We start from the raw sequence: 54,938 nt of genomic DNA, 5'->3' as shown, positions 1-54,938 counted from the left end.
ACAGCAGGAAGATGATGGCGAACTGGTTGAAGGTCCAGATCACGCCCAGGAGCACGACCGTGGTGCTGACGGACCTCAGGCCGGGCAGGGTGACGTGCCGGAACCGCTGCCAGGCATTGGCCCCGTCCATCTCGGACGCCTCGTACAGGCTCGCGTCGATCGACTGCAGGCCGCCGAGCAGCGAGACCATCATGAACGGCACTCCGCACCAGGTGTTGACCATGATCGCGGCGAACCGCTGCCAGGAGGTGTCCTCCAGCCACGAGGGCGTCGGCAGGTGCAGGAAGTCCAGGCCGGAGTTGATGATGCCGCCGTCGGCGAGCATGAACCGCCAACCGAACACGGTGACGAAGGTCGGCACGGCCCAGGGCAGCACCAGGATCATCCGGTAGAGGGTGCGCCCGCGCAGCTTCTGGTTCAGCAGCAGGGCGAGGCCAAGACCGATGCCGTAGTGCAGGGTGACGCAGGCCGCCGTCCAGAAGACCGTCCACAGGACGTGCGACCAGAAGCGGTCGTACGCCGTCGGGCCCCACAGGATGTCGGCGTAGTTGTCCAGGCCGATGAACTTGTAGGTGGCGTCGATGTGGTTGACGCCGATCGTGCGGGCGGTGTTCAGGCTGGTGGCGTCGGTGAGGGTGAGATACAGGCCGTACGCCAGCGGGTACAGCACGAGGACGCCGAGGACGATCGCCACCGGGGCGATCATCGCGTAGGCGTACCAGTGTTTGTGGAAGCCGTTCTTCAGCCGCCGGCCCGGCCCGGGTCGCGGCTCCCGCTCACCGCGCCGCTTGCCGGTCGCTCGGTCGATGACGACTGTCATGGTTCGACACCTTCCGGAGGTTCAAGGAGGTCAAGGGAGCTGTCCAGGCCCGGGCGCGGGCGCGGGCCGGTGGCCGCCGGATCCCCTCTCCCCCATGACCGGGGGGTCCGGCGGCCACGCGGCGGTCACTTGGAGAAGTCCGGCACCAGCTTGGCGATGGCGGTCTCGGCGTCGCCGAGGCCCTTGTCCAGGGACTCCTTGCCGCCCGCGATCTCGATCAGCTCGTCGTCGAGCGGGCCCCACAGCGAGCTGTACTCGGGCAGCGCCGGGCGCGGCTGGGCGGAGGACAGCACGCCCTGGTAGCCGGCGATGCCGGGGTCGGCCTTGACCTCGGCGGTGTAGGCGTCCTCGCGCGTGGGGAGCGTGGAGTTCTTCAGCGCGATGGTCTCCTGGGCCTTCGCCGACGTCATGAAGTTGACGAACTTCAGCGAGGCCTTCTGGTGGGCCGCGTCGGAGCCGGCGTAGACGGAGAGGTTGTGACCGCCGGTCGGGGCGCCCGCCTTGCCGGTGGAGCCGGCCGGGACGGTGGCGATGCCGAGGTTGTTCTTGTCCTTGAAGGCCGAGCCCTTGTAGAAGTTCGTGATCTCCCAGGGGCCCTGGATGATCGAGGCGACCTTGCCGCTGACGAACGCCTCCTGGATATGGGCGTAGGCGTCGGCGGTGGTGTCGGCCTTGTGCAGGCCCTGGCCGCTGAAGAGGCTCTGCCAGGTGCCGTAGGCCTTCTTGGCGGCGGGCGAGGTGACGGTGATCTTCTTGGCGTCGGCGTCGACGGTGTCGGTGCCCTCGCCGTAGAGGAAGCTCTGCGCGTAGTAGGCCTGGGTGGAGCCCCAGTAGCCGTCGACGCCGGTCTTGTCCTTGATGGTGGCGGCGGCCTTCTTCAGGTCGCCCCAGGTCTTGGGGGCCTCGACGCCGGCCTTCTTGAACAGTTCCTTGTTGTAGACGAGGGCGAGGGTGTCCGTGGTGAAGGGGACACCGTAGGTCTTGCCGTCGTACTTCGCCTGCTCGATCAGGCTGGGCTGGAACTTGTCCTGCTCGGCGAGGGCCTCGGTGCCGTCCAGCGGCAGGAAGAAGCCCTTCTTGGCGAAGGCCGGGGTCCAGCCGACCTCGGAGCGCAGCAGGTCGGGGGCGCCCTTGGAACCGGCGGCGGTGTCGAACTTGTTCTGCGCCTGGCCGAAGGGCACGTTGACGTAGTTGACCTTGATGTCCTTGTTGGCGGCCTCGAACTCCTTGACCAGGGCCTGGTACGTCGGCGCCTCGTTGGTGGCGTTGGAGGTGTCCCACCAGGTGATGGTGACCGGGCCGTCGGCCTCGCCGCCGCTGTCGCTCCCGCCGCACGCCGTCGCCGCCAGGGCGAGGGACGCCACCAGCGCGGTGGCCGCTATGCCACGCCGCATGAGTTCTCCTTGAGGGTGAAAGCCCGTTTCGTGCTGCCGACTGCGCCGTTGGCCGCCGGGCGTCGGTGAGATTAACCGCGCTGGAAGGCTTGCGAAAGACCTTGCAGCAAAAAGGTGCAAGAGGTGAGGATGGTTATCCCGCCGTGACCTCTCCGAACCATCGCCGGGCCCGTGCCGTACCCTTGCGGAACCGGGATTTCCGGCTGTTCGGCGGGAAGTCGGACAGTTGTGCAAGACTCTGCAAGCACTTGCCATCCGTTGCCGCCGGGGGAGTCATCCGTTGCGGATCGGACGCCGACCACGACTTCGAGGGACCGCGATGACCAAGCAACCCGCAGCGGGCCGTGCGCCGGGCCGCACCAGGCGTCCCGTCGGTGTGCAAGCGGAACCCCGGCCGCTAAAGTCCAGTGCTGTGACCACACGGCTTGCCGACATCGCTGCTCAGGCGGGGGTGAGCGAAGCGACCGTCAGCCGCGTCCTCAACGGGAAGCCGGGCGTCGCCGCCGCCACCCGCCAGTCCGTGCTGGCCGCCCTCGACGTGCTGGGCTACGAACGCCCGGTGCGTCTGCGGCAGCGCAGCGAGGGCCTGGTGGGCCTGATCACCCCGGAGCTGGAGAACCCGATCTTCCCGGCCCTGGCCCAGGTCATCGGCCAGGCGCTGACCCGGCAGGGCTACACGCCGGTGCTGGCCACCCAGACGCCGGGCGGCTCCACCGAGGACGAGCTCACGGAGATGCTCGTGGACCGCGGGGTCGCCGGCATCATCTACGTCTCCGGGCTGCACGCGGACACCACCGCCGACATGCAGCGCTACGACCGGCTGCGCGCGCAGGGCGTGCCGTACGTGCTGGTCGACGGTTTCTCGCCGAAGGTGCAGGCGCCGTTCATCTCCCCCGACGACCGCGCGGCGATGAACCTGGCGGTGACGCATCTGGTGTCCCTGGGTCACACGCGGATCGGTCTGGCCCTGGGGCCCAAGCGGTTCGTGCCCGTGCAGCGCAAGATCGAGGGGTTCGTGCGCACCATGCAGGACCAGTTGGGGCTGGGCGTCGAGACCGTCGAGTCGGAGCTGGTCCAGCACTCCCTCTACACCCTGGAGGGCGGGCAGGCCGCGGCCACGGCGCTGATCGAGCGGAACTGCACGGCCGTGGTGTGCGCCAGCGACATGATGGCGCTGGGCGCGATCAGGGCGGCGCGCCAGCGCGGCCTGGAGGTTCCGACGGACGTCTCCGTGGTCGGCTTCGACGACTCTCCGCTGATCGCCTTCACCGACCCGCCGCTGACCACGATCCGCAAGCCGGTCCCGGCGATGGGCCAGGCGGCGGTCCGCACGCTGCTGGAGGAGATCGGCGGGACTCCGGCCCCCCACAGCGAGTTCGTGTTCATGCCGGAACTGGTGGTGCGCGGTTCGACCGCTTCGGCACCCGGGGACCGCGCTCGCCCCTGAGGTTCGCGGCTGGATTTCGCCGTAGGACATGCGGCCCGCACCCGGGCGGAGGATGATCGGGGGGACAGGGCTTTTCTGGCAGACTTTGTGCCTATGGGTGACACGACCGTGACGACGCTGGACGGCCGGGAAGCGGCCGTTCCGCACCCCGTTGCGGCCGAGCCGGGCCAGGGTCTCCTCCCCCGGCTGCGCACCCCCCGCCGGCCCCGGTTCTGGTTCGAGATCCTGCTGATCGCGGTGAGTTACTGGACGTACTCGCTCGTCCGCAACGCCGTGCCCGAGCAGAAGGCCGAGGCGCTGCGCAACGCCGACTGGATCTGGCAGGCCGAGCAGCAGCTGGGGATCGCCGTCGAGGAGTCGGTCAACCGTGCCGTGAACTCGGCGACTTGGCTGATCATCGGCATGAACTACTACTACGCGACGCTGCACTTCGTGGTGACGCTGAGTGTGCTCGTGTGGCTGTACCGTCGCCATCCCGGCCGGTACGCGGCGACCCGCCTGGTGCTGTTCGCGACGACCGCCGTCGCCCTGGTCGGTTACTACCTGTATCCGCTGGCGCCCCCACGGCTGATGAACGGCGGCGGTTTCATCGACACCGTCATGGTCCACCAGACCTGGGGATCGATGGCGTCCGGCGACCTGAAACACATGTCGAACCAGTACGCCGCGATGCCCTCGATGCACATCGGCTGGTCCGTGTGGTGCGGCCTGACGATCTTCGCCCTGGCGACGATCCCCTGGGTGCGGGTACTGGGCCTGCTGTACCCGGCTCTGACACTGGTGGTCATCGTCGCCACGGCGAATCACTTCTGGCTGGATGCGGTCGGTGGCGTGCTGTGTCTGGCCTTCGGGTTCGCGGTGGCCGGGGCGTGGTACGGCAGGCAGCCGTACGCGCTGCCGCAGGTGGTACCCGCGAGACTGTGACGCGGGCGGCAAGGCCCGTGCCTCACCCTCCTCTGGCTCACTTCCCCCGATACACCACGTACCCCCCGGTCACCGTCAGTCGCACCGGTGCCTCGGCCACCTCGTCCGCCGGAGCGGCCACCGGGTCCAGTCCCAGTGCCGTCAGGTCGGCCCGGAACCCGGGAGCGATGCGCCCTGCTGCGTCGGACTCCCCCGCCGCCAGCGCCGCATGGCTGGCGCAGCCCTCCAGCGCCTCCAGACCGGTCAGCCCGGCCCCGGCCGACGCCGCGCCCTTCGGCGCCCGGGCCGTGGCGAGCACGGCGCGGGCGTCGTAGTGCGCGATCGGCCAGTCCGAGCCGAGGGCCACCACCGCGCCCGCGTCCCGCAGGTCCCGCAGTCGCCAGGCGCGGGCGGCCCGCCCGGCGCCCAGCCGCCGGGACCACTCGTCGATGCCGTCGGCCCGGGTGTACGCGGTGTGCGGCGGCTGCATGGACGCCGCCACTCCGAGCCGCGCGAACCGCGGCAGCAGCTCGTCCGGCACGGTCTCGATGTGCTCGATGCGGTGCGCCCCGCGCCCGCCCGGCCCGATCCCCTCGACCACGTCCAGGACGTGCCGTACCGCCGCGTCCCCGATGGCGTGCGTGGCCGTGCGCACCCCGGCCGCGTGCAGGTGCCGTACGGCGTCGGCGTACGCGTCCGGGTCGGGCCAGAACGCGTCCGTGCCCTGGCCGTGGCAGTTGGCGTGCTCCAGCCAGGCCGTGCCGCCCTTGACGGTGCCGTCCATGAAGAACTTGACCCCGCCGGTCCGCCAGTGCCGGCCGCCCTCGCCCTGTACGGCGACCAGCTCCTCCAGGGCGGCCCAGTCCGCGCCCGGCATGCACCAGGGCGCGAACCGCAGCCGCAGCGGCAGCACCGTCTCCCCGGCCATCGACTCGATCAGCTCCCGGTCACCGGCGTCCATCACGTGCGCCCCGGTCAGACCGGTCGCGGCCATGGCGGACAGCAGCTCCACCAGGCGTGCCCGGCGTGCGGCGTACGGCGGCCGGGGCACGACCTCGGCCACCAGGCCCATCGCCGCGTGCTCGACGAGATGCCGCAGCTGGAGCAGAAACAGGCCGATCATTCCCGGGGTGTTGACCCACAGCAGCAGCTGCCCGTACGGGTCGGCGCCGGCCGCCGCGAAGCCCAGGACGACGACCGCGCCGAGGACCGTCTGGGCGAGGCCGACGACGTACGGGGAGCCGTGCCGCGGGTGGGTGCGGCCCAGTGCCTTCGGCAGCACGCCCTCCTCGGCGAGGGCGAGGGCGTACCGGTTGATGGCGTTGTGGAAGGCGAGCAGCGAGGCGAGGACGCTGGTGACGATGAATACGTGCATCAGGTCGGCCGCCCAGCCGCCCACGTAGGTGGTGATGGCGGTGAAGAACAGCTCGCCGGGGTTCTTGCCGGCGGCCCCGGCGTTGCCGAAGGCCTGGATGACGGTCCAGACGATGAACGCGTAGAACGGGCCCGGGAATCCGACGGCCACGTACGTCGCGCGCGGCACGGTGCGCTGCGGGTCGCGGGCCTCGCGGCGGTAGATGACGGTCGACTCGAAACCGGTGAACGCGGCGAAGGCGAAGGCGAGGACGGCACCCTTTGCGGGCACCCCCTAGCGCTCGGCCACCCCGTAGAACAGCTCGTCCACCACACCCCGGGCCCGGCGTGCCGTCCGCCGGTACGCGTCGAGCATGTCGCCGGCATGGCCGGGGCCGTAGCCCAGGTAGCGTCCCACGGCGGCGAGTTCACGGGGCTCCGTGGGGAACGTGTCGCCGGCCCGGCCGCGTACCAGCATCACCGCGTTGCGGACGCGCGTCGCGAGGACCCAGGCCTCGTCCAGGATGGCCGCGTCCTCGTCGGTGATGAGGCCGGCCGTACGGGCGGCGGCCAGGGCCTCGCGCGTCCGGGTCGTGCGCAGGCCCGGCTCGGCCGCGCCGTGCCGCAGTTGCAGCAGCTGCACCGTCCACTCCACGTCGGACAGACCGCCCGGGCCCAGCTTGGCGTGCAGCTTGGGGTCGGCGCCCCGCGGCAGCCGCTCGGACTCCATCCGGGCCTTCAGCCGCCGGATCTCGCGCACGGCCTCGTCGGCGAGTCCGCCGGCCGGGTAGCGCAGCGGGTCGATCAGCTCGATGAAGCGGCGGCCCAGGTCCTCGTCGCCAGCGACGGGTTCGGCCCGCAGCAGCGCGTGCGACTCCCAGGTCAGGGACCACCGGCGGTAGTACGCAGCGTACGAGGTGAGGGTCCGCACGAGCGGGCCCGACTTGCCCTCCGGGCGCAGGTCGGCGTCGATGAGCAGGGGCGGGTCGGCGCTGGGGATCTGGAGCAGCCGGCGCATCTCGGAGACGACCTTGCTGGCGGCCTGGGAGGCCTCCCGCTCGTCGACGCCGTCGCGCGGCTCGTGCACGAACAGCACGTCCGCGTCGGAGCCGTAGCCCAGCTCATGGCCGCCGAACCGGCCCATGCCGATGATCGCGAAGCGAGTGGGCAGGTCGTCGCCCCAGCCGTCCCGGACGACCGCGCGGAGCGTGCCGGCGAGGGTCGCGGCGGTCAGGTCCGAGACCGCTCCCCCGACCCGGTCGACCAGGGCGCCCGGGTCGGCCTCGGCGGGCTGCTCCTCGGTGCCGTAGGAGCCGACGATGTCGGCGGCGGCCGTACGGAACAGTTCGCGGCGGCGGACGCCCCGGGCCGCCGTGACCGCCTGGGCGGCGCCGTCGGCCCGGTTCACCGCGGCGAGTATCTCCTGCTCCAGATGGGCCCGGGAGCGCGGCTCCAGGCCGCCGCCGTCCCCGTCGCCGAGCAGCGCCACCGCCTCCGGGGCGCGCATCAGCAGGTCGGGCGCGAGCCGGCCGGCCGACAGCACGCGGGCGAGGTTCTGCGCGGCGGCGCCCTCGTCCCGCAGCAGCCGCAGGTACCAGGGCGTCTTGCCGAGCGCGTCCGACACCTTGCGGAAGTTGAGCAGACCCGCGTCCGGGTCGGCCGAGTCGGCGAACCAGCCCAGCAGGACGGGCAGCAGGGTGCGCTGGATGGCGGCCTTGCGGGTGACGCCGGAAGCCAGTGCCTCCAGGTGGCGCAGGGCGGAGGCCGGGTCGGCGTACCCGAGGGCGACCATCCGCTCCCGGGCCGCCTCGGCGCTCAACCGGGCCTCGCCGGTGGCGAGTTGGGCGACCGCGTCGAGCAGCGGCCGGTAGAACAGCTTCTCGTGCAGACGGCGTACGACGGTGGCGTGCCGCTTCCACTCGCGCAGCAGCTCGGCGACCGGGTCGGTGCGCAGGCCGAGGGAGCGGCCGATGCGGCGCAGCTCGGCCTCGTCCTCGGGCACGAGGTGGGTGCGCCGCAGCCGGAACAGCTGGATCCGGTGTTCCATGGAACGCAGGAAGCGGTAGGCCTCGTCGAGCTGGGCGGCGTCGGCCCGGCCGACGTACCCGCCGGCGGCGAGGGCCTTCAGCGCGTCGAGGGTGGTGCCGCTGCGCAGCGAGGTGTCGGTCCGGCCGTGCACCAGCTGGAGCAGCTGCACGGCGAACTCGACGTCCCTGAGTCCGCCCGGGCCCAGCTTCAGCTGGCGGTCGACCTCGGCGACGGGGATGTTCTCCACGACCCGGCGGCGCATCTTCTGCACGTCGGGGACGAAGTTCTCGCGCTCGGCGGCCTTCCACACCAGCGGCTGGACGGCGGCGACGTACTCCTCGCCGAGGTCGAGGTCGCCGGCCACCGGGCGGGCCTTGAGCAGCGCCTGGAACTCCCAGGTCTTGGCCCAGCGCTGGTAGTAGGCGAGGTGGCTGGACAGGGTCCGCACGAGCGGACCGTTCCTGCCCTCGGGCCGGAGGTTGGCGTCGACGGGCCAGATCGACCCCTCGACCGTCGTCTCCGAGCAGATCCGCATCATGTGCGAGGCGAGCCGGGTCGCGGCCCGGATGGCCTTGGTCTCGTCGGCCCCCTCGACGGCCTCCCCGACGAAGATGACGTCCACGTCGGAGACGTAGTTCAGCTCGCGGCCGCCGCACTTGCCCATCGCGATGACCGCGAGCCGGCACAGGGCGTCGTCCTCGGGCGCGGCGGCTGAGGCGAGGCCGAGGGCGGCGCGCAGGGTGGCGGTGGCCAGGTCGGCGAGCTCGGCGGCGGACTCGGCGACACCGGTGGTGCCGCACACGTCCCGGGCGGCGATGGACAGCAGGCAGCGCCGGTAGGCGACGCGCAGGGAGACGGGGTCGGTGGCCTGGGCGAGACCGGCCTCGAACTCCTCCACCCCGGGGTGCAGGTCGTGCGCCTCGTACATGACGAGTGCCCGCCAGTCGTCCGGGTACCGGGTGAGGTGGTCGGCGAGGGCGGTGGAGGCGCCGAGCACACCGAGCAGGCGGTCGCGCAGCGGCTTGGACGAGATCAGGGTGTCGAGCAGCTCCCGGCGGGCGCCGAGCTCCGGCCGGGCCTCCAGCAGCCGGCCCAGTCCGAGCAGCGCGAGATCGGGGTCGGCGGTCGCGCCGAGCGCGTCCAGCAGCACCGGGTCGTCGCGCAGGGGCGCGAGTTCGGCGCTGTCCAGGAGCCGCTCGGCGGCGGAGGCGTCGGTGAAACCGTGCCGCAGCAGCCGCGTGAAGGTACTGCTCCTGCGCCCCGGCACCGCCGTCATCCCGGGCCTCCCTCGGACTTGCCTGGACTTGCATCGGATCAAGGTCGTACGGATTTGAGCGTCTCTGATCAGCTTAGTGATCCCATGCCAGACGTAGCGTCTGGCATGGTTTGCGCCCACTGTAGAGGGGTGGCCTGGGCGTGCAGGTGGAAGCCCGCGCCCAGTGCTGCTCCTCGTGGCCGGTGTCGGCGGGTGGTGGGTGTGCTGATCGTCGCTGTGTGAGCACGGCGGCCGACACGGCCTCGCCGGTCTTTTCCACCACGCCCGTACGCAGCACTCCACGGGCGCAGGCGGTCCGGGCCGTTTCGCCCTCGCCGAGCGGCAGCTTCCGGCTCACCGGCACTCCCCCTCTCCCGCCCGTGGTGCTGTCATCCGATCAACGACGCTCCTGCGAAAAGGTCACACATTCGATCCGCGTACGCAGATGCGATACCGAGACCGGTACCGGATACATGGCACGACACCGACGGACGATGCATCACTACGGATGCCAAAGGAAACACGTGAGCCTGACCGCACAGCCGGGGGAAGCTCCGATGAGTTCGGTGGGCGGACGGGGTCTGCCCTTGTGAAGCCACAGGCCGGGAGGACGCTCATGACCACCATGCACCCCGAAACTCGCTTGGACCGGCGCTACAGCGACGAGACGGCCACCGCGACCGACTGGCAGGAGGCCGAGGCGCGGCTCGCGGCGGCACTGTTGTGGATCACGACGGTGCGACCCGACGGCCGCCCGCACGTCACCCCGCTGCCGGCGGTCTGGTCGGACGGCGCCCTGCACTTCTGCACGGGCCCGGAAGAACGCAAGGCGAGGAACCTCGCGGAGAACCCGCACGTCGTGCTGACCACCGGCACGAACACCTGGAACAAGGGATACGACCTGGTGGTCGAGGGTGAGGCGACACGCGTGACCGACGACGGGCGCCTACGCGAACTGGCCGCCGCGTGGGAGGCGAAGTACGGCAGTTTCTGGCACTTCGAGGTACGGGAGGGCTATTTCCACCACGGCGCGGGACACGCTGCCGTCTACGCGGTGGCGCCGCGCACCGTTTTCGGATTCGGTAAGGGGGAGCCGTTCAGCCAGACGAGGTGGCGGTTCACCTGATGCCCGACGAAGGAGTCATGCCATGGACTTCACGCTCGAAGTCGTCCCGCTGCCCGTGACCGACATCGACCGTGCCCGGGACTTCTACCGGGACAAGGTCGGCTTCCACGTGGACATCGACCAGGAGGTCATGCCCGGGATGCGGATCGTCCAGCTGACCCCTCCGGGCTCCGGCTGCTCGATCGCCCTCGGCGACTCGATCTGGCAGATGACACCCGGCCCCGCTCCGGCGCCCGGCTCCTACCAGGGTCTGCAACTGTGCGTCGCCGACATCAAGGCGGCCCACGCCGAACTCGTCGAACGCGGCCTCGACGTCTCGGAGCCGGTCCAGTACGCCCCCGACGACGGCGCCACGTTCATGCACTTCCGGGACCCGGACGGCAACGGCTGGGCGATCCAGGAGTACCGCCGCCGGGCGACGGAGCCGCTGCACCAGTTGCTGGCGGACCTGAAGCGGCAGCAGGGCTGACCGCTGCGGTCGTGATGCGCGAGACCGCTCAGCCGCCCCGGCGGGAGTTGAGCCGCGCGGCCTGTCGGGTCAGATGGGCGCGTTCGGCGAGGTTGGGTGCCTTCTGGGCGGCCTCGGCGTACAGGCGGGCCGCCGTCGTCAGGTCGCCGTCGCGCTCGTGGAGGTAGGCGGCCACCGCGGTGTGGCGGGGCAGTGAGGCGTCCAGCGCCGCGAGCGCCGCCAGGCCGGCGCGCGGTCCGTCGGCCTCGCCGACGGCGACCGCGCGGTTGAGCCGGACGACCGGGCTGTCGGTCAGGCCCGCGAGCTCGTCGTACCACTCGACGATCTGCACCCAGTCGGTCTCCTCGGCCGTGGGCGCGTCGGCGTGCAGGGCGGCGATGGCGGCCTGGGCCTGGAACTCGCCCAGCCGGTCGCGGGCGAGGGCCGCCTGCAGGATCTCGACGCCCTCGGCGATCAGCTTCGTGTCCCACCGGCCGCGGTCCTGCTCGGCGAGCGGCACCAGGCCGCCGTCGGGCGCGGTCCGGGCGGCGCGCCGGGCGTGGTGGAGCAGCATGAGGGCGAGCAGCCCCGCCACCTCGGGGTGGTCGATCGCGGTCGCGAGCTGCCGGGTGAGCCGGATGGCCTCGGCGGCGAGGTCGACGTCCCCGGAGTAGCCCTCGTTGAAGACCAGGTAGAGGACGCGCAGCACGGTGGCCACGTCGCCGGGCTGGTCGAACCGTACGCCGGAGACGGTGCGCTTGGCCCGGCTGATCCGCTGCGCCATGGTCGCCTCGGGCACCAGGTAGGCCTGGGCGATCTGGCGGGTGGTGAGCCCGCCGACGGCGCGCAGCGTGAGCGCGACCGCGGACGACGGTGTCAGCGACGGGTGGGCGCACAGGAAGTAGAGCTGGAGCGTGTCGTCCACCGCGGACGCGGGGCCGGGCGCCGGCTCGTCCTCGACGAGGTCCTGACGCCGGCGGCGGGCGGCGTCCGAGCGGGCGGCGTCGAGGAACTTGCGCCAGGCCACGGTGACCAGCCAGCCCTTCGCATCCCGTGGAGGGTCGGCCGGCCAGACGCGGATCGCCTCGACCAGCGCGTCCTGCACGGCGTCCTCGGCCGCCGCGAAGTCTGCTCCGCGGCGGACGAGGACGGCGAGCACGCTCGGTGTGAGGCTGCGCAGCAGGGCCTCGTTCATCGATGAGGTCACTCCGTGATGGTGGGCGACTCGCCGTAGAACGGGCGCAGCTCGAGCCACTCGTGGATCGGCTTCCCACCCGCTCCGGGAGCGGCCGACAGCTCCCCGGCCAGTTCGACGGCGCGCTCGTAGCTGTCGACGTCGATCACCATCCAGCCGGCGATGAGGTCCTTGGTCTCGGCGAACGGGCTGTCGGTGACCGGCGGGCGCCCCTCACCGTCGTACCGGACCCAGGTTCCCTCGGGGGCGAGCGCCTGACCGTCGACGAACTCGCCGGTCTTCTCCAGCCGGGCCGCGAAGTCGTTCATGTACTTCACGTGCGCCGAGATCTCCTCCGGCGTCCACTGATCCATGGGGACGTCGTTCACCGCGGCCGGGGCGCCACGGTAGTGCTTCAGCAGCAGGTACTTGGCCATCGTGGCTCTCCTCTGGGCTCGTGCGACCCATTGTGGTCGCCTTCACCCCGGGGACGGAGCCGGACGCGGGTTCTCGACATCGCTGCCGGATTTCTTTCCGGTGATGTTCTCGACGTGCCCCGTGAGGTGCCGGACCGGATCACCACCGGAGGCTCACGGGTGCCGGCCGGGCACCCGTGAGGCGGACGATCCCGCCGCGACCTGCCCCTACAGCGCCGGAAGATTCTTCCGCAGCTCGAACGCCGTGACCTCCGAGCGGTACTCCTCCCACTCCTGCCGCTTGTTGCGCAGGAAGAAGTCGAAGACGTGCTCGCCGAGCGTCTCGGCGACCAGGTCGCTGCGTTCCATCAGGGTCAGGGCCTCGCCCAGGTTCTGGGGGAGCGGCTCGATGCCCATCGCGCGGCGCTCGGCGTCGGAGAGGGCCCAGACGTCGTCCTCGGCGCCCGGCGGGAGCTCGTAGCCCTCCTCGATGCCCTTCAGGCCGGCGGCGAGAAGGACGGCGTAGGACAGGTACGGGTTCGCGCCGGAGTCCAGGGAGCGGACCTCGACCCGGGCCGAGCCCGTCTTGCCGGGCTTGTACATGGGGACGCGGACCAGCGCGGAGCGGTTGTTGTGGCCCCAGCAGATGTACGAGGGGGCCTCGCCGCCCGCGCCCGCCGTGCGCTCCGCGCCGCCCCAGATGCGCTTGTAGGAGTTGACCCACTGGTTGGTGACCGCGGAGGTCTCCGCCGCGTGCCGCAGCAGGCCGGCGATGAAGGAGCGGCCCACCTTCGAGAGCTGGTACTCCGAGCCCGACTCGTAGAAGGCGTTGCGGTCGCCCTCGAAGAGGGACAGGTGCGTGTGCATGCCGCTGCCGGGGTGCTCGGAGAACGGCTTCGGCATGAACGTCGCCTGCACGCCCTGCTCCAGCGCCACCTGCTTCATGACCAGGCGGAACGTCATGACGTTGTCGGCCGTGGAGAGCGCGTCGGCGTAGCGCAGGTCGATCTCCTGCTGGCCCGGCGCGCCCTCGTGGTGGGAGAACTCGACGGAGATGCCCATCGACTCCAGCATGGTGATCGCCTGGCGGCGGAAGTCCATGCCGACGTTGGTCGGGGTGTGGTCGAAGTAGCCGGAGTTGTCGGCGGGCGTCGGACGGCTGCCGTCCAGCGGCCGGTCCTTCAGCAGGAAGAACTCGATCTCCGGGTGCGTGTAGAACGTGAAGCCCAGGTCGGAGGTGCGGGCCAGGGCGCGCTTGAGCACGTAGCGCGGGTCGGCGAAGGACGGCGAGCCGTCCGGCATGAGGATGTCGCAGAACATCCGGGCCGTGCCCGGGGCCTCCGCGCGCCAGGGCAGGATCTGGAAGGTCGACGGATCCGGCTTGGCGATCATGTCGGACTCGTAGACCCGGGCGAAGCCCTCGATGGCGGAGCCGTCGAAGCCGATGCCCTCGTCAAAGGCCTGTTCGAGTTCGGCCGGGGCCACGGCGACGGACTTGAGGAAGCCCAGCACGTCCGTGAACCACAGGCGTACGAACCGGATGTCGCGCTCCTCCAACGTCCGGAGCACGAACTCCTGCTGCTTGTCCATCTTCCGCTTCCCCATCCTTGCTGGTCAGGCCGCCTGTCTTCCGTACCACGGGAGGCGGTCGGGCACCTGAGCATCCCACCACACCAGCATTTCGTACGCGTTGCGCACCATGATCGCCCGGCCGGCCCGGGACCGAACGTCTCACGTACGGCGGGTGAACTGCTCTTCCGCCCATAGTGCCTGCTCGCACCGACATCCGTAACGGCCGGTTCGATGCGGTGCCCCGTCCATTGAATTTGCATCTCAGATGCAACTTTAAATACCGTGCGCGGCAGTCGAGTCCTGAGGAGTCCCGATGCTGTCCGAGCAGTCCGCCGTCACCGTCCGCGCCACCCTCCCCGCCGTCGGCGCGGCCCTCGGCACGATCACCGAGCGCTTCTACGCCGGGCTGTTCGCGGCCCACCCCGAGCTGCTGAACGACCTGTTCAACCGGGGCAACCAGGCCGCCGGCACCCAGCGGCAGGCGCTCGCCGGTTCCGTCGCCGCCTTCGCGACGCACCTGCTGGACCACCCCGAGCAGCGGCCGGACGCCATGCTGCACCGCATCGCCCACAAGCACGCCTCCCTCGGCGTCACGCCCGAGCAGTACGACATCGTCCACGAGCACCTGTTCGCCGCCGTCGCCGACGTGCTCGGCGACGCGGTCACCCCCGAGGTCGCAGCCGCCTGGGACGAGGTCTACTGGCTGATGGCGAACGCCCTCATCGCCGTCGAGAAGCGGCTCCGCCAGGAGCGGGGCGGGCACGCCTGGCGGGCCTGGGAGGTCGTCGAGCGCGTCGCCGAGACCGACGACGTCGCCACGTTCCGGCTGCGGCCCGCCGACGGCGGTCCGGTGCGGGACTTCCTCGCGGGCCAGTACGTCTGCGTCCGCGTCGCCCTCCCGGACGGCGCCCGGCAGATACGGCAGTACAGCCTCTCCGGGGCGCCCGGCCCGAACCTCAGGCAGATCAGCGTGAAGCGCGTGCACGGCGGCGGCACCCCCGACGGCGAGGTCTCGAACCACCTCCACGCGCGCGTGGCGGCGGGTGACGTCCTGGAGCTGTCCGAGCCCTACGGCGACCTCGTCCTGGACGCCGGCCCCGACACCCCGCTGCTGCTGGCCTCGGCGGGCATCGGTGTGACGCCGATCGCCGCGATGCTGGCCCACCTCGCCGAGTCCGGGCACCGCGCCCCGGTCACCGTCGTACACGGCGACCGCTCTCCCGCCACCCACGCCCTGCGCGCCGACCACGAGGCCTACGCCGCCAAACTGCCCGGCATGGCCGTCCACCTCTGGTACGAGCGGGACGCCCCGGCGGGCACCCGCTCCGGTCTGGTCGACCTCGCCGACGTCCCGGTCGCGCGGGGCACGCGCGCGTACCTGTGCGGTCCGCTGCCCTTCATGCGGGCGGTACGGGCCCAGCTGATCGGCAAGGGCGTGGCACCGGCCGACATCCACTACGAGGTGTTCGGGCCGGACCTGTGGCTGGCGGGGCAGGTGTAGCGGGAATCCGTCAGGCGGGCCCTGCGGGCCCCAGCGAGATCCCCAGCAGCAGCGCCCCGGTCGGCTCCGCCACGATGTCCGCCACCGTGATCGGGTCCAGTGAGGCGAAGAACACCTCCTGGGCCCGGCGCAGGGCGCCGCGCAGGCGGCAGGCGGAGTTCAGGGGGCAGGGGGTGGGGCCCTCGCAGTCGACGACGTCGCCGTCGCCCTCGAAGGCGCGCACCACGGCGCCCACCGACGCCGTGCGGCCCCGCTCGGTGAGCGTGAGGCCGCCGCCGCGGCCGCGGCGGGCGGCCAGCAGGCCCATGTGCTGGAGCTCGGCGACGACCTTCGCCAGGTGGGTGTACGGCACGTGCATGCCGGCGGCGACGTCCCGCGTCGTCGGACTCGACTCGCCGGCGACGGCGAGCCGCATCAGGACCCGCAGGGCCAGGTCGGTGGAGCGCAGCAGCCGCATGCCCGCAGCGTAGGTAATCGGTATCTCAGGTTCAAATAATCCGGATCCCGGGTTCGAACAGTCCGGATCCCGGGGTTCGAACAGTCCGGGGAAGCTGTCGGGCACCTGTCGGTGCCGTATCGATTCAGCCCATTCCCGCGGCCGCTCTACGAGGGGCCCGGTCTCCCCCATTACGATCAGCTCACCCGACCGTCCCACTTTCCCCACGAAGGACACCCCATGGGCTCCGCCAAGAAGAGCAACACGGACCGCAAGGCGCGGATAGAGGAGATGCGGCGCGCCGAGCAGGCCCGTGAGCGCCGCAACCGGATCCTCACCATCACGGCCAGTGTCGTGATCGTCTGCGGTCTCGTCGCCGGCGGTGTCGTGCTCGTGCGGTCCCAGTCCGACGGCGGCAGCGACACCGCGGCGAGCGACTCCTCGGCCAAGGGGAAGTTCCTCACGGGCAAGGACGGCGTGAAGACCTGGGAAGGCGAGCTGGCCCGCAACCACGTCAACAAGGCGGTGAAGTACGCCTCCGTGCCGCCGGTCGGCGGTGACCACAACCTGGCCTGGATGAACTGCAACGGCGACGTCTACACCAAGGAGATCAACAACACCAACGCCGTGCACTCGCTGGAGCACGGCGCGGTGTGGGTGACGCACAACGCCGACGCGAAGAAGGCCGACATCGACGCGCTCGCGGCGAAGGTGAAGAAGACGCCGTACACGCTGATGAGCCCGCTGGACGACCAGAAGGACCCGATCATGCTCTCGGCGTGGGGTCACCAGCGCACGGTGACGGGCGCGAGCGACCCGAACGTCGACAAGTTCTTCGAGAAGTTCGTCCAGGGCAAGCAGACGCCCGAGCCGGGCGCCGCCTGCACGAACGGCCTGTCGCAGTGAGGCAGGCCGGTCTGATCGCGGGGGCCGCGGCGACGGCGCTCGTCGCGGCCGGCGCGATCACCTACGCCGTCGCCGGGGACGACGGCAGCGGCCGGACCCCGTCCGCCGAGTCCGCGGACGCCGGGTTCGCCCGGGACATGGCGGTGCACCACCAGCAGGCCGTGGAGATGTCGTACATCGTGCGCGACCGCACCAAGGACGAGGAGGTGCGGCGCCTCGCGTACGACATCGCGCAGACGCAGGCCAACCAGCGTGGCATGATGATCGGCTGGCTCGACCTGTGGGGACTGCCCAAGGTGTCCTCGGAGCCGCCGATGACATGGATGGACATGGGCGACATGGCCTCCGGCAAGGACGGCGCGCTGATGCCGGGCATGGCGACCAACACGGAGCTGAAGAAGCTCGGCGAGCTCAGCGGCAAGCAGGCTGAGATCTTCTACCTCCAGCTGATGACGGACCACCACCGGGGCGGCGTCCACATGGCCCAGGGCTGTGTCGACAAGTGCACGGTGGGCGTGGAGAAGCGGCTCGCGCAGGGCATGGTGGACGCGCAGCGGTCGGAGATCGGCCTGATGGCGGACATGCTGAAGGAGCGGGGCGCCGCGCCGCGCTCGTAGGGCGTAAGCCCCAAATCGCCCTACCTTGCGGCTCCTTGGGCTCTTCTTGGCCTCCGTAGAGCGCTTCTTGGGGTGCGCATTCCCCCGGCATGAACGGTTCGTCGCGAGAGTGGCGACCGTCGAGTGATCCACTCGCGTCGAACCGCACAGGGGGCTCCATGAGATCCAACCGCGCCAAGGTGCGCGCCGGGCTGAGCATGGCGGCGACACTGCCGATGCTCGCCGGCGCGCTGGCGCTCGGCATACCCGCGGCGCACGCCGCCGACCACCCGCTGCGCGACCTGCTCGCCGGGACCAAGCCCGCGTGGGCCACGGCCAGGGCCGACAAGGGCGCCGCCTCCGACGGCGCCGGGGTGTCGGCCCGGGTCTATCTCCGGGGTCGCGACGCGGCCGGCCTCGCCGCGTACGCCCAGGCCGTCTCCGACCCGAAGTCGGCCTCGTACGGCAAGTACCTGACCGCAAAGCAGGCGCAGGCCCGCTTCGGCGCGACCAAGGCCCAGGTGGCGGCCGTGAAGTCCTGGCTGACGGCGGCCGGCCTGAAGGTCACCGGCGTCACGGCGCACTACGTCTCCGTCACCGGTGACGTGGCCGCCGCGGAGAAGGCGTTCGGCGCCCGGCTGCACGACTTCGCCAAGGGCTCGAAGACCTACCGCGCCCCGGCGAACACCGCCTCCGTGCCGGCGAGCCTGGCCGGCGCCGTGCTGACCGTCACCGGCCTGGACAACGCCCCGCACATGGTCACGCACGACGACCAACTGCCCCCGCCGGACACCGTGTTCCGCAATGCCGGGCCGTTCTCCTCGTACTACGGCTCGAACACCGCGAGCACGCTGCCGGACGCGTACGGCACGAAGATCCCGTACGTGGTCAAGGGCTACACCGGCAAGCAACTGCGGGCCGCCTACGGCGCGGGCACCCGCACCGGCAAGGGCGTCCGGGTCGCCATCACGGACGCGTACGCCTCGCCGACGATCGCCTACGACGCGGCCACCTACGCCGGCAAGCACGGCGACGCGGCCTGGAAGACCGGCCAGCTGCACCAGGTGCTGCCCAAGCAGTACACGGACACCAAGGCCTGCTCGGCCTCCGGCTGGTACGGCGAGGAGACCCTGGACGTCGAGGCCGTGCACGCGGTCGCGCCAGCCTCGGACGTCACCTACGTGGGCGCCACCTCCTGCAACGACGGAGACCTGCTCGACGCGCTCGCCAAGGTCGTCGACCACCACCTGGCCGACATCGTCTCCAACTCCTGGGGCGAGGTCGAGGCAGCGCAGACGCCCGACCTCGCGGCCGCCTACGACCAGGTCTTCCAGCTGGGCGCGGTCGAGGGCATCGGCTTCTACTTCTCCTCGGGCGACGACGGCGACGAGGTCGCCAACTCCGGGACGAAGCAGGTCGACTCCCCGGCCAACTCGGCGTGGGTGACCGCCGTCGGCGGCACCTCGCTCGCCGTCGGCAAGGACGACACGTACCTGTGGGAGACCGGCTGGGGCACCGACAAGGCGAACCTGTCGGCCGACGGCAAGAGCTGGACGGACTTCCCCGGCGCCTTCACCTCCGGCGCGGGCGGCGGCACCAGCAGGACGGTGGCGGAGCCCTCGTACCAGAAGGGCGTCGTGCCGGGCGCGCTGGCGAAGGCCAACAGCGCGGACGGCAACCGCGTCGTGCCGGACATCGCGGCGATCGCCGACCCGAACACCGGCTTCCTGGTCGGCCAGACGCAGACCCTGCCCGACGGCAGGACGCAGGCGTACGGCGAGTACCGCATCGGCGGCACCTCGCTCGCCGCGCCGACCATCGCAGCCATCCAGGCCCTGGCCCAGGAGGCCCGCGGCGGCACGCCGATCGGCTTCGCCAACCCGGCGATCTACGCGAAGGCCGGCTCGAAGGCCTACCACGACGTCACCGACGACCCGACGGGCTCCGGCCTGGCCGTGGCCCGCGTCGACTTCGTGAACGGCTACGACGCCACGGGCGGCCTGGCCACGTCCGTGCGCAGCCTGGGCAAGGACAGCTCGCTCACGGCCGTGAAGGGCTACGACGACGTCACCGGCGTGGGCACGCCCGCGAACGGTTACGTCGAGTCGTACCGGCGGCGCTGACTTCCGCCGGGTGACCTCCGCAAGGGGAACGGGGTGGTGTGGGGTGACCCACACCACCCCATTGCGTCGCTCTGACGATTACACTGGGCCCGTGCCTCAACTACGTCTCGCCCTGAACCAGATCGACTCGAGCGTCGGCGACCTCGCCGCGAACACCGAGTCGATCGTCCGCTGGACCCGGCACTCCGCCGAGCAGGGAGCGCACCTCGTGGCGTTCCCGGAGATGGCGCTGACCGGGTACCCCGTCGAGGACCTGGCCCTCAGGCCGTCCTTCGTGGAGGCCTCCCGGGCGGCGCTGCGGAGCCTTGCCGTCCGCCTGGCCGACGAGGGCTTCGGCGAGCTGCCGGTGATCGTCGGCTACCTCGACCGCTGCGCGACCGCCCAGCCGAAGTACGGCCAGCCGGCCGGCGCGCCGCAGAACGCGGGCGCGGTGCTGTACGGCGGCGAGGTGGTCCTGAACTTCGCCAAGCACCACCTGCCGAACTACGGCGTCTTCGACGAGTTCCGCTACTTCGTGCCCGGCGACAGCATGCCGGTCCTGCGCGTCCACGGCGTGGATGTCGCCCTGGCCATCTGCGAGGACCTCTGGCAGGACGGCGGCCGTGTCCCCGCGGCGCGCTCTGCGCGGGCGGGCCTGCTGGTCTCGATCAACGCCTCCCCCTACGAGCGCAACAAGGACGACACGCGCCTGGAGCTGGTCCGCAAGCGGGCCCAGGAGGCCGGCTGCACCACGGCGTACCTGGCCATGATCGGCGGCCAGGACGAGCTGGTGTTCGACGGCGACTCGATCGTCGTGGACAAGGACGGCGGGGTCGTGGCGCGGGCGCCGCAGTTCGCCGAGGGCTGCGTCGTCCTGGACCTGGACCTGCCGGCGGCGTCGGCGGACGCGCCGACGGCCCGCGGCGGAGTCGCCAATGGACAGCGTGTGGACGACGGCCTGCGCATCGACCGGGTGGTGCTGTCGGAGGAGCCCCTGGCACCGTACGAGCCCGAGCTCACCGGTGGCTACGCGGACCGCCTGGACGACGACGAGGAGGTCTACTCGGCACTGGTCGTGGGCCTGCGGGCGTACGTCGCGAAGAACGGCTTCAAGTCGGTCCTGATCGGCCTGTCGGGCGGCATCGACTCCTCGCTGGTCGCGGCGATCGCCTGCGACGCGGTGGGCGCGCAGAACGTCTACGGCGTCTCGATGCCGTCGAAGTACTCCTCGGACCACTCCAAGGACGACGCGGCGGAACTGGCCCGCCGCACCGGCCTGAACTACCGCACGGTCGCCATCGAGCCGATGTTCGACGCGTACATGGGCGCGCTGGGCCTGACGGGCCTGGCGGAGGAGAACCTCCAGTCCCGCCTGCGCGGCACGCTGCTCATGGCCGTCTCCAACCAGGAGGGCCACATCGTCCTGGCCCCCGGCAACAAGTCGGAACTGGCGGTCGGCTACTCCACGCTCTACGGCGACTCGGTCGGGGCGTACGGCCCCATCAAGGACGTCTACAAGACGTCGATCTTCCGCCTGGCCGAGTGGCGCAACCGGGCCGCCCGCGAGCGCGGCCAGACCCCGCCGATCCCCGAGAACTCCATCACCAAGCCCCCGAGCGCCGAGCTGCGCCCCGGCCAGGTCGACACGGACTCGCTCCCCGACTACCCGGTGCTGGACGCGATCCTCGACCTGTACGTCGACCAGGACCGGGGCGCCGACGAGATCGTCGCGGCCGGTTACGACCGGGCGCTGGTCACGAAGACCCTGCGCATGGTCGACACGGCCGAGTACAAGCGACGGCAGTACCCGCCGGGCACGAAGATCTCGGCGAAGGGCTTCGGAAAGGACCGGCGACTGCCGATCACGAACGGGTGGCGGGAGTCGGTCTGACAGTCTTTCGTGACGCCGTGTCGGTCAGGCAGCGCCCCGTCTCCGCGCCCGATAGGCCGCCGCCTTGACCCGGTTGCCGCACTCCTCCATCCCGCACCACGTGCGCCGCGCGCCCCGTGAGCGGTCGAGGTAGACGCGGGTGCAGTCGGGGCGGCCGCACTCCTTGAGAAAGGCGTGGGGGTCGGCGAGTACGGCGATGCCGCTTCGGGCCAGTTGGGAGAGTGCCGCGGGGAGGTCTCCCGACCTGTGCAGTCCCGCGTCGCTGAGCCTGATCGTGCACACCGGCCCGGCGGCCGTGTCGTTGACGACGTCCAGGCTGCCCGGGTCGAAGCGGCGGCCGAGCAGGCGGTCGAGAGCCAGTCGGTAGATCGCCTCCCGCAGCGACAGTGCGGATTCGAAGGCTGTCCTGTCGGCCGTCACCCGGTCCGGAAGCTCCTCGCATGCGGCCACCCACCGCTCGAGGTCCGCGGGCGCGGCCAGGAGGTCCACGGGGTCGGCTCGGCGTGACAGGACGGTGCCGGCGAGGTCGAGCGCCGCGTTGCCGCTCACGAACGTGAAGTCCACGTCACCATCTTGACCGGTGACGGGGCCGGTGACAACATCGTCACCTCCTCAGGTAGTGACGTGGGTGCCACGAAGGCGGGAGGACGCGTGACCGAGATCCGCGACATCGAGGTCGTCGTCTTCGACGTCCTCGGCACACTCGTGGACGAGTCCAGGGGGCTTCGAGCGGCGATTCGCGAAGCCGCACCCGCGTGCGACGCGGCGGCTGCCGACGACTTGCTCACCGTGTGGCAACAGCACTGCGAGCTGGAACAGCGACGCATCCGGCAAGGGTTGCGCGCATACGTCAACACCGAGACCATCGACGCGGAGGCCGCGCGGCGCGTGGCCGGCCGGGCCGGACTCTCCGACCCCGCGACCATCGCCCGGTTGGCCACGGCGGGTCGGCGGCTGCCGCCCTGGCCCGACTCCGTCGCCGGTCTCGAACGGCTCGCGCAGCGGTTTCCCCTGGTCGGGCTCTCCAACGCCGATCGCACGGCGCTGCTGCACCTCAACGCACACGCCGGGCTGCGCTGGCACCAGGCCCTGTCCGCCGAAGCCGTCCAGGCGTACAAGCCGGCGCCGGAGGTCTACCGGCTCGCCGTCGACGCCGCCGGATGTCCACCGGAACGCGTCCTCATGGTGGCCACCCACGCCTGGGACCTTCGCGGGGCGCAGGCGGTCGGCATGCGGACCGCCTATGTCGAGCGGCCGGTCGGGGATCCGCCGACGAGCGCCGATGCCTTCGACTGGCGGTTCGACGAACTCGACGGGCTGGTCAGCTCGCTGACCAGGGGTCAGGTAGCGTCGGGCTGACACCGACAGGGGGTTGGTCATGACGGAGCGTGGGGTTCCGGACCGTGTGGTGGTCGCGGAGCGCATGGCCGCCGAGGCGGGGTTCACGAAGAGCTGCATCCCCGAAGTGGGCCGGCTGCTCAGGCTGGCCGCCGCCGCCAAGCCCGGCGGGGTCGTCGCCGAGAGCGGCACCGGCTCGGGTGTGGGCACCGCCTGGCTGCACAGTGGCCTGGGGGCCGGTGCACGTCTCGTCACCGTGGAGCGGGACGAGGAGCTGGCCCGGCGAGCGGCCGGTGTCTTCGCGGACGACGACCGCGTCAGCGTGCTGACCGGTAACTGGCGGCTGCTCGAGCGGCACGCCCCGTTCGACGTCTTCTTCTGCGACGGCGGCGGCAAGCGGGACGACCCCGAACGGGTCGTCGAGCTGCTGGCACCCGGCGGCCTTCTCGTCCTGGACGACTTCACCCCGTCGGCCGACTGGCCACCCCGGTTCGAAGGCGAGGTGGACGAGCTCCGGCTCTTCTACCTCACCCACCCGAGCCTGGACGCCACCGAGGTCCTCACCACGCCCGCCAGTTCGGCGGTCGTCGCGGCACGCCGCGTCTGAAACCACGAGAGGTTCTGTGCCTCAGGGCACGGTTACGACGATCTTGCCGCGCGCGTGACCGGTGGCGCTCTCCTCATGCGCGGCGGCGATCCCGCAGCGAGAACACCCTGTGCACCGGGACGGTGAGGCGGCCTTCGTCGACGAGGGCGCGCGGCGTACGGCAGTCCTGACCAGCCGGGCTCCCCCACCCCGGTGCGGGAGAACCGTACTCCGTGGGCGGGCGGCGTCGAAGTCGGCGATCGTCACCACGCGGTGCGGGTCTGCGGCGATCACGGTCAGCCCGCGGGCCCGGGCCAGCTGCGCGGTCATCGTGCCGGCGCCGCCCGCCGCACCCTCGATCAGGAGGGTCATGCCCTCGGCGGCCCCGAGGGCGTCCAGCACCCGTGTGGCCGTCTCGACGTTGCCCGCGGCGCCGCCCGCCGCCTCGAAGGACCAGACCCGGGGCTTGTGAGCCCATGCCTCCAGCACCGCGTACCGGGCAGCGGCCCCGCCCAGCCGAGCCAGGGGGACGAGGCCGAACACCGCGTCTCCCAGGGCGGTGCCGGTCACCCCTGCGCCCACCTCGTCGACGACTCCGGCGGCGTCCACGCCGGGGATGTGGGGGGGGACCGCAGGGAGGCCATCTCCTTCAGCATCCCCGAGCGCAGGCACCAGTCGGCGGCACTGACAACCTCCGTATGTCCGGGAGAGGTTGAGGGAGAACCCCCTGGAACGGGCGTTGTCTTCCCCGTGCGCCGAAGTGAGAGACCTGCCTGCCGGGCCCTCTCGGTTGCCGTACGCACAGGGCGACGGTTCGCGGATACCCACCCGCGGACCGCCGCCCGAGTCACAGCGCCGGCGTACCGGCCCCGGTCAGCGGCGCACCGCTTCCGCCTCCTGCGGGACATGGCTCGCCACGACCCGCTCACGCCCGGCGGCCGGCGCACTGCGCCGGTCCACCGCGTAGGCCAGCGACGCAACGCCGAGGCCGAGCACGGCCAGGGCCGCGCCGGCCAGGGCCGGGGAGGTGACCCCGAAGCCCGCGGCCAGGGCGAGGCCGCCGATCCAGGCGCCGCCGGCGTTGGCCAGGTTGAAGGCGGCCTGGTTGGCGGAGGAGGCCAGGGACGGGGCCGACGCGGCCTTGTCCATGACCATCAGCTGGAGCGGGGAGCCGGTGGCGAAGGCCGCCATGCCGAGCAGGATCACGGCGACGGCGGCAGTGAGTTCCGTGCGCATCAGCAGCGGGAACAGCGCCAGCACCGCCACCAGAGCGCCCAGGCCGCCGAACAGGGTGCCCCGCAGGGAGTGGTCGGCCAGACGGCCGCCCAGCAGGTTGCCCGCGGTCGCGCCGACACCGAAGAGGGCCAGCAGCAGGGTGACGCTGGCGTCGGCGTAGCCGGCGGCGTCCGTGAGCATGGGCGTGATGTAGCTGTAGGCCGCGAAGAGGGCGCCGAAGCCCGCGACCGTCGTGCCGAGCGACAGCCAGACCGGGACGGAGCGCAGGGCGGCCAGTTCGCCGCGCAGGCCGCTGGCGGTGGCGTGCTCGTGGTCGTGCGGGATCAGGAACGCGAGCGCGGCGATCGCCGCCAGGCCGATGGCGCTGACGCCGAGGAAGGTCGCCCGCCAGCCGAGCTGCTGGCCCATGAGGGTCGCGACGGGCACACCCACGACGTTCGCGACCGTCAGGCCGAGGAACATCAGGGAGACCGAGCGCGCCTTGCGTTCGGGGGCGACCATGTTCGTCGCGACGACGGCGCCGACGCCGAAGAAGGCGCCGTGCGGCAGACCGCTCAGGAAACGGGCCGCCAACAGCCAGCCGTTGTCGGGGGCGAGGGCCGACAGCGCGTTGCCCGCGACGAACAGCCCCATCAGCCCGATCAGGACGGTGCGGCGGGACATCCGGGCGGTGACCGCGGCCAGCAGCGGGGCGCCGATGACGACGCCCAGCGCGTACGCCGACACCAGATGGCCGGCGCTGGGTATGGAGATGTTCAGGTCGTCCGCGACGTCGGGCAGCAGCCCCATCATCACGAACTCGGTCGTACCGATGCCGAAGGCGCCCACGGCGAGGGCGAGCAGGGCCAGGGGCATGAGGGAGCCTTTCGAGACTTACGGGAGTTCGTACTTCGTGACTTCGTATGTTCAAGTACGGAACAAAGTCTCGCAGGCCGACTATTCCGCGAGGCCTCCGGGAAGTGAAGCCGCGGTTGCCGGCCCTTGCCGAATAGGCGCTGAGCTGCGGTTTTCCTCAACCGCCTGTGGTGACACTCACACGGGCCGCGATGGGCAGATGGTCGCTGCCGGTCTGCGGGAGCGTCCACGAGCTCTCCGGCTTCAGGCCCCTGACCATGATCTGGTCGATGCGCGCCATCGGGAACGACGCCGGCCAGCTGAACCCGAAGCCGTTGCCGGCGGCGCCCTGCGTGGAGCGCATCTGGGAGGTGACGGCGTTGAGCGCGCGGTCGTTCATCGTGCCGTTCAGGTCGCCGAGCAGTACGACGTTCTCCAGCGGTTCGTGGGCGATGGCCTCGCCCAGGAAGTCGGCGCTCCGGTCGCGCTGCCGGGCCGTGAACCCGGCCTCCATCTTCACGCGTACGGACGGCAGGTGGGCGACGTAGACCGCGACCTGCCCGGCGGGGGCGGTCACGGTGGCGCGCATCGCCCGCGTCCAGCCCAGGTCGATGTCGACGGCCCGCACGCCGGTCAGCGGGTACTTGCTCCACACCCCGACCGTGCCCTGCACCGAGTGGTACGGGTACGTCGAGTCCAACGCCCGCTCGTACGTCGGGACCTCGGCCGCCGTCAGTTCCTCCAGGGCCACCACGTCCGCGCCGGAGGCGGCCACGTCACGGGCGGTGCCGGCCGGGTCGGGGTTGTCCGCGTTGACGTTGTGCGTGGCCACGGTGAGGTCCCCGCCGGTGGCGGTCTTGTCGCTGACCTGGCCGCCGAAGAGGTTCAGCCAGACCAGCGCCGGCAGCAGCACCGCGATCAGGGCGGTCGCGGACTTGCGGACCACGGCGAGGAGGAGCAGCACCGGGATGAAGAGGCCGAGCCAGGGCAGGAACGTCTCGACGAGGCTGCCCAGGTTGCCGATCGTGTTCGGGATGCGCGAGTGCAGCACCATGATCACGGCCAGCAGCACGGCGCACGCGGCCACGAAAATCCCGCGCCGCCAGATCTGCCGGTCCCCGCGCCAGTCGCCGAACAGCCGGCCGAACAGGCGCCGAAGCCGGTTTCCCCGGGGCTCGGGCCCCGAGCCGCCGCTGTCCGTCTCCGTCATGTACGCCTGCTGCTGCGCCATACCGTCGCCTCACTGCCTGCCGTGCACACCATCGCCCCCGTGTCTACGACCCTAGGGGATGATCCGTTCCGTTCCCGCCGTCCCTCGACGGCCGTACGGGGGCGAGGACGTACGAGCCCGCGGGACGAGTTCCGATCAGGCCCGGAGTAAGCGCCCTCTGTGACGAAACGCGCACACTAGGACCCGTGAACTGCGGAACTGATGGGGCGTAGGCCTTCGAGGAGCGTGTCGACGACCTGGGCGGCGAGGTCGTCGGGGAGGTCGGCGTCCGGGCGCAGGACGGAGCGCACGAGCACGGGGCCGATGAACATGTCGCTCAGCAGCTCGATGTCGACGTCGGTGCGCAGTTCGCCGTTCTCCTGCCCCCGGCGCAGGATCTCCAGGCCGAGCCGGCGGCGCGGGGCGAGGACGCTGGCCTCGTACGCCGCCCAGATCTTCGGGCTGCTCTTCATCTGGGCGTGCACGTTGGTCAGGATCGCCGAGGAGCGCTTGGCCAGGCCTCGCCGGCGCGCCTGTTCCAGCAGGGCCACGAGGTCGTCGCGCATGGAGGTGCCGGGGAGCGGGGGCCCGGGGGGCTCGGCGGCGCGCAGGACGTCGACGAAGAGTTCCTCCTTGCCGCTCCAGCGGCGGTAGATGGTGGCCTTGCCGACGCCGGCGGTCCGGGCGACGCGCTCGATGGACAGCTCCGCGAGGGGCACGCCGTCCTCCAGGAGCCTCATCACGCCCTCGATGATGGCGCGCTCGACGGCCTCGCTTCTGGGGCGGCCCCTCGGGGGGCCGTCTGGCCGGGAGTGCCGTTCGGCGAGGCTCACGTCGCTGCGTCCTTTCCTGGGCAGGATGGGGATGATTCTCGCGCAGTTCTACGACCGCGCGTCCGACAACTGCCTTTCCTCCTCGCCCTGCGAGGGCGCCGGCTGCCTGCCGGGCAGGAACAGCGCCACGACGGCCGCGCCGATCAGTGCGACGCCCGCTCCCCACAGGGCGGTGACGTGCATCGCGTGCAGGAACGCGTCGTAGGCCGGGGCGAGAAGGGCCTTGCCCTGCGGGCCCAGCTTCGCGGCGACGCCGAGGGTGGCCTCGATGGACTCCCCCGCGGTGTGCCGGACGGCCGGCGGCAGCCGGTCGAGCTTGTCCTCGATGCCCGTGCGGTACGCCGTCGACAGCACCGAACCGAGGACGGCTATGCCGAGGGCGCCGCCGACCTGCCGGAAGGTGTTGCTGAGGGCGGAGGCCGAGCCGGCCTTCTCGCGGGGCAGGGCCTGCATGATGACGACGCTGACCGGCGTCATGATGTGCGCCATGCCGGTGCCCATCAGGAAGAAGATCACTTCCAGGATCCAGATGGGCGTGTCGGCGTCCAGGGTGGCGAAGGCGGCCAGCATCGCGGCGACGACCAGCATTCCGGCGGTCGTGGTGGCCTTGTTGCCGAAGCGGTCGACCAGCAGCCGGGCGCGCGGCGCGAAGATCAGCTGGGCGGCGGCCAGCGGCAGCATCAGCAGACCGGTCTGCAGCGGCGAGTAGCCGCGCACGCTCTGCGTGTAGAAGACCGAGAAGAAGGTCACGCCCATCAGCGCGAAGAAGACCAGCGCGATGGCGGCGATGGCGCTCGAGAAGACCTTGTTCTTGAAGTACGTGACGTCGATGGACGGGTGGTCGGTGCGCTTCTCGAACACCACGAAGGCGACGAGCACGGCGAGACCGGCGCCGATCGTCGCCAGCACGGTGACGTCGGTGAAGTCGGCGAGCCGGCCGCCCTGGATGATGCCGTAGACGAGCAGCACCAGGCCGACGACGGACAGCACGACACCGACGGGGTCGAGGCGGCCGGGGCTCGGGTCGCGGGAGTCGGGCACCAGCCACAGCATCAGCGCGAGTGCGAGCAGCACGATCGGCACGTTGACGAGGAAGACCGAGCCCCACCAGAAGTGGTCGAGGAGGACGCCGCCGGTGATCGGGCCGATGGCGATGGCGAGGCCGACGCCGCCCGCCCAGATGCCGATGGCCTTCGGCTGCTCCTCGCGCTCGAAGACGTTCATCAGGACGGCGAGGGTGGCCGGCATGACGAACGCGGCGCCCAGGCCCATCACGGCGCGGAAGGCGATCAGCTCCCCCGGCGAGCCGGAGAAGGCCGCGAGCGCGGAGCCGGCGCCGAACACCGCGAGCCCGCCGAGCAGAACCTTCTTGCGGCCCAGCCGGTCGCCGAGCAGACCGGCGCTGAACAGCAGGCCCGCGAAGACGAGGGTGTAGGCGTTGATCGCCCACTCCAGCTCGCTCTGCGTGGCCCCCAGCCCGGTCGGGGCGGGCGTGGAGATCGTCTTCATGGCGACGTTCAGGATCGAGTTGTCGAGAACGACGATCAGCAGGCTCAGCATCAGCACGCCGAGGATCGCCCAGCGGCGCCGGTGCACCGCTTCCGGTACACGAGGTCCCGTGCGGGCGGCGCGGTCGGCAGGAGTAGTCATGCCGTCGAGCGTAGGGCCATTACGATACGAGACCGTCTCGTATTGGAACACTCTTACCGAGCCCTTACGTCCGCTGTGCTTCACGGCGCCCGCACTGGAACTCACAGGGGCTCCCCTAGCCCTGGATGACACGAGGTGCCACCATGGACGTGGTCCGGGGACGCCGTCAGGGCGCCTCGAGATGACGTGTGAGGAGCCGTGCAATGACGCAGCTTCCGGCTGCCCAGAGTGCTCAGAAGAAGTCCTCCGACAGCGGCAAGACGCTGTACGGAGGCAAGGGGACCCGCCGCATCACCGTGCGGGACATCGCCGCCGCCAAGGAGCGCGGCGAGAAGTGGCCCATGCTCACCGCGTACGACGCCATGACCGCGTCCGTCTTCGACGAGGCCGGGATCCCGGTCATGCTCGTCGGCGACTCGGCGGGCAACTGCCACCTCGGGTACGAGTCGACCGTGCCCGTCACCCTCGACGAGATGACCATGCTGTCGGCGGCGGTCGTACGGGGCACCTCGCGCGCCCTGATCGTCGGCGACCTGCCCTTCGGCTCCTACCAGGAGGGTCCCGTGCAGGCGCTGCGCTCGGCGACCCGGCTGGTGAAGGAGGCGGGCGTACAGGCCGTGAAGCTGGAGGGAGGCGAGCGGTCGCACGAGCAGATCCGGCTGCTCGTCGAGTCCGGCATCCCGGTCATGGCGCACATCGGCCTGACCCCGCAGTCCGTCAACTCGATGGGCTATCGCGTGCAGGGCCGCGGCGAGGAGGCGGCCCAGCAGTTGCTGCGAGACGCCAAGGCCGTGCAGGACGCGGGCGCGTTCGCCGTGGTGCTGGAGCTGGTTCCGGCGGAGCTGGCGGCCGAGGTGACACGGGTGCTGCACATTCCGACCGTCGGGATCGGGGCCGGCCCGCAGACCGACGCGCAGGTGCTGGTGTGGACCGACATGCTGGGTCTGACCGGTGGGCGTGTGCCGAAGTTCGTGAAGCAGTACGCCGATCTGCGTGCGGTCATGGGCGACGCGGCGAAGGCGTTCGCCGAGGACGTCGTCGGCGGAACGTTCCCGCAGGAGGAGCACTCCGTCCACTAGAGCCACTGCGGTACCACGGGCAGCCCGCCGATCGTCCCCCGTCGGCGGGCTGCCGCGTTCTGTCGGCGCCTCGAAGACCCCTGTCGGTGATCTGTCGGTCGTTTGTCGGTGGCGGCTGACACCGTCAGCGGCATGACGCGAATCGACAAGAACACCGGCGGCGCCGCTGTGACCGTGCGGGGGCTGGTGAAGCACTACGGCGAGACCAAGGCACTGGACGGGGTCGACCTGGATGTGCGGGAGGGCACCGTCATGGGGGTGCTCGGGCCGAACGGGGCCGGGAAGACGACCCTCGTACGGATCCTGTCCACCCTGCTCGCTCCCGACACGGGCCGGGCCACCGTCGCCGGCTACGACGTCGTACGGCAGCCCCGGCAGCTGCGGCGGGTGATCGGGCTCACGGGACAGTACGCCTCCGTGGACGAGAAGCTCTCGGGCTGGGAGAACCTGTACATGATCGGGCGGCTGCTCGACCTGTCCCGTAAGGAGGCCCGCAGGCGGGCCGACGAGTTGCTGGAGCGCTTCTCGCTGACCGAGGCGGCCAAGCGGCCGGCGGCGACGTACTCCGGGGGCATGCGGCGGCGGCTGGACCTGGCCGCGTCCATGATCGGGGCACCGGCCGTGCTCTTCCTGGACGAGCCGACCACCGGGCTCGACCCGCGCACCCGCAACGAGGTGTGGGACGAGGTGAAGCGCATGGTCGGCGACGGGGTCACCGTGCTGCTCACCACCCAGTACATGGAGGAGGCCGAGCAGCTCGCCTCGGAGCTGACGGTCGTCGACCGCGGCCAGGTCATCGCGGGCGGTGCCATCGAGGACCTGAAGGCGAAGGTCGGCGGCCGGGCGCTGCGGATCCGCCCGGCCGATCCGACGCAGCTGCGGCCGCTGGCCGCCGCGCTGGACGAGCTGGGGATCACCGGGCTCGCCACCACGACCGTGGACACCGACCGGGGTGACGTCCTGGTGCCGATCCTCAGCGACGAGCAGTTGACCGCCGTGGTCGGCGCGGTCACCTCGCGCGGCATCACGCTCTCCTCCATCACCACCGAACTGCCCAGCCTGGACGAGGTGTTCCTGTCCCTCACCGGCCACCGTGCCAGTGCCCCGCAGGACGCCGTGCCCGCCGAAGACCTTCAGGAGGCCGCCGTATGAGCGCCGTCACCATCCACGACGCCGAGGCGGACGCCCGTATCCCGCTGCGTGGCCATCTGCGTCACACCGGTGCCCTGATCCGCCGCAACCTGCTGTGGATCCGCAAGGACCCGGAGTCGATGGCCGACGCGCTGCTGATGCCGGTGATCTTCACCCTGCTGTTCGTGTTCGTCTTCGGCGGCTCGATCGGGCAGGCGCTGGGCGGCGGGCAGGACCGGTATGTGCAGTACGTGATCCCCGGCATGATCGCGATGATGAGCATGACGCTGTCCCAGGGCGTCGGCACCGGCTTCAGCCAGGACTTCAACTCCGGTGTCATGGACCGCTTCCGGTCCCTGCCGATCGGGCGCGGTTCGGTGCTGTTCGCGAAGATATCGGTGGAGCTGCTGCGGATGCTGTTCGCGACCGCCGTGCTGATGATCGTGGCCGTCGCGGTGGGGTTCGAGATCACCAACTGGCCGGGGCTGTTCGCGACCGTGGCCCTGTCCACGGCGTTCGCCTCGTCGATCATGTGGGTGTTCCTCACCCTGGGCGTGATCCTGAAGAACGCGCAGTCCGTGCAGGCGATGGGCTTCCTGGTGCTGTTCCCGCTCCAGTTCGGCTCGTCGATCTTCGCGCCGACGACGTCGATGCCGGGCTGGCTGCAGGCGTTCACCGACTACAACCCGCTGTCGACGCTGGCGGACGCCGCGCGCGGGCTGATGGTGGGCGGGCCGGTCGCGCACGACCTGTGGGTGACGCTCGGCTGGTCGGTGGCGATCACGGCGGTGATGGCGCCCATCGCGATCCACAAGTTCCGCACCAAGAGCTGACCGGGCGGGACGGGTTCGCCTCAGAGCAGGGCGGTGGCCTCCTCGGGGGAGAGGTCACCGCCTTCCGCGTACGCGGACTCGTACGCCGTGTCGCCGAGCACCGCCCGCACCCGCCGCTCCGCCTGCTCGCGCGCCTCGCGCTCCTGCCGCGCGGCGACGTGCCCGGACGGCAGCAGGGCGTCGGCGGCGCCGATGAAGCGGGCCGCGTCCCGGGCCCGGTGCCCGCCGTCGAGGCAGGCCAGGGACCCGGCGCCGAAGATCAGGTACACCGCGCGCATATGGGGTGTGATGGCCACCGAGAGCGGATCGGCGGCCCGCTCCAGCGCCCTGCGGATCAGGTCCAGGCACTCCTCGTGACGCCCCTCCGTGGCGTCCAGCCAGGCCTCCGTGCCGAGGATGAACGCGTCGAAGACGATGAAGTGGGCGATACGGAAGTCCTGGCGCAGCCGCCGCAGTTGCTCGCGCGCCTCGGGGACGCGGCCGGTCATGCCGAGCCAGGTGGCCAGGAACAGGCGGGCGGCGGGCATGGCCTCGCTGTGCGAGTCCTCGCGCTCGGCGATCACCTCGCGCAGCAGCCGCTCGCCGCGTTCGCCCTCGCCCGCCTCCAGCAGCGCGCTGCCCAGCCGGGCGGCGAGGACGGCCGCCTGGGCGCGGGCGCCGACGCGTTCGGCGTGTGCGATGGCCGCCTCGTAGTCGGCGGCGGCCAGGGAGTAGGCGCCCTTGCGTTCATGGGCCTCGGCGCGCGCCGAGAGGGCCTCGGCGGTGCCCCAGGCGTCACCGAGGCGCTGGTAGATCTCCAGCGACTCGTCGGCGTCGCGGGCGGCGTCGCCCGCCCAGTCGGTGCGGTTGGCGCGGAAGTTGGCCCGCATCTGGAGGCCGGAGGCCAGCTCCCAGTCGAAGCCCGGGGTCTCCCGGCAGGTGCGGATGGACGTGTCCATGATGACGCGCAGCCGCTCCATGTCGCCGGTCAGCATCACGGCGAAGAACCAGAGCAGGCCGGGCAGCCAGCAGTTCTGCGGCAGGCCGGGCTCGTAGGTCAGGGAGATGGTCCGCAGCTTCTGCTGGGAGCGCGGGTTCTGCCAGGCGTCCAGTTCGGTGTCCATACAGGCGAGATGGGCCAGATGGACACCGCGCCGGGCCTCCCACAGGACCTCTCCGGTCATCGGGGGCGGGGCGTCGGTGCAGCGCTGCCAGACCGGGGCGGCGCGGCGGACGGGCTCGGTGAAGGGGTCGGGGCCGAGGGCCATGACCTCGCGGCACCAGTTGCGGGCCTCGATGCGCAGGTCGCGCATCTGCCAGTACCAGACGAGGGACAGCGTCAGGCACAGCGCCTCCTGCTCGTCGCGCAGGGCGACGGCGTGGCGCAGGGCGGTGCGCAGGTTCTCGTACTCCCGCTCCAGCCGGCGGATCGCGGCGAACTGGTCCGGGCCGCGCAGCAACGGGTCGGTGGTGCGGGCGAGTTCGCGGAAGTACGTCAGGTGGGCGCGCTCGGCGTCGGCGCGCTGTCCGGACTCCTCCAGCCGCTCGGCGGCGTACTCGGCGACGGTCTCCAGCAGCCGGTAGCGCATCTCCCCGTCACCCGACTCCCCGGGCGGCGTGGCCACGACCAGGGAGCGGTCGACGAGGGAGCCGAGCGCCTCCAGGGCGACCGGTCCGCACACCGCCTCGGCGGCGGGCAGGTCGCAGCCGCCCGCGAACACCGACAGCCGCCGCAGGACGTCCCGTTCGTCCTCGTCGAGCAGGTCCCAGGACCAGTCGACGACGGCTCTGAGGGTCTGCTGGCGGGGCAGGACGGTGCGGCTGCCGGAGGTGAGGAGACGGAAGCGGTCGTCGAGCCGGTCGGCGATCTGGCGGGGGGTGAGCATCCGCAGCCGGGCGGCGGCCAGTTCGATGGCCAGCGGCAGACCGTCGAGGCGCCGGCAGATCTCCGCGCACGCCTCGGGATCGTCCTCGGTCCGGAAGCCGGGCCGGGCCGCCGCGCCCCGGTCGGCGAGCAGCCGCAGCGCGACCGGCTCGGGCAGTGGCTCCACGGGCCGCAGCAACTCCCCCGGCACGCCGAGGGGTTCCCGGCTGGTGGCGAGGACGGTCAGGCCGGGGCAGCGCTCCAGCAGTTCCTCGGCGAGCCGGGCGGCGGCGTCGGCGACGTGCTCGCAGTTGTCGAGGATCAGCAGCATGCCGGGGCTGGAGCAGTGTTCGGCGAGCCGCTCGACGGGGTCGTCGAGCCGGTCGGCGACGGCGGCCCGGATGCCCTCGGCGCCGGCGCCGTACAGCACGGTCTCGCGGGCGCCGACGGCGGTGAGCACGGCCTCCGGTACGGCGGCGGGGTCGTCGACCGGGGCGAGCTCGGCCAGCCACACACCGCCCGGCATGGCGTGCCGTACGGTCTCGGCGGCCTCCTGCGACAGCCGTGTCTTGCCGGCCCCGCCGGGTCCGAGCAGCGTCACCAGGCGGGCGGCGGTGAGATCGCCCCGGATGGTCTCGATGTCGCTCTCGCGGCCGATGAAGGAGGTGAGCCGGGCGCGCAGGTTGCCGCCGGCCGGGGCGTGCGCGCCGGGCGCGGACACGGGGCTGTCGTCTCCCGGCTTCAGTAACTCCGCGTGCAGTAAGCGCAGTTCCGGTCCCGGGTCGGCCCCGAGCCGGTCGGCGAGCAGCCGCCGCACGTCCTCGTAGGCGTCCAGCGCCTCCGCCGTGCGGCCGGCGTCGCGCAGGGCGCGCAGGCGCAGGGCCTGGAGGGGCTCGTCCAGGGGGTGGCTGTCGCACAGGGCGGTCAGTTCCGGCAGGGACTGCTCGGCGTGACCGAGGGCGAGGGCGGCGCTGTGCCGGGCGCGCAGCACGTCCAGGCGGCGGGTGTCCCGGCGGGCCGCCTCGGCGGCGCGGTCGGGGAGGTCGGCGAGGGCCGGGCCGCGCCACAGGGCGAGGGCGTCGTCCAGGACCACGGCCGCCTTGGCGGGGTCGCCGTCGGCCAGGGCCTGCAGCCCTTCGCCGGCCAGCCGCTCGAACCGGTGCAGGTCGATGTCGTCGGGCGCGGCCGTGAGCCGGTACCCGCCCTCGGCGGAGGCGACCGCGTCCGCCCCGAGCGCCCGCCGCAACCGCCCGACCAGCGCCTGTAGCGCCCCCGGGGCGTCGGCGGGCGGCTCACCGCCCCACACCTCGTCGACGAGCAGCCCCACGGGCACGGTACGGCCGGCCCGCAGGGCCAGCACGGTCAGCAGCGCACGCAGCCGCGCCCCGCCCACCGGGACGACCGTGCCGTCGGTGCGGAGCGCCTGCGTGGTGCCGAGAATGCGGTAGCGCACGGGGACCATTGTCCCCGCTACGCCGAGAGCCGGTCACGGAGTTCGGCGGCGCGGCGGGCGGCACGGGACCGGCCGATGCCCCCGCACCCCGGAACCGACCGCCCCGCGCGAGACGTTTTCCCCCTGCGCCCGGTACCGTCGGGCCGTCCCATCGCGTGTTCGAGACTGCAGGGAGTCCCATGACCACCGCCACCAGCCGCCACAGTGAGCGGCGGATCAGTCCCGTCTTCGTCGGGATTCTGGCCGTGACGGCGGTCACGGGATGGGCGACCTGGACCGGGTTCGCGCAGCAGCCCGGCGTCGCCGTGTTCCTCTTCGTGACGGCGGCCTGGATCGTCTCGCTGTGCCTGCACGAGTACGCGCACGCGCGCACCGCCCTGCACAGCGGCGACATCTCGGTCGGCGCGAAGGGCTACCTCACGCTGAACCCGCTGAAGTACACGCACGCGCTGCTCAGCATCGTCCTCCCGGTGATCTTCGTGATCATGGGCGGGATCGGGCTGCCCGGCGGCGCGGTGTTCATCGAGCGGGGGCGGATCCGGGGCCGCTGGAAGCACAGTCTGATCTCGGCCGCCGGCCCGCTGACGAACGTGCTGTTCGCCATCGTCTGCACGGCCCCGTTCTGGCTGGACGCGCTGGACGGCGTGCCGAGCGACTTCCGGTTCGCCCTGGCCTTCCTCGCGCTGCTCCAGGTGACGGCCGCGCTGCTGAACTTCCTGCCGGTGCCGGGCCTGGACGGCTACGGCGTCATCGAGCCCTGGCTGTCGTACGGCATCCGGCGGCAGGTGGAGCCGTTCGCGCCGTTCGGCCTGCTGTTCGTGTTCGCGCTGCTGTGGCTGCCGGCGGTCAACGGCGTGTTCTTCGACGTGGTCGACTCGATCCTGAAGTCCCTCGGGATCAGCGACTTGGAGACCTACTGCGGGCAGGAGCTGTACCGCTTCTGGCAGGGCTCGAACGAGTTCTGCTCGGCCGCTCCCTGACGGGTCAGCCCGTGACCGACTTCTGTGCCTTGCCGCGCTTCACGTAGTACCAGCACATGTTGGACGACAGGCCCGCCAGCAGCACCCAGACGATCCCCAGCCAGCTGCCCTCCATGAAGGAGACCACGGCCGCGGCCACGGCGAGGAGGCAGACGATCAGGGCATAGAGGGCGAGGCGGGGCATTCGGTCGACTCCTGTCGGGGGACACTGCGGGCACTGCTGGTGCCCTCCAGTGTCCCCCATGCCGTCACACGTCCGTGACGCGGAGCCCCGCGTGCGCCTTGTACCGGCGGTTCACCGAGATCAGGTTCGCCACCAGCGACTCCACCTGGTGGGCGTTGCGCAGCCGCCCGGCGAAGATGCCGCGCATGCCGGGGATGCGTCCGGCGAGGGCCTGCACGATCTCGACGTCGGCACGGACCTCGCCGAGCACCATCACGTCGGTGTCGATCTCGTCGATCTCCGGGTCCTGGAGCAGCACGGCCGACAGGTGGTGGAAGGCGGCCGTGACCCGGGAGTCCGGCAGCAGGGCGGCGGCCTGCTCGGCGGCGCTGCCCTCCTCGGGCACAAGCGCGTAGGCGCCCTTCTTGTCGAAGCCGAGCGGGTTGACGCAGTCGACGACGAGCTTGCCGGCCAGTTCCTCGCGCAGGGACTCCAGCGTCTTGCCGTGGCCGTCCCACGGCACGGCGACGATCACGATGTCGCTGCGGCGCGCGGTCTCGGCGTTGTCGGCGCCCTCGACGCCGTGTCCGAGTTCCTCCGCGGCGGCCTGGGCACGGTCGGCCGCCCGCGAGCCGATGATCACCTTCTGCCCGGCCTTGGCGAGCCGGTAAGCGAGGCCCTTGCCCTGCGGCCCGGTCCCGCCGAGCACCCCGACGACGAGTCCGGAGACGTCGGGCAGGTCCCAGGGGTCCTTGGCGGGGGCCTTCTGGGCGTTGTCGGTGGCAGCACTGTCGGTAGAGGTCATGGCCCCGACTCTACGTCCGCCGCGGTCATCGGCTCAGGTCAGCTCCGTCACGGGCACCCGGCGGAAGGTGATGGTCTCGTAGGCGCTGAAGTCGCCGGTCTCGTACAGCAGTCCCACGGTGTCCGCGTCGACGCGCACGAGGTCGGAGTACGCGGCGGGCAGGCCGTCCACGGTGTGGGCCGGGCGCCAGGTGGTGCCGCCGTCGGTGGAGGCGCGGATCGTCATCAGGGCGCGGAAGCCCGGGTCGGCCGGGCCGGAGTAGAGCAGCACGTCGGGGTCGCGGAGTTGGAGGACGCTCGCCTGGCACACGGGAGCGGACAGGCCCGCCTGCGGACGGAAGGGTTTCACCAGGGTCTGGCCGCCGTCGATCGAGTGGGCGTCGGCGCGGGTGCCCGGCGACGGGGAGTCGTTGCGGGTGTTGAAGTACACGCGGCCGTCGGGGAGTTCGGCGGCGGTGGTCTCGTTGGCGTTGATGTAGCCGTCGGTGTTGTCGTCGACGTAGCCGATCCGCCAGGTCGCGCCCTGGTCGTCGCTGAGCAGGCAGTGGCCGCCGTTGTATCTGCCCTCGGTGCCGTTGTCCGTGCCGGTGGGCGGCAGGGAGTGGTTGGCGGGGACGACGATCCGGCCCGTGCTCAGCTGGAGCGCATGGCCGGGGGTGGTGGCGTACCAGCGCCAGTGCGGCTCCTTCGTCTCCTGGGTGATCTCCTTCGGCGCGGACCAGGTGAGGCCGTCGTCGTCGCTGTGCTGCACCCAGACCCGGCGCCCGTCGGCCGCGCTCACCTTGCCGCGCCGGATGGCGTCCTCGGTGGCGAGGGCGGCGTTGCGTACGTGCACGAGGAGGACGCGGCCGGTGTCGAGGACGACGGGGGCCGGGTTGCCGGCGAGGGCGTCGCCGTTCTTCGCGGCGACCAGGAGCGGGCTCCAGGTCCGGCCGCCGTCCGTGGAGCGCTTGAGTACGACGTCGATGTTCCCGAAGTCGTCCCGGGAGCCGACGCGGCCCTCGCAGAAGGCGAGCAGGGTGCCGATGGGGGTGCCCCCGCTCGAGCGGAGCCGAGAGTGGGGGAGGGTGGCGACGACGGCGGGGATCCGGAAGCTGGCGTATCCCTCCCGGCCCGCGCGGAAGGGGACGCTCGTTTTGGTCATCGGCGGGTTCCTCCGGGCGTTCGACGACGGTACGGATGACCGGTCCATCTGCCCAAGCCGGGCGAATTCGTGGTGAATTCCACATCACGAGTGACCGGTTGGGGCAGGATGCGGTCGCATGGATGCCGTACGGGTCGCGCTGCTTCGGGAAGTGCTCGCCGGGACGGAATGGCTGGGCGCCACGCGGCGGTTCGCCTGTGCGCTGCGGGGGTCGGTGGTTTCGCACGGCGGCGGGCTGCTGCTCGTCGGCACGCCGGAGTACGAGCCGTGGCACCTGGCGGCGCATCTGGTGGACGAGGCGGCGTGGTCGGGCACGCCGGAGCTGGCCCCGACGCTGGTACGGCATGACGCGCGCCCCTCGGATCCGGCGCATCTGGCGGTCGGCCTCGGGCGGCTGGAGGCGGCCCGGCGGGGCGAGACACTGCTGCTGGTGTCCCCCGAGGGGCCTGCCGCACCTCTCCTCGAACGGGTGTCCGACGCGCGGCGCGCCGGGGCGACGGTGCTGTCCCTCGGTCCCGGTGAGGGCGAGCTGCCGGCCATGGCCCATGAGGCGCTGGCCGTCCCCGAGGGCTCGGAGCTGGACCTGGACACGGTCCAGCACCTGGTCAGCGCGGCGGCCGGGGAGAACGCCCTGCCGACGCCACGCGGCCGCCGCCGCTTCCGGGACAGGGTGTCGAGGCTGGCGGAATACCTGACGGCCCCGCCGCCGGCGCGCTGGTAGGACCGGCTTCGCCGGTGGTGCGGCTGCGCGAACGGCGCGCAGCCGCCGGGGTACGCAGCCGCCGGGATGCGCCTACTCGTCGTTGCGGCCGCCCGCCGGGGCGTCGTGCCACTTGGGGTCGTTCTCCCACTGGAGGTTGCGTGCGCGGGCGGTCTCCATCGCGTGTTCGGCTTCCGCGCGGGAGGCGTACGGTCCGAACCGGTCCTTGCCCGGGCACTCCGGCCCCTCCTCGACCTTCTTGTGCTCCAGGCAGTAGTACCACTCGCCCGGCTTGCCGACCGTCCGCTTCTTGAACAGGGCCATGACCAGCTCCTCTCGCCACCGTCATGTTCCCCCATGGCCGCTGGTTAGACTCGCTGGCATGTCTGGCCAGTCGCTGCTCGTCCCGGGGGAGCTGTCCCCCACCCGTCCCGTGCCCGGAAACATCCGTCGCCCCGAGTACGTCGGCAAGCCCGCGCCGACGCCCTACACCGGACCGGAGGTGCAGACGCCCGAGACGATCGAGGCGATGCGGTTCGCCGGCCGGATCGCCGCCCGGGCGATGGCAGAGGCCGCGAAACTGATCGCCCCGGGGGTGACCACGGACGAGCTGGACAAGGTGGCGCACGAGTACATGTGCGACCACGGCGCCTATCCCTCCACGCTCGGCTACCGGGGCTTCCCGAAGTCGCTGTGCACGTCGGTCAACGAGGTCATCTGCCACGGCATCCCGGACTCGACGGTCCTGCGCGACGGCGACATCGTCAACCTCGACGTGACGGCGTACATCGGCGGTGTGCACGGCGACAACAACGCGACCTACCTGGTCGGTGACGTCGACGAGGAGTCGCGGCTGCTGGTCGAGCGGACCCGGGAGTCCCTCGGCCGGGCGATCAAGGCGGTCAAGCCGGGCCGGCAGATCAACATCATCGGCCGGGTCATCGAGTCGTACGCCAAGCGCTTCGGCTACGGGGTGGTCCGGGACTTCACCGGCCACGGCATCAACAGCTCGTTCCACTCGGGCCTGATCATCCCGCACTACGACAGCCCGCACGCGACGACGGTCATCCAGCCCGGGATGACGTTCACGATCGAGCCGATGCTGACGCTCGGGACACACGAGTACGACATGTGGGACGACGGCTGGACGGTCGTGACGAAGGACCGGAAGCGGACGGCCCAGTTCGAGCACACGCTGGTGGTGACGGAGACGGGCGCGGAGATCCTGACGCTGCCCTGATCATCGATCACCGAGCCCGCCCCGCAAGGGCGGGCTTTCTCTTGTACGCTTTTACCGACAGATCGTCGGCAAATCTCTTGACTTAGGCAAGCCTTACCAAAGAGGATGTGCCCATGGAATCCTTCTCGACCCTCATTCGGACGGCTTCCCGCGAGCAGCACGAGGAGGTCAGGGGCTCGACGTTCCTGAGCGACCTGCTGGGACACAAACTGGGGGTCGACGCGTTCGCCCGCTACACGGAGCAGCTGTGGTTCGTGTACGGGGCACTGGAGTCCGGCGCCGAGCGCCTGGCCGGGGACCCGGTGGCCGGCCCCTTCGTCCGCCCGGAACTGTTCCGGATGGCCTCGCTGGAACAGGATCTGGAGTACCTGCGCGGCCCCGACTGGCGATCGGGCGTCAGCGCGCTGCCCGCCACCCTGGAGTACGCGCGGCGGATCTCCGACTGCGCCCGCACCTGGCCGGCCGGCTACGTCGCCCACCACTACACGCGCTACCTCGGCGACCTCTCCGGCGGGCAGATCATCCGCGACACGGCCGAGAGGACGTGGGGTTTCCCGAAGAAGGGCGACGGGGTCCGCTTCTACGTGTTCGAGCAGATCCCCAACCCGGCCGCCTTCAAGCGGGGTTACTGGGAGCTGCTGGACGCGGTGCCCGGTGACGAGCTGGAGCGGCAGCGGATCGTGTCCGAGTGCAAGCGGGCGTACGCGCTGAACAACGCGGTGTTCCAGGCGCTGGGCGAGGAGTTCCCGCTGTCGGCGTGACCGGACGAAGAATGAGTGGTCACGCCCAGAGGTCCACGTTCGGTACCGCGCACACACGCTGTTCCACCCGTACGACCGCGCACCGCCCGGGTCAGCGTTCGAGGTGGACCCGGCCGCCGACCTCGGTCCATCCGCCCGGCTGGGGCGCGGTCAGGAGCTGGGAGCCCGCGCCCTGGGTGATGTTGAGGGCCCGGCCGAGCCGGTCGGTGAGCAGCAGGGCCGCCGCCCCGGTCGCCTCGTCCTCGTCGATCCCGTCACCGCGTCCGGGGAAGGCCCGGGTCCGCACCCGTCCGGCGGGCTCGTCCTCCCACGCCCAGGCGTACACCCACTCCCCCGGCGGCGGCACGGCCAGATCGTCGACCTCGGCGGCGCTGCCGTACTGCCGCAGGGTGCGCTGCGGCACCCACTCCGCCCGCGCCTCGATCCAGCAGAACTCCCCGTCCTGCCGGGCACCGACCACCCCGGCGGGCGTGACCAGCTCAGGCACGTCGAGCAGCCAGGCCGTCCCGACACACGGGTGCCCGGCGAAGGGCAGGCGCAGGGTCGGCGTGTAGATGTCGATCACACCGCGCTCGGGGTCGTCGACGAACACGGTCTCACTGAACCCGAGTTTCGCGGCGAACTCCTGCCGGTCACTCCGCTCGGGCAGCACCGAACCCTCGCGCACGACACCGAGCTCGTTGCCGTATCCACCGTTCGGCCCGCAGAAGACGCGGAGCACGTCGTAGTCAGTCACGGGGGCATTCAAACATCGCCCGGACGGCCAGGGCGTCCCAGGTGGCCGGACCGCTCCCAGTCGCGATCTTGACCGTCCTTTGACCGCTTCATGAGGGCGATTTTGAGCCACTTAAGCAATCCTTATGTGCCTTAGGTGAGCCTCACCTTCCCCGCCCTCCTGGAGCCCTCATGCGACCCGCCAGAACCGTTTCCGTCGCGATCGCCGCCGCGGCGGCGGCTCTGACCGCCGTCACCGGTTGCACGGAGAAGAGCAGCGCCCAGGAGGGCGACCACGCCGTCCATGTGACGGCGACGGACGACAAGTGCGAGGTGTCGAGGAAGGAGTTCCCGGCGGGGCACGTCGAACTCGCCGTCGAGAACAAGGGTTCCAAGGTCACCGAGGTCTATGTGCTCTTCCCCGACGACCGTGTGGTCACCGAGCGGGAGAACATAGGCCCCGGCACCAAGCAGCGGGTCACCGCCGAGGTGAAGGCCGGCGACTACCAGATCGCCTGCAAGCCCGGGATGAAGGGCGACGGCATCCGCCAGACCGTCAAGGCCACCGGCGGCAAGACGATCCAGCGTGATCCGCGCCTGGACAAGGCCGTTGCGGCCTACCGCGCCTACGCCCAGGCACAGGCCGACGAGACACTGCCCAAGGCCGAAACCTTCGCCCGGGCCGTCAGGGACGGCGACCTGGAGGCCGCGAAGAAGGCGTACGCCCCCTCTCGCATCGGCTGGGAGCGCACCGAGCCGGTCGCCGAGTCCTTCGGCGACATCGACCCCAAGGTCGACGTCCGCGAGGACGGCCTCGAAGCCGACCAGGACCCGGCCACCGACTGGACCGGCTGGCACCGCCTGGAGAAGGCCCTCTGGCAGGACAAGAAGATCGGCGACCGCGAGAAGGAGCTGGCCGATCGGCTGGTCAGCGACCTGAAGGACTGGCAGAGCCGCGTGGGCAAGGCCGAGATCACCCCGACCTCCATGGCCAACGGCGCCAAGGAACTCCTCGACGAGGTCGCCACCGGCAAGGTCACCGGCGAGGAGGAACGCTACTCGCACACCGACCTGGTCGACTTCAAGGCCAACGTCGAGGGCGCGCAGAAGTCGTACGAGCTGCTGAAGCCGGTCGCGCAGGAGAACGACAAGGCCCTCACCACGGAACTGGACAGGCAGTTCGCCGCCCTGAACACGCTGCTCGACAAGTACCGCCCGGACACGGCGTCGTACGACTTCACCTCGTACGACAAGGTCGGCAAGGGCGACCGCAAGGAGCTCTCGGACGCGGTCAACGCGCTGGCGGAGCCCCTGTCGAAGCTCGCTGCCGCGGTCGTGAAGTAGAGGGCCGCGCCCATGACGGACACCAGCAACGGCAACCACACACCGTCCCCCTCCCGGCGCTCCCTGCTCGGCTGGGGCGGCGCGGGTCTGACACTCGGCGCCGCCGCGGCGGGCGGAGCGGTGGCGATGGCCCGTACGGAGGAGGACCCCGCGCCGGACGCCGGAACCGCGATCGCCTTCCACGGCTCGCACCAGGCGGGCATCGCCACGCCCGTCCAGGACCGGCTGCACTTCGCCGCGTTCGACGTGACGACCGAAGACCGGGCGGAGTTCGTCCAGTTGCTGAAGGACTGGACGCGGGCCGCCCGCCGCATGACGGCCGGGCAGCCGGTGGGCGAGGGCGGCTACGGCGGCCTGCCCGAGGCACCCCCCGACGACACCGGCGAGGCTCTGGACCTCAAGCCCTCCCGCCTGACCCTCACGATCGGCTTCGGCCCGAGTCTGTTCGGGAAGTTCGGCCTGGCGGAGCGACGACCGGCCGCCCTGGTGGACCTGCCGAAGTTCGCGGGCGACAACCTGGACAAGGACCGCAGCGGAGGCGACCTGTGCGTCCAGGCCTGCGCGGACGACCCGCAGGTCGCCGTGCACGCCATCCGCAACCTGGCCCGCATCGGCTTCGGCAAGGTCGTCATCCGCTGGTCGCAGCTCGGCTTCGGCAAGACGTCGTCGACGACACCCGAGGCGCAGACACCGCGCAACCTGATGGGCTTCAAGGACGGCACCCGCAACATCGCGGGCACGGAGACGGACCGGCTGAAGAAGTTCGTGTGGGTGGCCGAGAAGGACGGTCCGGCCTGGATGACGAACGGCTCCTACCTCGTCGCCCGCCGTATCCGCATGCACATCGAGACGTGGGACCGCACCTCGCTCCAGGAGCAGGAGGACATCTTCGGCCGTGACAAGGGCGAGGGTGCCCCGGTCGGCAAGGCGAAGGAGCGCGACGAGCCGTTCCTGAAGGCGATGAAGCCCGACGCGCACGTCCGGCTCGCGCACCCCGACGCCAACCACGGGGCGACGATCCTGCGCCGGGGCTACTCCTTCACCGACGGCACGGACGGACTGGGCCGCCTGGACGCGGGCCTGTTCTTCCTGGCCTACCAGCGGGACGTCCGCAAGGGCTTCATCACGATCCAGCGCAACCTGGCCACGGACGCGCTCAACGAGTACATCCAGCACGTGGGTTCGGCGCTCTTCGCGATCCCGCCAGGCGTTCGCGACAAGGACGACTGGTGGGGCCGGACGCTGTTCTCCGAGGAGGCGTAGACCCGATGTTCTCCAACTACCTGATCGGTCTGCGCGAGGGGCTCGAGGCGAGCCTCGTCGTCTGCATCCTCATCGCCTACCTGGTCAAGACGGACCGCAGGGACGCCCTCAAACCCATCTGGACCGGCATCGGTGTCGCCGTCGCCCTCGCGCTGGGCTTCGGCTCCGCACTCGAATTCGGCTCCCAGGAGCTGACGTTCCAGGCGCAGGAGGCGCTCGGCGGGTCCCTGTCGATCCTCGCGGTCGCTCTGGTGACGTGGATGGTGTTCTGGATGCGGCGCACCGCCCGGCATCTGAAATCGGAGCTGCACGGGAGGCTGGACGCGGCTCTCGCCATGGGTACGGGAGCGCTGGTCGCCACGGCGTTCCTGGCCGTGGGCCGGGAAGGCCTGGAGACGGCCCTGTTCGTCTGGGCCTCGGTCCACGCGGCGAGCGACGGCACGCCGCGGCCCCTGCTCGGTGTCGGGCTGGGCCTGTTGACGGCGATCCTCCTGGGCTGGCTGTTCTACCGGGGCGCCCTGCGTATCGATCTCGCCCGGTTCTTCACGTGGACCGGCGGCATGCTGGTCGTCGTCGCGGCGGGCGTACTGGCGTACGGCTTCCACGACCTCCAGGAGGCGGACTTCCTGCCCGGCCTCAACGACAAGGCCTTCGACATCTCCGGCACGATTCCTCCGGACAGTTGGTACGGCACGCTGCTCAAGGGCGTGTTCAACTTCCAGCCGGACCCGACGGTGCTCCAAGTAGTGGTGTGGCTGCTGTACTTGATCCCGACCCTGGCACTGTTCCTGTCACCGGCGGGTTTCGGACAGCGCCGGACGGCGACAACACCGGCTGGCGACAGCTGAGGCCGGATGGGTCCGCAGCCGGCCCCATCGCGCCGTTGCGAGGACGGACACGCCCGAAGCGGCCCCGTCCCACCACCCGCACGTAGGCGAAACGGCCCGACCTCCCCCAGGCACACCCCCCGCCCAACCGCCGGAGGCACCCGGTAGGGTTCGCCTCCGGAAAGGGGAAGGTGAAGGAACCCGATGAGCAGGGATCGCGACCCTCGAACGCTCCGCAGGTCCGCCCGGAGCGCCCTCATAGCGGCCTCGGTGACCGCTTTGTCGTTGACGGCGAGCGGATGCGTCGTGGTGCACGGCGAGCGGGAGATCCTCCCGTCCACCACCCGCGCCGAAGCCGCCAAGGCCCTCCAGGAGTTCACGACCGCGTACAACGAGGCCGACAAGGCCTACGACGCCTCCCTGGACGCCGACCACACCACCGGCGCCCTGGCCGACATCGACTCGGCACGCCTGAAGGCCGGCAAGACGAACAGCCCGGACGGCAACCCGAACCACACGCCCCTGAAGCTGACGGACGCGAAGTACACGATCCCCAAGAAGGCCGGCTGGCCCCGCTGGTTCCTCGTCGACGCGGCCGGCAACAAGGGCGGCACGGCCCGCTGGCTGCTCGTGTTCACCCGCAGCAGCCTGGACGACCCCTTCCAGGTCGCGTATCTCACCCTCGTCGCACCGGGCAAGGTCCCGGAGTTCAAGAAGGACGCGGACGGCTGGGCCGAGTCCGTCCCGGTGAACTCCACCGGCCTGGCCGCCGCCCCCGGCGACCTGAGCCAGGACTACACGGCCTACCTCAAGAACGGCTCAGACACCTTCGCGGACGGCTCCCACACCAGCCAGTGGCGCGCCCTGCGCAAGAAGAACTCCAAGAAGCCGGGCCTGGCCACCCAGTACATCGACGAACCGCTGACGAACGGCGACTACCAGCCCCTGGCCCTGCGCACGGCGGACGGCGGCGCGCTGGTGTTCTTCACCACACGGCACTTCGAGAAGCAGACGGCCTACGCGGGCACGTCGTTCCCCGTCCCCAACAAGGACGTTCTCGCGCTGACGAAGGGTGAGATCAAGCAGTCCCTCATGATGGAGTTCGTCTCCAACGAGGTGGCGCTGGACCCGCCGAAGGGCAGCGGCGACCAGCAGGTGACGATCCTCGGCCGGATCCAGGGAATGACGTCGGCGGAGGGCTCGTAGGGACAGGACAGAGCCGGGGCGGCTCAGTGCCGCAGCGGCCAGGCCGCCCCGGCGTGGTCGGCGTCCGCACCGGCGTACCGGGCACAGGCCTCGGTCAGAGTCTCCAGCAGGCTCAGCGGATCCGGCAGCGGATGCTCGGGCCCGCGCACCCAGTGCACGGTCTGGTCCTCACCGGGCAGCCGTGCCGGCGGTACGAGGACGTAGGAGCCGCGGCAGTGCCACCGCAGCCCGGGGTGCTCGTCCATCGTCTCGGGGTGGCAGTCCAGTTCGCACGGCCACCACTCGTCCTCGTCCTCGGGCGTCCCGCGGGTGAGGGTGAAGAACAGCATGCGGCCGTCGTCGCTCTCGGCGACGGGCCCGACCTCGACACCGTCGGCGAGCAGCCGCTCCAACGCACTGCGACCGGCGTCGAGGGGCACGTCGAGGACGTCGTGCACCATGCCGGTCGCGGTGATGAAGTTGGCCTGCGGCTGATGGCGGGCCCAGCGTTCGATCTGGGCGCGGTCGGTGGTCGACTGCGTCTGCCAGGCGAAGGACACCGGATGCCGGGCCGGGGTGGGACAGCCGACGCGGTCGCAGGAGCAGCGGTAGCCGGCCGGGTGGGCGGCGGGCGCGAGCGGCAGTCCGGCGCCGGCGGCGGCGAGCAGCAGGTCCTCACGGCCGCCGTCACCGGCGGTCTCCTTCGGCCGGCGCCCGGCGCGCAGCCACTGGGTGAGTTTGCCCTGCAGACCGGTCCGGCCGCGGTACTCCGCGCTCATCTATCCCCTCGCCTCGCTGTCGTGCGGAACAGCATGCCTCATGGTCCCATCTTCCCGCGCGCCGGGGGGCCAGTGCCCACATCCGGGGCAGGAGGGCCGAGACATGCACCGGTGGGGCGAGGCATATGCCCGTGGGGCGAGGCGTACTCCGCACCGCGATCGGGTGTCATTGCCCGCTTTGCCATGACATGCCGCCCTACCGTGGTCGCCATGGTCACAAGGATCGCGCTGACGGGCCTCGCCTCCGCGGTTTGGGTGGTCTCGCTGACCCTCACGGGACCGGCGGCCGGCGTCGCCCCGGCTCTGCCGGCGGGCATCCGTCCGCCGGAGGGACGCACCCGCCCGCTGGAGTGGGGCACCGGCCCCCTCACCGTGGCGGCGCTCCCGCGCATCACGTACGTCGCCCACCGCGGCGGTGCCCGCGAGGTCCCCGAGAACAGCATGACGGGGCTGATGGCCGCCTACGAGCGCGGTACGGCGCAGGTGCTGGACTTCGACACACGGCTGCTGCGCGACGGCACGCCCGTGGTGTTCCACGACGAGACGCTGAACCGCACCACCTACCTGGGCGGCGAGGTGCGCGGCCTCGACGCCCGGGAGTGGCAGGGCGTCCGGCTGCGCCCGAAGGACGCGCTGCCCGGCAGCTGGCGGCCGGAACGGCCGCCGACGGTCGCGGAGGTGCTGGATCGTTTCGGCGGGCGGATCGTGCTGATGCTGGAGGCGAAGGACCCGCGCAGCCTCGACCGGCTGGCCGGGCTGATCCGGGCCCGTGGCCTGAATCGCTCGGTGTTCGTGAACTCCAACGACCCGGAGGTGGCCCGGCGTGCCCATCACCTGGGCCTGCTCGCCCAGTTGTGGCGCTCGGCGCGGCAACTGCGCACGGACCGCCCGGAGCGCTGGCGGCCGTACGTGGACCTGCTGGACGTGGACCACCGGGCGCGTGACGCGGACCTGGTGCGGGCGGTGAAGTCGGGGATCCGGCGCGTGTGGGCGCACACCGTGGTGACGGACGCGCAGCGGGACCGGGTGCTGGCGCTGGGCTGCGACGGGGTGATCACGGACACGCCGGGCCGCCTCGCGCGGGCCGCTCAGCGGGGCGCGAGGCCGTGAAGGGCGTAGTCGACGAGGGTGTCGGTGTACTCGTAGGAGATCGGGCCCGTGTGCTGGAGCCAGCGCTGGGCGAGCGGGGAGATGAAGAACTCCAGGGCGATGCGCGGGTCGATCCCGGGCCGCACCTGCCCGGCGTCCTGTGCGGCGCGCAGCCGGCCGATGTAGAGGTCGAGTGAGGGCTGCATCAGCTTGGCGACGAGCTCGCGTCCGAGCTGCTCGTTGACGACGCCCTCGGCGGCCAGCGCGCGGGACGGCGCCTCGTACCTCGGGTCGCGCAGCTGGTCGACGGTGGCGCGCAGGACGCCCTTGACGTCGGTGGCGAGGTCGCCGGTGTCGGGGAAGACGTACGGCACCGGACCCGCCTCCCGCAGGGACTGCTCGCCCAGATCGAGGAACGCCTCCATCAGCACGTCCGCCTTCGACGACCACCAGCGGTAGATCGTCTGCTTCCCGACACCGGCGCGGGCGGCGATGCCCTCGATGGTGGTCTTCGGGTAGCCGACCTCCACGACGAGCGAGAGGGCGGCGTCGTAGATGGCGCGGCGGGACTTCTCGCTGCGCCGGGTGGAGTCGGGGGCGGGCTTGGCGGGCTGAGCGGACTTCTGTGCGGACATGCGTCGAATTTATCAGATTGACAAGACGGAGCGTCTCGCCGGACAGTGGAGCGGTACGCACGAGACGAACCGTCTCGTCACTGATCGGACGTGGGAAAGGAGCCCGACATGGCCCGAGGCGGAGCCGGAAACCTGCTGGGTGTCGGCGGATCGCGCCAGAAGCTCGGCCGCAAGGCGCTGCGCGGCGGCGGCCGGGGCGGCCGGATCGGCGGCGGCCTCGATCCGCAGGCCCACAAGCGCGAACTGCTGCGCAAGCTCCAGGAAAGGCGACAGCAGCAGGAACGACAGGAGGGCCGTACGACCGACGAGTCCTCGTGAGCCCCCGGGGGGGGGGAGACGGCCCCCTCGCGCGCGGGATCCTCCCGGGGCGTCCGCCGGATGTACTGAAGCGGCCGAGAAACCGCGGCCGACGGACGCCCGGGAGGACCCACGATGCGCGTGTGGACCAGACGACGAGTGCTCACCTCGGCGGCGACGGCCGTCTCGGCGGCGGGTCTCACCGCGACGACGACCCTGCCCGCCCGGGCGGCGGCCGACGAGCTGTACACCTGGCTCCACGACACGGCGGGGGCTGCCTCTCTACGCCGACACGGCGGTGCGGCGGTACGTCCCGTACTGGTACCAGATCGGCACGCAGCTGGGGTACGGCGATGTCCCCACCGGCCATGTGGCGGACCTGATACGCCACCACTCCGGCGGCATCGAGGCGCGCGACTTCGTCCCCCGGGACTTCCCCATGGCCTTCGACGCGGCAGCCATGCCGGACATCGACCGCTGGGTCCGCCGGCACGGCAGCCGGCTGCTGTTCGCCAACGGCACCCAGGACCCTTCCGTGGCCGAGTACTTGACCCCGGCGGCCGCGACTGCGGGGTCCTGCGGGTCCCGGGAGGCAACCACAACGCTGATCAGGACTCGGGCGGCCAGGCGTCGCCCCAGTCCGCGTCCCGGGCCGCCTTGTAGAGATCGCCGTGGCGTTTGGTGACGGTGGTGCGGTGCAGGGACGGTTCGGTCTCGCACAGGTCGAGGAGGACCTGGCCCTTGCGGATCTGCGGGCGCCGCACGACACGGGAGGGCGCCGGGGTGATGGGGAAGCGGACGGCGGCTACGTAGCTGAACTTCTCGTCCTCGTAGGCGAGGGAGCCGCCCTTGACCTGGCGGTGCAGGGAGGAGCGGCTGACCCGGGCGGAGAAGTGGCACCAGTCCGTGCCCGGGGCGATGGGGCAGGCGGCGCTGTGCGGGCAGGGGGCGGCGACGTGGAAGCCGGCGTCGACCAGCCGGTCGCGGGCCTCGATGACGCGGGCGTAGCCGTCGGGGGTGCCCGGTTCGACGATCACCACGGCCTGGGCCGCGGCCGCGGCGGCGTCGACGAGGGCGGTGCGGTCGGGGGCGGTCAACTCGTTGAGGACGTAGGAGACAGTGACGAGATCAGTGCTCTCCAGGGTGAGCGCCGCTCCGATCCGAGAGCGCTGCCACCGTACGTCCCGCAGGGCCGGGTCGGCCGCGGCGATCTCCCGGCCGAGCGCGAGCGCGGGCTCGGCCCAGTCGAGCACGGTGACGGGCCGCTTCCCGCCCCAGGTCGCGCTCACCGCCCAGGCCGCGGCACCCGTACCGCCGCCGACGTCGGTGTGCGATCCGGGCACCCACGCGGGCGCCGCCTCGGCGAACGCCTCCAGCGCCGACCGCACCGCCTCGAAGGTCGCGGGCATGCGGTAAGCGGCATAGGCGGCGACATCGGCCCGGTCACGGAGGATGGGAGCGTCGGTCGGGGTGGCCCCGCGGTAGCTGGCGATCAGCCGCTCGACCGCCTGCGCGGCCTGCCGGGGCGGCAGCCCGTCGAGCAGACCGGCGAGGGCGGCGCGGAGGGTTTCGGCCGGGGGTGCGGGGGCGTTCACCCGGCGATTCTACGAGGCCCCGAGCCCGGAGACTCACCCGTCCGGACCGGTCGGACTGTGCACGTGGCGCGGTCGGCATGACGCTGGAGGCCAAGTTCTCGCGTCGAGCTCACAGCTGTCCAGGAGCGTGATCATGGCCCGGAACCGCCGTCTGACCTGAGCTCGCCGTCCGAAGTCTGGCGCCTGCTGTGCGACGGCCACCGCTACGGGGAGTGGGTGACAGGAACCCAGCAGGTCCTCGCCGCGGACCCGCACTGGCCAGAGGTGGGCGCCCGGCTGAAGGTCCGCGTCGGCACCGGCCTGCCTTCTCACCCTCGACGACACCTGTCTCGTCCGCGTATGCGAACCGCCGCACCGCCTGGAAGTGGAGGCCAAGGCAGATCCCTTCGGCGCGGCCCACATCGCCATGAGGTTGCTCCCCTGGGGCGAGCACACCCTCATCACCGTTCATTGGCGCCCCCTCCGGGGCCCCGGCACCCGGATGCACGGACTCCCCGTTGATTACATCGTCGCGGTCCGCAACGGCATGATGCTGACGAAGCTGGCTCGGACCGCGGTGCGCGAGCGTGACGGGGGCGTTTGAGGCACTGCCGCACGGCCCCGGGTGCCGAGACTGTCCGATCGCGGATGCCGATGGTGCCGCCGTCGCCGGTTGTGTGACCGGCGACCAGCTCCACGAGGAGCATCGGCGGGATCGGCGCGCCCTGACCCGGAGACCCGTAGGCGGCCCTTCTTCTGGTGCCTCCGGCACGATTCCAACCCGTGACACCCGCTTTAAGGAGTTCGATCCATGCTCAGCCCGGCTGTGTCGTCGTCCGGGCGCGGTAGCTGCGCCGGGCCGTGCATGGGTGCCTGCGTCCGGCGCTGTTGATGTCACTCGTGGATGTCAGATCGCCCTATCCGCAGAGGTTTCTCTTGGCGATCAGTGATGGTGAACTCCATCCACTCGATGCCGGCGACACTGAAGCTGGCTCCGACGTTAGAGGACGCGATGCCCTCGAACTCATGACGTACGCCTGCCTCTGGGCTGCTGAGGGTCCAGGGCGTCGCGACCCTCCATGCCCACTGAAGGGTGGTGAGAAGCGCATCCTCCGGGGCGGAACGACGGAGGGGAGAGACGAACCGCAGCTCGGCCAGCTCCGGGTACTTCCAGTACCGCTCGTAACTTTCGATCTCGACGGTGTGCGGCAACAGCTCTCCGATGCGGCCGACCACTCGCTCGGCACCGCGGCGGTGGGCCACGTGCGCGTAGCAGCGCCAACGGATCGTCTCGAACATGCTGACACTGTAGGGCTCTTGCAGAACTGTGCCGTGGCCTCTTCCGGCCCAGCTTGCCAGCCCCTCAGAGATGGCGCTTGGACGCTCTGACCAGTCGGCTGATCTCGTCGCGGGTCTTTACCCTGCGCTGGTCGAGCTCGGTCCTGCTATCCGTCTTGGGCAGCGCTGCAACGTCCGACAGTACGGTTTCTGCCGCCTGGCTCAAGGCCTCGTCATCGGTGAGCATCTGCACCCGGAATAGGGCTTCTTGAGCGTTGGAGCGCAGGTCGTAGGCGCGGACTTTCACCACGCCGGGGTCCTCGTGTGGTGGTTGTTCATGTTCGCAGAACCAGAGATGCACCAGGCAGCGGCGGTAGTTGATGAGTGCGCCGGCGTAGGCGGAGTAGGCATCGAGCCGCTCCTGCCGGAGCCTCTCATGGCGGGTGAACTGATGACCCTTGTCGGTGGTGCGCTGCTGAAACGCCAGGGTGAGCCCTGAGCCGAGCAGGGTTCCCAGAACGGCGATGGCACTGGCAATGATGGTCTCCACACCCCCAAGCTGACCACGTATCACCGACCGGACGCAGTACAGGCCCTACTCTCACGCCAACACGCCTTCCAACTGTGTTGGTGGGGTCTTGTGCTGTGTGCGGGGGCGTTCACCTGCGATCAGAGATGGCCGGGCTCCGTGCCGCAGCGGGTTCGGGGGCTTGCCTGAACGGTCGTGAACGCGTCTGAATGAGACGGAAACTGAGACGGTCAGGGCTGGGGTCACATTCTCGTACCATCGTTCTTCAGCTGCGACTCTCCTTCCAGTCAGCGAGCGGCCGCTGATCCGCTCCTGCTTGAAACCGGAGTGCCTGGGGGAGCGTCGGTCTTACGGGTGACCTCTTCTGAAGTCAGGGGACGGGCGGGCATGGGCAAGCGGACCTTTGCGCGAAATGTTGCAGCCATTACTGGGGGGTTTCCTCCTGCTCGGTTTGGGGTTGCTCGCCGTCGGTGTCTTGCTGCTCCTGCTAGCTGTCCGGGGCATCGGAACGTGGGTCGGGGGCGCCGTGAGCATGGCAGTCGGTGTAATTCTTCTCGTCAATGCTGGCGTGATGGCCTCCCGCCTCAGTGACCCGCCGACGAAGATCGGCCGCAAGTCCAAGGCCGGCCCTGCCGCGCCGCGAACGGGTGCCGAGAGGCGCGCTCCCAGGATCCGCGCCTCTCACGAGCGCTCTGTACGGGATGCCGCCTTTCTGGTTACAGTCACCGGCCGAACTCGCGCATCCGAGCCTGAACCTGAAGAGGTCCGGGATCACCGTGCGGGACAAATGGCCGCGTCCTGATGGCCAGTCCAGCTGGAAGGTCCGGATCACACTGGAGTGGGAGGACATCGCCAGCCTGGTGCTTGACTACGGAACTCACGATTCCGTCCAGTCACTCTGGGCGGTGCCCTGCCAGGGACGTCAACGGCAGCACATTGTGGACTCCCGCACCTTCACGAAAGACCAATGGAAGTACCTGGCCCTCAGCTTTTCCTCTCTGACCGGTGGCCGTTTGAGTATCGACCTCACCGAACTCAACGCTCCGGGCCCGCTGCGCGATTCATGAACGAGAATTCCTATTTCCCTGGCTTAACTAGCATTCGGAGCGCCCGGAACGCCGCTGAGCGGGACACGGCCAATCTCAGCTCGGGAAGCTCGGGTCCTACGGGTTCGATAGGCTTGCTGACCTGCTGCGGAGCGGCGTGATGACATGTGGTCGTGCTGGGTGAGTGACCGCTGTTCCCCGTGGTTTCCCCGCACTATCTGGCACGGCTCTGGCACGCTGCTTACCGCGGCCCCGGCGGCTTGGGGACATCCTTGTCCATCAGCGCGTTGATGAACTCGACCGCGAACCGGTGTGATTCGGGGGACACGTCCGTGGGCTCGCTGGCGTACCAGCGGAAGGTCTCCAGTTCTCGCTCGGCCTCGTTCAACCAGCGGGCCAGGCGGTGAAGCTCCCCTGCGCTGAGCCTGATGGCGGCCTGATGAACCCGCGTCTCATCTGGCCCGGCGTAGGTCTCCAGAGCCATGACGGCCAGCTGCACCACGTCCGGCGCGAAGACGGACTGGCAGAGGTCGCGAGTTTCAGGAGAGACCGGCATACGCCGAGAATGCGGTGTCCAGGATGGGTAGGGCAACAAAGACTCGTCGTGGGCTGTCGCACCCCTGAAGCTGGCAGGACTGTCGCACGTGACCTCTTCGTCCCGAAGTACCTTGGGCTGGGGCGCTGCTTTGGGCTGGTGTGGCACTCACCTGCGCTGATGGTCCGCAGACGTTCGCGCTCGTCCGCCGCTGTTCGTGGGCGTTGTCACGCAGTTAGACACTCACCGCTCAACGGCCAATCGCGAACAGGGCCGTTGTCAGTGCCGGCCTTCAGGGTCCCAAGCGTGCGGTCGGCTTCCGGGGGCTCCAGCTCTGAAGGGAACTGCGAAGCAACTTGGATGTGGTCGCCCTCGCACGGACCACGGACGGCCCCGGCCCTTAAATAAGATGCGGGCAGGCCTTGATTGAGTCCGCCCGATCGGCCTACGCCGGCACCGTCCTGGGTCGCTGAGTCTCGCTTCTGTCCCTCGCCGCCGCTTTGAACGGCTCAGCGGCAGGGTGCCCGACTGGCCGACACCCTGCCGAGCCGGGGCTGCCGACTAGCCTCGCGCTTTCATGAACGTGCTCGTCCATGCCTTGATCAAATAAGCGGAGAGTGCTCCTGACCTGCAACGATGGGACTTGTCGAGGGTCCT

At 71.0% G+C, this 54,938-nt stretch carries 52 protein-coding genes and 1 pseudogene (1 of these 53 running past the window's edge); 27 read left to right on the top strand and 26 right to left on the bottom strand.

Annotated features, from left to right (window positions below; all coding sequences use genetic code 11):
* Positions 1-820, bottom strand: the 5' portion of a protein-coding gene (locus ACIBNA_RS35780) for a carbohydrate ABC transporter permease (protein ID WP_399169355.1). Its footprint begins 185 nt before the window's first position; 820 of the gene's 1,005 nt are visible here — the first part of the coding sequence; the start codon lies at positions 818-820; its stop codon lies off the left edge, out of view.
* A 125-nt stretch (positions 821-945) separates the two neighbouring features.
* Positions 946-2,214 carry an extracellular solute-binding protein gene (locus ACIBNA_RS35775; protein ID WP_399169354.1) on the bottom strand — a complete coding sequence of 423 codons (1,269 nt, stop codon included), beginning with the start codon at positions 2,212-2,214 and terminating at the stop codon, positions 946-948.
* Between the two features lie 412 nt (positions 2,215-2,626).
* On the opposite strand from ACIBNA_RS35775, the gene ACIBNA_RS35770 reads away from it, so the two are divergent.
* Both ACIBNA_RS35770 and ACIBNA_RS35765 read left to right on the top strand, forming a co-directional pair.
* Complete coding sequence (locus ACIBNA_RS35770) at positions 2,627-3,661, top strand: LacI family DNA-binding transcriptional regulator (protein ID WP_399169353.1); 1,035 nt, start codon at positions 2,627-2,629, stop codon at positions 3,659-3,661.
* Positions 3,662-3,754: 93 nt separating this feature from the next.
* The gene (locus tag ACIBNA_RS35765) at positions 3,755-4,585 is read left to right on the top strand and encodes a phosphatase PAP2 family protein (protein WP_399169352.1); all 831 of its coding nucleotides are present in this window, start codon (positions 3,755-3,757) and stop codon (positions 4,583-4,585) included.
* Between the two features lie 37 nt (positions 4,586-4,622).
* Here the strand turns inward: ACIBNA_RS35765 and ACIBNA_RS35760 are convergent, their stop codons facing one another.
* The gene (locus tag ACIBNA_RS35760; protein ID WP_399169351.1) at positions 4,623-6,209 is read right to left on the bottom strand and encodes an amino acid permease; all 1,587 of its coding nucleotides are present in this window, start codon (positions 6,207-6,209) and stop codon (positions 4,623-4,625) included.
* Positions 6,210-6,212: 3 nt separating this feature from the next.
* Positions 6,213-9,221 carry a bifunctional [glutamine synthetase] adenylyltransferase/[glutamine synthetase]-adenylyl-L-tyrosine phosphorylase gene (locus ACIBNA_RS35755; protein ID WP_399169350.1) on the bottom strand — a complete coding sequence of 1,003 codons (3,009 nt, stop codon included), beginning with the start codon at positions 9,219-9,221 and terminating at the stop codon, positions 6,213-6,215.
* A 595-nt stretch (positions 9,222-9,816) separates the two neighbouring features.
* On the opposite strand from ACIBNA_RS35755, the gene ACIBNA_RS35750 reads away from it, so the two are divergent.
* Both ACIBNA_RS35750 and ACIBNA_RS35745 read left to right on the top strand, forming a co-directional pair.
* On the top strand, positions 9,817-10,326 hold the full coding sequence (locus ACIBNA_RS35750) for a pyridoxamine 5'-phosphate oxidase family protein (RefSeq protein ID WP_399169349.1): 510 nt from the start codon (positions 9,817-9,819) through the stop codon (positions 10,324-10,326).
* 22 nt (positions 10,327-10,348) lie between these two features.
* On the top strand, positions 10,349-10,795 hold the full coding sequence (locus ACIBNA_RS35745) for a VOC family protein (protein ID WP_399169348.1): 447 nt from the start codon (positions 10,349-10,351) through the stop codon (positions 10,793-10,795).
* Positions 10,796-10,823: 28 nt separating this feature from the next.
* On the opposite strand, the gene ACIBNA_RS35740 is transcribed toward ACIBNA_RS35745, so the two are convergent.
* The 3 genes from ACIBNA_RS35740 to glnA form a co-directional block, all read right to left on the bottom strand.
* Positions 10,824-11,969, bottom strand: a complete 1,146-nt coding sequence (locus ACIBNA_RS35740) for an RNA polymerase sigma factor (RefSeq protein WP_399169401.1) — start codon at positions 11,967-11,969, stop codon at positions 10,824-10,826.
* Between the two features lie 8 nt (positions 11,970-11,977).
* Entirely contained in the window at positions 11,978-12,385 is a 408-nt protein-coding gene (locus ACIBNA_RS35735; RefSeq protein WP_399169347.1) for a YciI family protein, read from the bottom strand.
* Positions 12,386-12,592: 207 nt separating this feature from the next.
* Positions 12,593-13,954 (bottom strand): type I glutamate--ammonia ligase, encoded by a 1,362-nt coding sequence (gene glnA / locus ACIBNA_RS35730; RefSeq protein WP_399169346.1) that lies wholly within the window; start codon positions 13,952-13,954, stop codon positions 12,593-12,595.
* A 295-nt stretch (positions 13,955-14,249) separates the two neighbouring features.
* Between glnA and ACIBNA_RS35725 the strand changes: the two genes are divergently transcribed.
* On the top strand, positions 14,250-15,437 hold the full coding sequence (locus tag ACIBNA_RS35725) for a globin domain-containing protein (protein ID WP_399169345.1): 1,188 nt from the start codon (positions 14,250-14,252) through the stop codon (positions 15,435-15,437).
* 10 nt (positions 15,438-15,447) lie between these two features.
* On the opposite strand, the gene ACIBNA_RS35720 is transcribed toward ACIBNA_RS35725, so the two are convergent.
* Positions 15,448-15,894: an RrF2 family transcriptional regulator gene (locus ACIBNA_RS35720; protein WP_399169344.1), complete on the bottom strand. Its 447-nt coding sequence runs from the start codon at positions 15,892-15,894 to the stop codon at positions 15,448-15,450.
* 219 nt (positions 15,895-16,113) lie between these two features.
* Here ACIBNA_RS35720 and ACIBNA_RS35715 point away from each other — a divergent pair, with 219 nt between their 5' ends.
* The 4 genes from ACIBNA_RS35715 (at position 16,114) to ACIBNA_RS35700 (ending at position 21,368) form a co-directional block, all read left to right on the top strand.
* Entirely contained in the window at positions 16,114-16,779 is a 666-nt protein-coding gene (locus ACIBNA_RS35715; protein ID WP_399169343.1) for a DUF3105 domain-containing protein, read from the top strand.
* A complete protein-coding gene (locus tag ACIBNA_RS35710; RefSeq protein ID WP_399169342.1) occupies positions 16,776-17,396 on the top strand; it encodes a DUF305 domain-containing protein in 621 nt (206 codons plus the stop codon). Before ACIBNA_RS35715 ends, ACIBNA_RS35710 begins: the two co-directional genes overlap by 4 nt.
* A gap of 158 nt (positions 17,397-17,554) precedes the next feature.
* Positions 17,555-19,498 carry a protease pro-enzyme activation domain-containing protein gene (locus tag ACIBNA_RS35705; RefSeq protein WP_399169341.1) on the top strand — a complete coding sequence of 648 codons (1,944 nt, stop codon included), beginning with the start codon at positions 17,555-17,557 and terminating at the stop codon, positions 19,496-19,498.
* A gap of 91 nt (positions 19,499-19,589) precedes the next feature.
* Positions 19,590-21,368, top strand: a complete 1,779-nt coding sequence (locus ACIBNA_RS35700) for an NAD+ synthase (RefSeq protein ID WP_399169340.1) — start codon at positions 19,590-19,592, stop codon at positions 21,366-21,368.
* Between the two features lie 24 nt (positions 21,369-21,392).
* Here ACIBNA_RS35700 and ACIBNA_RS35695 read toward each other — a convergent pair whose 3' ends face one another.
* Complete coding sequence (locus ACIBNA_RS35695; protein WP_399169339.1) at positions 21,393-21,932, bottom strand: CGNR zinc finger domain-containing protein; 540 nt, start codon at positions 21,930-21,932, stop codon at positions 21,393-21,395.
* An 87-nt stretch (positions 21,933-22,019) separates the two neighbouring features.
* On the opposite strand from ACIBNA_RS35695, the gene ACIBNA_RS35690 reads away from it, so the two are divergent.
* Both ACIBNA_RS35690 and ACIBNA_RS35685 read left to right on the top strand, forming a co-directional pair.
* Positions 22,020-22,727, top strand: coding sequence for a haloacid dehalogenase type II (locus tag ACIBNA_RS35690; RefSeq protein ID WP_399169338.1), 708 nt, complete (start codon positions 22,020-22,022; stop codon positions 22,725-22,727).
* Positions 22,728-22,746: 19 nt separating this feature from the next.
* The gene (locus ACIBNA_RS35685; protein WP_399169337.1) at positions 22,747-23,313 is read left to right on the top strand and encodes an O-methyltransferase; all 567 of its coding nucleotides are present in this window, start codon (positions 22,747-22,749) and stop codon (positions 23,311-23,313) included.
* Between the two features lie 21 nt (positions 23,314-23,334).
* On the opposite strand, the pseudogene ACIBNA_RS35680 reads toward ACIBNA_RS35685, so the two are convergent.
* The 5 genes and pseudogenes from ACIBNA_RS35680 to ACIBNA_RS35660 all read right to left on the bottom strand — a co-directional run.
* Positions 23,335-24,017, bottom strand: a pseudogene (locus ACIBNA_RS35680) (zinc-binding dehydrogenase); the annotation flags it as partial.
* 148 nt (positions 24,018-24,165) lie between these two features.
* Positions 24,166-25,383 (bottom strand): MFS transporter, encoded by a 1,218-nt coding sequence (locus tag ACIBNA_RS35675; protein ID WP_399169336.1) that lies wholly within the window; start codon positions 25,381-25,383, stop codon positions 24,166-24,168.
* Between the two features lie 157 nt (positions 25,384-25,540).
* Positions 25,541-26,593, bottom strand: a complete 1,053-nt coding sequence (locus tag ACIBNA_RS35670) for an endonuclease/exonuclease/phosphatase family protein (RefSeq protein WP_399169335.1) — start codon at positions 26,591-26,593, stop codon at positions 25,541-25,543.
* Between the two features lie 176 nt (positions 26,594-26,769).
* Positions 26,770-27,405, bottom strand: a complete 636-nt coding sequence (locus ACIBNA_RS35665; protein WP_399169333.1) for a TetR/AcrR family transcriptional regulator — start codon at positions 27,403-27,405, stop codon at positions 26,770-26,772.
* Positions 27,406-27,453: 48 nt separating this feature from the next.
* Positions 27,454-29,055 (bottom strand): MFS transporter, encoded by a 1,602-nt coding sequence (locus ACIBNA_RS35660; protein WP_399169332.1) that lies wholly within the window; start codon positions 29,053-29,055, stop codon positions 27,454-27,456.
* Positions 29,056-29,258: 203 nt separating this feature from the next.
* Between ACIBNA_RS35660 and panB the strand changes: the two genes are divergently transcribed.
* The 3 genes from panB (at position 29,259) to ACIBNA_RS35645 (ending at position 32,098) form a co-directional block, all read left to right on the top strand.
* Complete coding sequence (panB, locus tag ACIBNA_RS35655) at positions 29,259-30,134, top strand: 3-methyl-2-oxobutanoate hydroxymethyltransferase (protein WP_399169331.1); 876 nt, start codon at positions 29,259-29,261, stop codon at positions 30,132-30,134.
* A 132-nt stretch (positions 30,135-30,266) separates the two neighbouring features.
* The gene (locus tag ACIBNA_RS35650; RefSeq protein WP_399169330.1) at positions 30,267-31,286 is read left to right on the top strand and encodes an ATP-binding cassette domain-containing protein; all 1,020 of its coding nucleotides are present in this window, start codon (positions 30,267-30,269) and stop codon (positions 31,284-31,286) included.
* Positions 31,283-32,098 (top strand): ABC transporter permease, encoded by an 816-nt coding sequence (locus ACIBNA_RS35645; protein ID WP_399169328.1) that lies wholly within the window; start codon positions 31,283-31,285, stop codon positions 32,096-32,098. The genes ACIBNA_RS35650 and ACIBNA_RS35645 overlap by 4 nt, the downstream gene beginning before the upstream one ends.
* A gap of 20 nt (positions 32,099-32,118) precedes the next feature.
* On the opposite strand, the gene ACIBNA_RS35640 is transcribed toward ACIBNA_RS35645, so the two are convergent.
* Positions 32,119-35,403 (bottom strand): BTAD domain-containing putative transcriptional regulator, encoded by a 3,285-nt coding sequence (locus ACIBNA_RS35640; protein WP_399169327.1) that lies wholly within the window; start codon positions 35,401-35,403, stop codon positions 32,119-32,121.
* A 170-nt stretch (positions 35,404-35,573) separates the two neighbouring features.
* On the opposite strand from ACIBNA_RS35640, the gene ACIBNA_RS35635 reads away from it, so the two are divergent.
* Positions 35,574-36,374: a site-2 protease family protein gene (locus tag ACIBNA_RS35635; RefSeq protein WP_274815834.1), complete on the top strand. Its 801-nt coding sequence runs from the start codon at positions 35,574-35,576 to the stop codon at positions 36,372-36,374.
* Positions 36,375-36,378: 4 nt separating this feature from the next.
* Here ACIBNA_RS35635 and ACIBNA_RS35630 read toward each other — a convergent pair whose 3' ends face one another.
* Genes ACIBNA_RS35630 through ACIBNA_RS35620 form a run of 3 tightly spaced genes read right to left on the bottom strand, consistent with a single transcriptional unit; the run spans position 36,379 to position 38,485 of the window.
* A complete protein-coding gene (locus ACIBNA_RS35630; RefSeq protein WP_399169326.1) occupies positions 36,379-36,618 on the bottom strand; it encodes a hypothetical protein in 240 nt (79 codons plus the stop codon).
* Positions 36,619-36,622: 4 nt separating this feature from the next.
* Positions 36,623-37,342, bottom strand: a complete 720-nt coding sequence (gene npdG / locus ACIBNA_RS35625) for an NADPH-dependent F420 reductase (RefSeq protein WP_399169325.1) — start codon at positions 37,340-37,342, stop codon at positions 36,623-36,625.
* 33 nt (positions 37,343-37,375) lie between these two features.
* Positions 37,376-38,485: an exo-alpha-sialidase gene (locus ACIBNA_RS35620; protein WP_399169324.1), complete on the bottom strand. Its 1,110-nt coding sequence runs from the start codon at positions 38,483-38,485 to the stop codon at positions 37,376-37,378.
* 118 nt (positions 38,486-38,603) lie between these two features.
* Between ACIBNA_RS35620 and ACIBNA_RS35615 the strand changes: the two genes are divergently transcribed.
* Positions 38,604-39,206: a hypothetical protein gene (locus ACIBNA_RS35615; protein ID WP_399169323.1), complete on the top strand. Its 603-nt coding sequence runs from the start codon at positions 38,604-38,606 to the stop codon at positions 39,204-39,206.
* Positions 39,207-39,278: 72 nt separating this feature from the next.
* On the opposite strand, the gene ACIBNA_RS35610 is transcribed toward ACIBNA_RS35615, so the two are convergent.
* The gene (locus ACIBNA_RS35610; protein WP_399169322.1) at positions 39,279-39,509 is read right to left on the bottom strand and encodes a hypothetical protein; all 231 of its coding nucleotides are present in this window, start codon (positions 39,507-39,509) and stop codon (positions 39,279-39,281) included.
* 58 nt (positions 39,510-39,567) lie between these two features.
* On the opposite strand from ACIBNA_RS35610, the gene map reads away from it, so the two are divergent.
* Both map and ACIBNA_RS35600 read left to right on the top strand, forming a co-directional pair.
* Positions 39,568-40,425 (top strand): type I methionyl aminopeptidase, encoded by an 858-nt coding sequence (gene map, locus ACIBNA_RS35605; RefSeq protein WP_399169321.1) that lies wholly within the window; start codon positions 39,568-39,570, stop codon positions 40,423-40,425.
* A gap of 113 nt (positions 40,426-40,538) precedes the next feature.
* Complete coding sequence (locus ACIBNA_RS35600) at positions 40,539-41,186, top strand: heme oxygenase (biliverdin-producing) (protein ID WP_399169320.1); 648 nt, start codon at positions 40,539-40,541, stop codon at positions 41,184-41,186.
* A gap of 91 nt (positions 41,187-41,277) precedes the next feature.
* Here the strand turns inward: ACIBNA_RS35600 and ACIBNA_RS35595 are convergent, their stop codons facing one another.
* Positions 41,278-41,922 (bottom strand): PhzF family phenazine biosynthesis protein, encoded by a 645-nt coding sequence (locus tag ACIBNA_RS35595; RefSeq protein ID WP_399169319.1) that lies wholly within the window; start codon positions 41,920-41,922, stop codon positions 41,278-41,280.
* Positions 41,923-42,092: 170 nt separating this feature from the next.
* On the opposite strand from ACIBNA_RS35595, the gene efeO reads away from it, so the two are divergent.
* The 4 genes from efeO (at position 42,093) to ACIBNA_RS35575 (ending at position 46,540) form a co-directional block, all read left to right on the top strand.
* The gene (gene efeO, locus ACIBNA_RS35590; protein ID WP_399169318.1) at positions 42,093-43,244 is read left to right on the top strand and encodes an iron uptake system protein EfeO; all 1,152 of its coding nucleotides are present in this window, start codon (positions 42,093-42,095) and stop codon (positions 43,242-43,244) included.
* A gap of 12 nt (positions 43,245-43,256) precedes the next feature.
* Positions 43,257-44,507 (top strand): iron uptake transporter deferrochelatase/peroxidase subunit, encoded by a 1,251-nt coding sequence (gene efeB, locus ACIBNA_RS35585; RefSeq protein ID WP_399169317.1) that lies wholly within the window; start codon positions 43,257-43,259, stop codon positions 44,505-44,507.
* Positions 44,508-44,512: 5 nt separating this feature from the next.
* A complete protein-coding gene (gene efeU / locus ACIBNA_RS35580) occupies positions 44,513-45,355 on the top strand; it encodes an iron uptake transporter permease EfeU (RefSeq protein ID WP_399169316.1) in 843 nt (280 codons plus the stop codon).
* 183 nt (positions 45,356-45,538) lie between these two features.
* On the top strand, positions 45,539-46,540 hold the full coding sequence (locus ACIBNA_RS35575) for a hypothetical protein (protein WP_399169315.1): 1,002 nt from the start codon (positions 45,539-45,541) through the stop codon (positions 46,538-46,540).
* 23 nt (positions 46,541-46,563) lie between these two features.
* Here ACIBNA_RS35575 and ACIBNA_RS35570 read toward each other — a convergent pair whose 3' ends face one another.
* Entirely contained in the window at positions 46,564-47,298 is a 735-nt protein-coding gene (locus tag ACIBNA_RS35570; RefSeq protein WP_399169314.1) for a bifunctional DNA primase/polymerase, read from the bottom strand.
* A gap of 210 nt (positions 47,299-47,508) precedes the next feature.
* Here ACIBNA_RS35570 and ACIBNA_RS35565 point away from each other — a divergent pair, with 210 nt between their 5' ends.
* Positions 47,509-48,408, top strand: a complete 900-nt coding sequence (locus ACIBNA_RS35565; protein WP_399169313.1) for a glycerophosphodiester phosphodiesterase — start codon at positions 47,509-47,511, stop codon at positions 48,406-48,408.
* Here the strand turns inward: ACIBNA_RS35565 and ACIBNA_RS35560 are convergent.
* On the bottom strand, positions 48,387-49,022 hold the full coding sequence (locus tag ACIBNA_RS35560) for a TetR/AcrR family transcriptional regulator (protein ID WP_399169312.1): 636 nt from the start codon (positions 49,020-49,022) through the stop codon (positions 48,387-48,389). The genes ACIBNA_RS35565 and ACIBNA_RS35560 overlap by 22 nt on opposite strands.
* Positions 49,023-49,130: 108 nt before the next feature.
* Here ACIBNA_RS35560 and ACIBNA_RS35555 point away from each other — a divergent pair, with 108 nt between their 5' ends.
* Together ACIBNA_RS35555 and ACIBNA_RS35550 are read left to right on the top strand one after the other, a co-directional pair.
* Positions 49,131-49,340 carry a DUF6243 family protein gene (locus tag ACIBNA_RS35555; RefSeq protein WP_399169311.1) on the top strand — a complete coding sequence of 70 codons (210 nt, stop codon included), beginning with the start codon at positions 49,131-49,133 and terminating at the stop codon, positions 49,338-49,340.
* 277 nt (positions 49,341-49,617) lie between these two features.
* Entirely contained in the window at positions 49,618-50,004 is a 387-nt protein-coding gene (locus tag ACIBNA_RS35550; RefSeq protein WP_399169309.1) for a hypothetical protein, read from the top strand.
* On the opposite strand, the gene ACIBNA_RS35545 is transcribed toward ACIBNA_RS35550, so the two are convergent.
* Positions 49,928-50,914 carry a small ribosomal subunit Rsm22 family protein gene (locus ACIBNA_RS35545; RefSeq protein WP_399169308.1) on the bottom strand — a complete coding sequence of 329 codons (987 nt, stop codon included), beginning with the start codon at positions 50,912-50,914 and terminating at the stop codon, positions 49,928-49,930. The genes ACIBNA_RS35550 and ACIBNA_RS35545 overlap by 77 nt on opposite strands.
* Before the next feature lie 364 nt (positions 50,915-51,278).
* Between ACIBNA_RS35545 and ACIBNA_RS35540 the strand changes: the two genes are divergently transcribed.
* Positions 51,279-51,497, top strand: coding sequence for a hypothetical protein (locus ACIBNA_RS35540; RefSeq protein WP_399169307.1), 219 nt, complete (start codon positions 51,279-51,281; stop codon positions 51,495-51,497).
* Positions 51,498-51,787: 290 nt separating this feature from the next.
* Here the strand turns inward: ACIBNA_RS35540 and ACIBNA_RS35535 are convergent, their stop codons facing one another.
* Positions 51,788-52,192, bottom strand: coding sequence for a hypothetical protein (locus ACIBNA_RS35535; protein ID WP_399169306.1), 405 nt, complete (start codon positions 52,190-52,192; stop codon positions 51,788-51,790).
* 64 nt (positions 52,193-52,256) lie between these two features.
* Positions 52,257-52,721 (bottom strand): hypothetical protein, encoded by a 465-nt coding sequence (locus ACIBNA_RS35530; RefSeq protein WP_399169305.1) that lies wholly within the window; start codon positions 52,719-52,721, stop codon positions 52,257-52,259.
* A gap of 680 nt (positions 52,722-53,401) precedes the next feature.
* On the opposite strand from ACIBNA_RS35530, the gene ACIBNA_RS35525 reads away from it, so the two are divergent.
* Positions 53,402-53,767, top strand: a complete 366-nt coding sequence (locus ACIBNA_RS35525; RefSeq protein WP_399169304.1) for a hypothetical protein — start codon at positions 53,402-53,404, stop codon at positions 53,765-53,767.
* Positions 53,768-53,987: 220 nt separating this feature from the next.
* On the opposite strand, the gene ACIBNA_RS35520 is transcribed toward ACIBNA_RS35525, so the two are convergent.
* On the bottom strand, positions 53,988-54,302 hold the full coding sequence (locus ACIBNA_RS35520) for a hypothetical protein (protein WP_399169303.1): 315 nt from the start codon (positions 54,300-54,302) through the stop codon (positions 53,988-53,990).
* Positions 54,303-54,938 lie beyond the last annotated feature (636 nt).

The sequence above is a fragment of the Streptomyces sp. NPDC050164 genome (assembly GCF_044459945.1).
Classification (GTDB): domain Bacteria; phylum Actinomycetota; class Actinomycetes; order Streptomycetales; family Streptomycetaceae; genus Streptomyces; species Streptomyces coeruleorubidus_A.
Note: the sequence above shows the minus strand (reverse complement) of the source record. Positions and strands in the feature narration are given on the sequence as shown.

Bases quoted from the DNA above. Each gene is read 5' to 3' on its own strand.
- ACIBNA_RS35745 (WP_399169348.1), top strand. From the start codon at position 10,349: ATGGACTTCACGCTCGAAGTCGTCCCGCTGCCCGTGACCGACATCGAC.
- efeU (WP_399169316.1), top strand. From the start codon at position 44,513: ATGTTCTCCAACTACCTGATCGGTCTGCGCGAGGGGCTCGAGGCGAGC.
- ACIBNA_RS35620 (WP_399169324.1), bottom strand. From the start codon at position 38,485: ATGACCAAAACGAGCGTCCCCTTCCGCGCGGGCCGGGAGGGATACGCC.
- ACIBNA_RS35755 (WP_399169350.1), bottom strand. From the start codon at position 9,221: ATGACGGCGGTGCCGGGGCGCAGGAGCAGTACCTTCACGCGGCTGCTG.
- ACIBNA_RS35635 (WP_274815834.1), top strand. From the start codon at position 35,574: ATGACCACCGCCACCAGCCGCCACAGTGAGCGGCGGATCAGTCCCGTC.
- ACIBNA_RS35535 (WP_399169306.1), bottom strand. From the start codon at position 52,192: ATGTTCGAGACGATCCGTTGGCGCTGCTACGCGCACGTGGCCCACCGC.
- ACIBNA_RS35600 (WP_399169320.1), top strand. From the start codon at position 40,539: ATGGAATCCTTCTCGACCCTCATTCGGACGGCTTCCCGCGAGCAGCAC.
- map (WP_399169321.1), top strand. From the start codon at position 39,568: ATGTCTGGCCAGTCGCTGCTCGTCCCGGGGGAGCTGTCCCCCACCCGT.
- ACIBNA_RS35630 (WP_399169326.1), bottom strand. From the start codon at position 36,618: ATGGGGGACACTGGAGGGCACCAGCAGTGCCCGCAGTGTCCCCCGACA.
- ACIBNA_RS35575 (WP_399169315.1), top strand. From the start codon at position 45,539: ATGAGCAGGGATCGCGACCCTCGAACGCTCCGCAGGTCCGCCCGGAGC.
- ACIBNA_RS35720 (WP_399169344.1), bottom strand. From the start codon at position 15,894: ATGCGGCTGCTGCGCTCCACCGACCTGGCCCTGCGGGTCCTGATGCGG.
- npdG (WP_399169325.1), bottom strand. From the start codon at position 37,342: ATGACCTCTACCGACAGTGCTGCCACCGACAACGCCCAGAAGGCCCCC.
- ACIBNA_RS35645 (WP_399169328.1), top strand. From the start codon at position 31,283: ATGAGCGCCGTCACCATCCACGACGCCGAGGCGGACGCCCGTATCCCG.
- ACIBNA_RS35525 (WP_399169304.1), top strand. From the start codon at position 53,402: ATGCCGCCTTTCTGGTTACAGTCACCGGCCGAACTCGCGCATCCGAGC.
- glnA (WP_399169346.1), bottom strand. From the start codon at position 13,954: ATGGACAAGCAGCAGGAGTTCGTGCTCCGGACGTTGGAGGAGCGCGAC.
- efeO (WP_399169318.1), top strand. From the start codon at position 42,093: ATGCGACCCGCCAGAACCGTTTCCGTCGCGATCGCCGCCGCGGCGGCG.
- ACIBNA_RS35650 (WP_399169330.1), top strand. From the start codon at position 30,267: ATGACGCGAATCGACAAGAACACCGGCGGCGCCGCTGTGACCGTGCGG.
- efeB (WP_399169317.1), top strand. From the start codon at position 43,257: ATGACGGACACCAGCAACGGCAACCACACACCGTCCCCCTCCCGGCGC.
- ACIBNA_RS35750 (WP_399169349.1), top strand. From the start codon at position 9,817: ATGACCACCATGCACCCCGAAACTCGCTTGGACCGGCGCTACAGCGAC.
- ACIBNA_RS35615 (WP_399169323.1), top strand. From the start codon at position 38,604: ATGGATGCCGTACGGGTCGCGCTGCTTCGGGAAGTGCTCGCCGGGACG.
- ACIBNA_RS35610 (WP_399169322.1), bottom strand. From the start codon at position 39,509: ATGGCCCTGTTCAAGAAGCGGACGGTCGGCAAGCCGGGCGAGTGGTAC.
- ACIBNA_RS35570 (WP_399169314.1), bottom strand. From the start codon at position 47,298: ATGAGCGCGGAGTACCGCGGCCGGACCGGTCTGCAGGGCAAACTCACC.
- ACIBNA_RS35520 (WP_399169303.1), bottom strand. From the start codon at position 54,302: ATGCCGGTCTCTCCTGAAACTCGCGACCTCTGCCAGTCCGTCTTCGCG.
- ACIBNA_RS35555 (WP_399169311.1), top strand. From the start codon at position 49,131: ATGGCCCGAGGCGGAGCCGGAAACCTGCTGGGTGTCGGCGGATCGCGC.
- ACIBNA_RS35660 (WP_399169332.1), bottom strand. From the start codon at position 29,055: ATGACTACTCCTGCCGACCGCGCCGCCCGCACGGGACCTCGTGTACCG.
- ACIBNA_RS35670 (WP_399169335.1), bottom strand. From the start codon at position 26,593: ATGGCGCAGCAGCAGGCGTACATGACGGAGACGGACAGCGGCGGCTCG.
- ACIBNA_RS35765 (WP_399169352.1), top strand. From the start codon at position 3,755: ATGGGTGACACGACCGTGACGACGCTGGACGGCCGGGAAGCGGCCGTT.
- ACIBNA_RS35740 (WP_399169401.1), bottom strand. From the start codon at position 11,969: ATGAACGAGGCCCTGCTGCGCAGCCTCACACCGAGCGTGCTCGCCGTC.
- ACIBNA_RS35565 (WP_399169313.1), top strand. From the start codon at position 47,509: ATGGTCACAAGGATCGCGCTGACGGGCCTCGCCTCCGCGGTTTGGGTG.
- ACIBNA_RS35705 (WP_399169341.1), top strand. From the start codon at position 17,555: ATGAGATCCAACCGCGCCAAGGTGCGCGCCGGGCTGAGCATGGCGGCG.
- panB (WP_399169331.1), top strand. From the start codon at position 29,259: ATGACGCAGCTTCCGGCTGCCCAGAGTGCTCAGAAGAAGTCCTCCGAC.
- ACIBNA_RS35715 (WP_399169343.1), top strand. From the start codon at position 16,114: ATGGGCTCCGCCAAGAAGAGCAACACGGACCGCAAGGCGCGGATAGAG.
- ACIBNA_RS35735 (WP_399169347.1), bottom strand. From the start codon at position 12,385: ATGGCCAAGTACCTGCTGCTGAAGCACTACCGTGGCGCCCCGGCCGCG.
- ACIBNA_RS35560 (WP_399169312.1), bottom strand. From the start codon at position 49,022: ATGTCCGCACAGAAGTCCGCTCAGCCCGCCAAGCCCGCCCCCGACTCC.
- ACIBNA_RS35685 (WP_399169337.1), top strand. From the start codon at position 22,747: ATGACGGAGCGTGGGGTTCCGGACCGTGTGGTGGTCGCGGAGCGCATG.
- ACIBNA_RS35775 (WP_399169354.1), bottom strand. From the start codon at position 2,214: ATGCGGCGTGGCATAGCGGCCACCGCGCTGGTGGCGTCCCTCGCCCTG.
- ACIBNA_RS35675 (WP_399169336.1), bottom strand. From the start codon at position 25,383: ATGCCCCTGGCCCTGCTCGCCCTCGCCGTGGGCGCCTTCGGCATCGGT.
- ACIBNA_RS35725 (WP_399169345.1), top strand. From the start codon at position 14,250: ATGCTGTCCGAGCAGTCCGCCGTCACCGTCCGCGCCACCCTCCCCGCC.
- ACIBNA_RS35640 (WP_399169327.1), bottom strand. From the start codon at position 35,403: ATGGTCCCCGTGCGCTACCGCATTCTCGGCACCACGCAGGCGCTCCGC.